The organism is Pseudoalteromonas sp. HM-SA03, assembly GCF_002289345.1.
Lineage (GTDB): Bacteria > Pseudomonadota > Gammaproteobacteria > Enterobacterales > Alteromonadaceae > Pseudoalteromonas.
On sequence record NZ_NSDG01000016.1, the window covers coordinates 1 to 45701 of the forward strand.

The 45701-nt window shown below is 40.1% G+C and carries 41 protein-coding genes, 1 tRNA gene and 1 pseudogene; 7 read left to right on the forward strand and 36 right to left on the reverse strand.

The features are described 5' to 3' along the window. Nucleotides 1-223: hypothetical protein (locus CKO50_RS24220; protein WP_217989641.1), on the forward strand; the 223-nt coding region annotated here is incomplete at its 5' end. A gap of 1444 nt (nt 224-1667) precedes the next feature. On the opposite strand, the gene rfaH is transcribed toward CKO50_RS24220, so the two are convergent. The 15 genes from rfaH to CKO50_RS02845 all read right to left on the reverse strand — a co-directional run bounded on the left by rfaH (nt 1668) and on the right by CKO50_RS02845 (nt 16804). Then, nucleotides 1668-2147, reverse strand: a complete 480-nt coding sequence (gene rfaH / locus CKO50_RS02780; protein ID WP_095726912.1) for a transcription/translation regulatory transformer protein RfaH — start codon at nt 2145-2147, stop codon at nt 1668-1670. Nucleotides 2148-2222: 75 nt separating this feature from the next. After that, on the reverse strand, nt 2223-3389 hold the full coding sequence (locus CKO50_RS02785) for a nucleotide sugar dehydrogenase (RefSeq protein WP_095726913.1): 1167 nt from the start codon (nt 3387-3389) through the stop codon (nt 2223-2225). A 52-nt stretch (nt 3390-3441) separates the two neighbouring features. Next, nucleotides 3442-4593, reverse strand: a complete 1152-nt coding sequence (locus tag CKO50_RS02790) for a hypothetical protein (protein ID WP_095726914.1) — start codon at nt 4591-4593, stop codon at nt 3442-3444. 2 nt (nt 4594-4595) lie between these two features. Continuing rightward, on the reverse strand, nt 4596-5525 hold the full coding sequence (locus tag CKO50_RS02795) for a glycosyltransferase family A protein (RefSeq protein ID WP_095726915.1): 930 nt from the start codon (nt 5523-5525) through the stop codon (nt 4596-4598). Between the two features lie 24 nt (nt 5526-5549). After that, the gene (locus CKO50_RS02800; RefSeq protein WP_095726916.1) at nt 5550-6632 is read right to left on the reverse strand and encodes a DegT/DnrJ/EryC1/StrS aminotransferase family protein; all 1083 of its coding nucleotides are present in this window, start codon (nt 6630-6632) and stop codon (nt 5550-5552) included. A gap of 12 nt (nt 6633-6644) precedes the next feature. Continuing rightward, complete coding sequence (locus tag CKO50_RS02805) at nt 6645-7223, reverse strand: acyltransferase (RefSeq protein ID WP_095726917.1); 579 nt, start codon at nt 7221-7223, stop codon at nt 6645-6647. Next, complete coding sequence (locus CKO50_RS02810) at nt 7223-8170, reverse strand: Gfo/Idh/MocA family protein (RefSeq protein WP_095726918.1); 948 nt, start codon at nt 8168-8170, stop codon at nt 7223-7225. Before CKO50_RS02810 ends, CKO50_RS02805 begins: the two co-directional genes overlap by 1 nt. 16 nt (nt 8171-8186) lie before the next feature. Further along, complete coding sequence (gene tviB / locus CKO50_RS02815) at nt 8187-9467, reverse strand: Vi polysaccharide biosynthesis UDP-N-acetylglucosamine C-6 dehydrogenase TviB (protein ID WP_095726919.1); 1281 nt, start codon at nt 9465-9467, stop codon at nt 8187-8189. A gap of 7 nt (nt 9468-9474) precedes the next feature. Next, nucleotides 9475-10233, reverse strand: coding sequence for a WecB/TagA/CpsF family glycosyltransferase (locus CKO50_RS02820; protein ID WP_176474600.1), 759 nt, complete (start codon nt 10231-10233; stop codon nt 9475-9477). Between the two features lie 34 nt (nt 10234-10267). Then, nucleotides 10268-11344, reverse strand: a complete 1077-nt coding sequence (locus CKO50_RS02825; RefSeq protein WP_095726921.1) for a glycosyltransferase — start codon at nt 11342-11344, stop codon at nt 10268-10270. Next, the gene (locus CKO50_RS24390; RefSeq protein ID WP_255229204.1) at nt 11341-11631 is read right to left on the reverse strand and encodes a UDP-N-acetylglucosamine 2-epimerase; all 291 of its coding nucleotides are present in this window, start codon (nt 11629-11631) and stop codon (nt 11341-11343) included. The genes CKO50_RS02825 and CKO50_RS24390 overlap by 4 nt, the downstream gene beginning before the upstream one ends. A 1-nt stretch (nt 11632) precedes the next feature. Further along, a complete protein-coding gene (gene wecB, locus CKO50_RS02830) occupies nt 11633-12418 on the reverse strand; it encodes a non-hydrolyzing UDP-N-acetylglucosamine 2-epimerase (protein ID WP_255229206.1) in 786 nt (261 codons plus the stop codon). 248 nt (nt 12419-12666) lie between these two features. Beyond that, entirely contained in the window at nt 12667-14241 is a 1575-nt protein-coding gene (locus CKO50_RS02835) for an asparagine synthetase B family protein (RefSeq protein WP_095726922.1), read from the reverse strand. After that, nucleotides 14238-15410, reverse strand: a complete 1173-nt coding sequence (locus CKO50_RS02840) for a glycosyltransferase (RefSeq protein WP_255229236.1) — start codon at nt 15408-15410, stop codon at nt 14238-14240. The genes CKO50_RS02835 and CKO50_RS02840 overlap by 4 nt, the downstream gene beginning before the upstream one ends. A 2-nt stretch (nt 15411-15412) precedes the next feature. After that, nucleotides 15413-16804: a lipopolysaccharide biosynthesis protein gene (locus CKO50_RS02845; protein WP_095726924.1), complete on the reverse strand. Its 1392-nt coding sequence runs from the start codon at nt 16802-16804 to the stop codon at nt 15413-15415. A 236-nt stretch (nt 16805-17040) separates the two neighbouring features. Between CKO50_RS02845 and CKO50_RS02850 the strand changes: the two genes are divergently transcribed. Continuing rightward, a complete protein-coding gene (locus CKO50_RS02850; RefSeq protein WP_095726925.1) occupies nt 17041-18609 on the forward strand; it encodes an Ig-like domain-containing protein in 1569 nt (522 codons plus the stop codon). Nucleotides 18610-18643: 34 nt separating this feature from the next. Here the strand turns inward: CKO50_RS02850 and CKO50_RS02855 are convergent, their stop codons facing one another. Both CKO50_RS02855 and CKO50_RS02860 read right to left on the reverse strand, forming a co-directional pair. Then, nucleotides 18644-19879 carry a glycosyltransferase family 4 protein gene (locus CKO50_RS02855; protein ID WP_095726926.1) on the reverse strand — a complete coding sequence of 412 codons (1236 nt, stop codon included), beginning with the start codon at nt 19877-19879 and terminating at the stop codon, nt 18644-18646. After that, nucleotides 19848-20495 carry a sulfotransferase family 2 domain-containing protein gene (locus CKO50_RS02860; RefSeq protein WP_095726927.1) on the reverse strand — a complete coding sequence of 216 codons (648 nt, stop codon included), beginning with the start codon at nt 20493-20495 and terminating at the stop codon, nt 19848-19850. The genes CKO50_RS02855 and CKO50_RS02860 overlap by 32 nt, the downstream gene beginning before the upstream one ends. 87 nt (nt 20496-20582) lie before the next feature. Between CKO50_RS02860 and CKO50_RS02865 the strand changes: the two genes are divergently transcribed. Genes CKO50_RS02865 through CKO50_RS02875 form a run of 3 tightly spaced genes read left to right on the forward strand, consistent with a single transcriptional unit; the run spans nt 20583 to nt 23641 of the window. After that, nucleotides 20583-21737: a glycosyltransferase gene (locus CKO50_RS02865; RefSeq protein WP_095726928.1), complete on the forward strand. Its 1155-nt coding sequence runs from the start codon at nt 20583-20585 to the stop codon at nt 21735-21737. A 31-nt stretch (nt 21738-21768) separates the two neighbouring features. Beyond that, a complete protein-coding gene (locus tag CKO50_RS02870; protein ID WP_176474602.1) occupies nt 21769-22968 on the forward strand; it encodes an oligosaccharide flippase family protein in 1200 nt (399 codons plus the stop codon). Nucleotide 22969: 1 nt separating this feature from the next. Then, nucleotides 22970-23641, forward strand: a complete 672-nt coding sequence (locus tag CKO50_RS02875) for a sulfotransferase family 2 domain-containing protein (protein ID WP_095726930.1) — start codon at nt 22970-22972, stop codon at nt 23639-23641. 134 nt (nt 23642-23775) lie between these two features. On the opposite strand, the gene CKO50_RS02880 is transcribed toward CKO50_RS02875, so the two are convergent. Further along, complete coding sequence (locus CKO50_RS02880) at nt 23776-25647, reverse strand: M48 family metallopeptidase (protein ID WP_095726931.1); 1872 nt, start codon at nt 25645-25647, stop codon at nt 23776-23778. A gap of 518 nt (nt 25648-26165) precedes the next feature. Between CKO50_RS02880 and CKO50_RS25045 the strand changes: the two are divergent. Continuing rightward, nucleotides 26166-26249: pseudogene (locus tag CKO50_RS25045) on the forward strand (hypothetical protein); the annotation flags it as partial. 429 nt (nt 26250-26678) lie between these two features. On the opposite strand, the gene CKO50_RS02890 reads toward CKO50_RS25045, so the two are convergent. From CKO50_RS02890 to CKO50_RS02970, 18 genes are all read right to left on the reverse strand, one after another. Beyond that, entirely contained in the window at nt 26679-28397 is a 1719-nt protein-coding gene (locus CKO50_RS02890; protein WP_095726933.1) for a hypothetical protein, read from the reverse strand. Between the two features lie 436 nt (nt 28398-28833). Further along, complete coding sequence (locus tag CKO50_RS02895) at nt 28834-30897, reverse strand: secretin N-terminal domain-containing protein (protein WP_176474603.1); 2064 nt, start codon at nt 30895-30897, stop codon at nt 28834-28836. A gap of 5 nt (nt 30898-30902) precedes the next feature. Further along, on the reverse strand, nt 30903-31478 hold the full coding sequence (locus CKO50_RS02900) for a hypothetical protein (protein WP_095726935.1): 576 nt from the start codon (nt 31476-31478) through the stop codon (nt 30903-30905). Nucleotides 31479-31480: 2 nt separating this feature from the next. Beyond that, nucleotides 31481-32050 (reverse strand): hypothetical protein, encoded by a 570-nt coding sequence (locus CKO50_RS02905; RefSeq protein ID WP_095726936.1) that lies wholly within the window; start codon nt 32048-32050, stop codon nt 31481-31483. Further along, nucleotides 32047-33045, reverse strand: a complete 999-nt coding sequence (locus CKO50_RS02910) for a hypothetical protein (RefSeq protein ID WP_141240120.1) — start codon at nt 33043-33045, stop codon at nt 32047-32049. Before CKO50_RS02910 ends, CKO50_RS02905 begins: the two co-directional genes overlap by 4 nt. A 113-nt stretch (nt 33046-33158) precedes the next feature. After that, nucleotides 33159-34052, reverse strand: a complete 894-nt coding sequence (locus CKO50_RS02915) for a general secretion pathway protein GspK (RefSeq protein WP_095726938.1) — start codon at nt 34050-34052, stop codon at nt 33159-33161. Further along, nucleotides 34042-34731 carry a type II secretion system protein J gene (locus CKO50_RS02920; protein ID WP_095726939.1) on the reverse strand — a complete coding sequence of 230 codons (690 nt, stop codon included), beginning with the start codon at nt 34729-34731 and terminating at the stop codon, nt 34042-34044. The genes CKO50_RS02915 and CKO50_RS02920 overlap by 11 nt, the downstream gene beginning before the upstream one ends. Further along, on the reverse strand, nt 34718-35128 hold the full coding sequence (locus tag CKO50_RS02925) for a type II secretion system protein J (RefSeq protein ID WP_095726940.1): 411 nt from the start codon (nt 35126-35128) through the stop codon (nt 34718-34720). The genes CKO50_RS02920 and CKO50_RS02925 overlap by 14 nt, the downstream gene beginning before the upstream one ends. Next, entirely contained in the window at nt 35115-35540 is a 426-nt protein-coding gene (locus CKO50_RS02930; RefSeq protein WP_095726941.1) for a prepilin-type N-terminal cleavage/methylation domain-containing protein, read from the reverse strand. Before CKO50_RS02930 ends, CKO50_RS02925 begins: the two co-directional genes overlap by 14 nt. A 3-nt stretch (nt 35541-35543) precedes the next feature. Beyond that, nucleotides 35544-35981, reverse strand: coding sequence for a type II secretion system F family protein (locus tag CKO50_RS24395; protein WP_255229218.1), 438 nt, complete (start codon nt 35979-35981; stop codon nt 35544-35546). Nucleotides 35982-36043: 62 nt separating this feature from the next. After that, the gene (locus CKO50_RS24400) at nt 36044-36742 is read right to left on the reverse strand and encodes a type II secretion system F family protein (protein WP_255229221.1); all 699 of its coding nucleotides are present in this window, start codon (nt 36740-36742) and stop codon (nt 36044-36046) included. Beyond that, the gene (locus CKO50_RS02940) at nt 36742-38382 is read right to left on the reverse strand and encodes a GspE/PulE family protein (protein WP_095726942.1); all 1641 of its coding nucleotides are present in this window, start codon (nt 38380-38382) and stop codon (nt 36742-36744) included. Before CKO50_RS02940 ends, CKO50_RS24400 begins: the two co-directional genes overlap by 1 nt. Next, entirely contained in the window at nt 38379-38795 is a 417-nt protein-coding gene (gene gspG, locus CKO50_RS02945) for a type II secretion system major pseudopilin GspG (protein ID WP_017217150.1), read from the reverse strand. The genes CKO50_RS02940 and gspG overlap by 4 nt, the downstream gene beginning before the upstream one ends. An 11-nt stretch (nt 38796-38806) precedes the next feature. After that, a complete protein-coding gene (gene wecA, locus CKO50_RS02950; RefSeq protein ID WP_095726943.1) occupies nt 38807-39871 on the reverse strand; it encodes a UDP-N-acetylglucosamine--undecaprenyl-phosphate N-acetylglucosaminephosphotransferase in 1065 nt (354 codons plus the stop codon). A gap of 100 nt (nt 39872-39971) precedes the next feature. After that, nucleotides 39972-40916 carry a Wzz/FepE/Etk N-terminal domain-containing protein gene (locus CKO50_RS02955; protein ID WP_095726944.1) on the reverse strand — a complete coding sequence of 315 codons (945 nt, stop codon included), beginning with the start codon at nt 40914-40916 and terminating at the stop codon, nt 39972-39974. Further along, a complete protein-coding gene (locus tag CKO50_RS02960) occupies nt 40916-43543 on the reverse strand; it encodes an SLBB domain-containing protein (RefSeq protein ID WP_176474604.1) in 2628 nt (875 codons plus the stop codon). The genes CKO50_RS02955 and CKO50_RS02960 overlap by 1 nt, the downstream gene beginning before the upstream one ends. 130 nt (nt 43544-43673) lie before the next feature. Beyond that, on the reverse strand, nt 43674-44465 hold the full coding sequence (locus tag CKO50_RS02965) for a YdiY family protein (protein WP_095726946.1): 792 nt from the start codon (nt 44463-44465) through the stop codon (nt 43674-43676). Between the two features lie 14 nt (nt 44466-44479). Beyond that, nucleotides 44480-45298, reverse strand: a complete 819-nt coding sequence (locus CKO50_RS02970; protein WP_010368624.1) for a mechanosensitive ion channel family protein — start codon at nt 45296-45298, stop codon at nt 44480-44482. 201 nt (nt 45299-45499) lie between these two features. Between CKO50_RS02970 and CKO50_RS02975 the strand changes: the two genes are divergently transcribed. Beyond that, nucleotides 45500-45575, forward strand: a tRNA-His gene (locus CKO50_RS02975). Nucleotides 45576-45701: the final 126 nt, after the last annotated feature.

Consider the following 45701-nt stretch of genomic DNA (forward strand, 5'->3'; position numbering starts at 1 on the left):
AGCCGCTGCTACGGCATTTAGGTACGCTTCCGCCCTTAGGTTGCAGCTCCTAAATGCTGGTTTTAGTTTGCATAAAAGATCGCGAGGTGAACTCGCTCCTACCACGTTAACCCACGGTGTTTATGTCTTCGCGGCTAAAACCATGTCTGAACCATTCTGTCGCGGCGTAAAGCCGCTGCTACGGCATTTAGGTACGCTTCCGTCCTTAGGTTGCAGCTCCTAAATGCTGGTTTTAGTTTGCGTAAAAGATCGCGAGGTGAACTCGCTCCTACCACGTTGGCCCACGGTGTTTATGTCTTCGCGGCTAAAACCATGTCTGAACCATTCTGTCGCGGCGTAAAGCCGCTGCTACGGCATTTAGGTACGCTTCCGTCCTTAGGTTGCAGCTCCTAAATGCTGGTTTTAGTTTGCGTAAAAGATCGCGAGGTGAACTCGCTCCTACCACGTTGGCCCACGGTGATTGCGTTTTCTCGGCGTAAAGCCACATCTGAACCATTCTGTCGCGGCGTAAAGCCGCTGCTACGGCATTTAGGTACGCTTCCGTCCTTAGGTTGCAGCTCCTAAATGCTGGTTTTAGTTTGCGTAAAAGATCGCGAGGTGAACTCGCTCCTACCACGTTGGCCCACGGTGATTGCGTTTTCTCGGCGTAAAGCCACATCTGAACCATTCTGTCGCGGCGTAAAGCCGCTGCTACGGCATTTAGGTACGCTTCCGCCCTTAGGTTGCAGCTCCTAAATGCTGGTTTTAGTTTGCGTAAAAGCTCGCGAGGTGAACTCGCTCCTACCACGTTGGCCTAAGGTGTTTATGTCTTCGCGGCTAAAACCATGTCTGAACCATTCTGTCGCGGCGTAAAGCCGCTGCTACGGCATTTAGGTACGCTTCCGCCCTTAGGTTGCAGATCTTAAATGCTGGTTTTAGTTTGCGTAAAAGATCGCGAGGTGAACTCGCTCCTACCACGTTAACCCACGGTGTTTATGTCTTCGCGGCGTAAAGCCGCTGCTACGGCATTTAGGTACGCTTCCGCCCTTAGGTTGCAGATCTTAAATGCTGGTTTTAGTTTGCATAAAAGATCGCGAGGTGAACTCGCTCCTACCACATTGGCCTAAGGTGTTTATGTCTTCGCGGCTAACACCATGTCTGAACCATTCTGTCGCGGCGTAAAGCCGCTGCTACGGCATTTAGGTACGCTTCCGCCCTTAGGTTGCAGATCTTAAATGCTGGTTTTAGTTTGCGTAAAAGATCGCGAGGTGAACTCGCTCCTACCATGTTGACCCACGGTGATTGCATTTTCTCGGCGTAAAACCACGTCTGAACCATTCTGTCGCGGCGTAAAGCCGCTGCTACGGCATTTAGGCACGCTTCCGCCCTTAGGTTGCAGCTCCTAAATGCTGGTTTTAGTTTGCGTAAAAACTCGCGAGGTGAACTCGCTCCTACCACGTTGACCCACGGTGTTTATGTCTTCGCGGCGTAAAGCCACATCTGAACCATTCTGTCGCGGCATAAAGTCGCTGCTACGAAATGGTTTGACCTTTTAAATTACGGCTACAGAATTGCAAATATTCCGCTATGAAAGTGTAATCTTTTTAGTAACAAGCAGGCTGAGGTTTACAGTCAAACCAGAGTACACCCTTTTTATAACAATTAAATAAGAATAAAGGATGAAGTTTTCATTGTACCTTTTTTATTGTACAGTTATCAACAACGATTTGCGCATAATGGTTAAGCAGCTTAATTAATAAAATGCTACGAAGCTCTCCATCTGGTTGTTGATATATGGCGTGAATATCTTTGTAACAGCCGCCTGTCAACTGAACCAAGTCGCCTTCTTGCAGGTCGAGCTCATCCGCTATTTCATTTTTATTCATTAGTTGAGCGACGAGTTCATCTGGCACCATTTGCAGATCAGTACCATAGCGAATAAAGTCAGAAACACCGCGAGTGTTTTTTACCGCAGAAAAATGAGAAGAATGTGGATCTAGCTTAACAAATAAATATCGTGGAAAAAGCGGTTGCTCCACCGCTTTTGAGCAGGAGGTTTTTCTTTTTATGAACGTTGGGAAGCAAGACTCTATCCCTTGATTTTGAAGATTTGACTGTGCTCTGTGTTCTTGTTTTGGTTTACAGTAGAGCAAATACCAGCATTCCATGCGTTGCGTTCCCTAAAAAATAAGCCTAACTAATTTAGGCCTACTATTATACGTATATTCTCAATTAGGTCTAGCCTAGTCACTACCAAAAAGGTCTCTCGTGTAGACTTTTTCGGTAACGTCTTGTAACTCTTCGACCATACGATTAGAAACGATTACATCACAACTACATTTAAATACATCTAGGTTATTTTCTACTCTAGAATTAAAGAAAGTTTCCTCTTTCAGTACTGGCTCATAAACCACTACCTCGACTCCTTTAGCTTTTATTCTTTTCATCACACCTTGAATAGAAGAAGCTCTAAAGTTGTCCGACTCTGCTTTCATTATTAAACGATAGATCCCCACTACCTTAGGTTTTTTTTGCAAAATAGACTCGGCAATAAAGTCCTTTCTTGTTGTGTTTGCATCAACAATTGCTTGAATTATATTATTAGGTACGTTTTTGTAGTTGGCTAACAATTGCTTCGTGTCTTTTGGCAAGCAATAGCCACCATAGCCAAATGATGGATTGTTGTAATGACTACCAATCCGAGGGTCTAAACACACCCCCTCAATTATCTGCCTAGCGTTTAAGCCATGAGATTCAGCATAGCTGTCTAGCTCATTAAAGTAGGCTACGCGCATCGCCAAATAAGTATTCGAGAATAATTTGATCGCTTCGGCTTCAGTTGACCCACTAAAAAGCACATCAATATCCGTTTTTAATGCCCCCTGTTGAAAAAGGTTAGCTAAAACTTGTGCATGTTCTGATTTAGCACCAACTATTATCCGTGATGGATATAAATTATCGTGTAGCGCTTTCCCTTCTCTTAAAAATTCAGGAGAAAATATAATACTCTCATAGTTAAACTGCTCCCTAGCTTTACGAGTGAAGCCCACTGGTACTGTTGACTTTATGACGATCTTCGCCTGAGAATTGATAGACAGCAATTCACCTATTACATCTTCTACACTAGTTGTATTAAAAAAGTTTGTCTTAGGATCATAATCAGTTGGTGTAGCGATTATAACAAGTTCGGCGTTACCAAAAGCACTCTTTGCACATGTCGTGGCTACTAATTCGAGCTTTTTCGAACACAGATACTCTGAAATCTCAGGATCATGGAAAGGCGAAATTTTATCATTCACCAAGCGCACTTTGGACTCGTTAATATCTAGCAATGTAACTTGATTATGCTGCGCGAGAAGAATTGCGTTGGAAAGCCCAACATAACCTGCACCAACAACTGTTATCTTCATAGTTTTAGCCTCTTTTCAACTCTCAGCTTACTATAAGTAAAGAAGATGACAGTTAAGTGGACGCATTTAGCTCTCTAGCTGACTTTGCACTCGAAGAACCATAATATTTCAACCGCTCCGGATACAACGCGGTCATAACAATAATCAGTCCAACAATAGCATACACACTATTCATCGAGCTGACTGATGCTCCATTTAAAAATAAAATACTAATACAGGCAAGCCTTGCTCGCGGTGAAACATCGCTCAATTTGAGTAACTGATTCACTGCCAAAAAGATAAATAATAATCCTAAAAAGCCATGGTCAAATATTGCTCTAGTGAGATAAGTGTGCAATATAACTGAGTAACACACTCCTGGCTTACCCGCACTGAATAGTGATTGGTAATACTGAAGCCTTGTGCACACAGTTTCGGGCATGGCTGTAAGTGTTTGCGAACCAATCAAATATTCTTGCCATCCCCAACCTGAGATCGCTTTCAAAAAGCCTTGAAAGAAAACCACCCTATCGATTGCTTCAATATCACCGCCCGACAGACGACTAATAAAGGTTGCTGCGACACCGGCTGCGATTATAGCTACAACAAGCAACTTAATCATGGTCTTCCAACCAAAATCTTTAATATAGAAAATAGTGAACATTGCGAGAAAGCAGATCACACCAGAACGAGAACCTGAAAGAAAAGTAACCACTCCTAATGCCATCCAGTCAAACAATGACAAGGAGCGATTAAAGCCCCATATTGCACACCCTAATAGTAGTACAAACATGATTTCATAGTTGTTTTCGGTAAAAATACCTGGGCGACCTTCTTGCCCAAGGCCAATCCAAATGACGTACTTAATGAAGAACAGTACCAGAAGGATGTGCCAAAAGCGCCGCAGTAGCTTTTCCTCAAATAACACTTTAGAGGAAAAAAATGACAATAAAGCGAGGTAAAAAAAAGTTTTATAGGCAATAAAGTAATCAACAGGATGAATACCACGAACCTTGGCTAAGGCTAACGTAATAATCAAATAAAGCAGGCTGCAGCTGAACACTAGCCATGCGCTTGGGCACATGCGCTTAGCAACAAACAAAAAAGTGCATAAAACCAGCAATTCGAAAATAGCATTAGTTGGCAACACATGGTATTTACCAATAATACCAATACTCATGATTGCTAATGTTAGAAAGAAAAACAAAAACTGCTTTCTAACCATGCTTATCTCCGATGCTTTAAAGCCATATAACTACGAGCGATCCAGCTCTTTGGCATTATTAGTAAGAAAAAAGCAGCTACGCGATACCTATCCCATTGTAATAAAGGGTGGGTTAGCAGAAGCTTCAATGCTTTCATGCGATTACCAATGAGTAAATTACTTTTTACACTGCTCATCACGGTAAGATGTTGTAGGTATCTAACACTTCCAATAAGCTCAGCTGGCACAATATCATCATCCAGCAAACGCTGAAATTCAAAAATATGTGGAGATGGCTGCTCAAAGTCCGACGGCGACTGCCCAACACTAGAAGCCGTTAAATCATACATCACAGACACTGACTTATCGTAAGCAATTGGCCACTGACAAGCAACGCTACCCCATACGGCCTGATCTTCACCGAGGCTTAACCCCTCTTTAAACCCGCCTACTTTTAGCAAGCTATCTTTTGCAATGCAAACAGATGACGAGGTTATCGGTAAATCAGCATTACAACACGCTAAAAAATAATCTTGCAGCAACCCTCTATTTTCTAGCAAATGTTGGTTTTTGGCCGCTCGCTTCCCCTCCACTGTATTGAACTCATAGCCAGTACAAAAAATACGTGCATCGGGAAAGGTTTGATAAAGAGATTGGATATTAGACAAAAAGTCATCATGCCAAACATCATCAGCATCCAAGAATGCGACAAACTCAGCGTTAGCAGCATGAACACCAACATTTCTTGCAGCAGAAACGCCTTTGTTAGCCTGCTGTAATAATCTCACCTTACTACTGTTTATTTTTTCAACTACACTCGCTCCAGCATCAGTGGACCCATCATCTACGACAATGATCTCACTCGCGGGATGTTTTTGAGATAGTACAGAATGAACAGCTCGTTCAATATATTCGGCTTTATTAAAAAGCGGAATAACTACAGAAATATTCATTCTTTTAAGCACTCACAAGCAAAATTATTCGGCACTGTCGGCGCATAAATATCCATGCATAGGCAGACTCAATACTGACTTAGCCAGCTTTTCAGCAACCGGAAAATCACCTTCCTTATGACCTAAATGCTCAAATGCACTTTGCTGATGCATACAGGTGCCATAGTAAATCATGGTCGGAATACCTTGTTCTTTATATGATTGCATTACCTGTTCACGATTATCTACTTGGATAGTGTATTGCGCCCATGAACTCAAATATCCCTCAGGCACAAAAGGCGTGACAAACTGCGACTGTAAATCATTGGTGTAATTCTTGGCGGCACGGTTACGATTTTCCAACTCGGTAGGAAAAGCAGCAAGCTTCTCCAATAAAATAGCTGCTTGAATTGTATCTAATCGGCTATTCATACCGATGCGAACATTATCGTACTTGTCTTTACCTTTACCATGAACTCGTAGCGACTGTAATAATGCAGCATATTCATCATTATCGGTAAATAACGCTCCACCATCACCATAGCATCCTAATGGTTTAGCTGGGAAAAAGCTGGTTGTAGCTATGTCGGCAAAAGAGCCTGCACGTTTGCCATCAATCTCACCACCAAACCCTTGCGCTGCGTCTTCAATAATCTTTAGTTGATATTTATCCGCAATTTTTTTAATCGCTGGATAATCAGCAGGTAAGCCGAATAAATCCACAGCCATAATCACTTTAGGTGTCAATTCTCCAGCGTCAATAACCTGCTTAATCCGGTTTTCAAGATCGATTGGACAAATGTTGAATGTTTTTTCGTCAGAATCGACAAATACGGGAGTCGCTCCCGCAAAAGCGATAGTCTCAGCGGAAGCAAAAAATGTAAATGTTGGACAAAAGACGGCATCTCCGGCTTTCACATCTAATGTCATCAGAGCTAAAGACAGCGCGTCAGTACCGTTGGCACAAGTAATTGTATGTTTTACGCCTACATAATCAGACAATGCGGCTTCAAGCTCTTGTACTTCTGGCCCCATAATGTACTGACCATGCTCTAATACCGCTGTGATCCGTGTATCTATTTTTGTTTTTAAATGCTGATACTGTGCAGCTAAGTCGATAAATTGCATTACATCATTCCATTAAAATTGATGACTAAGTTGGTTTCCGTTTAGTACGTACTGCTCGCCAGTATGCGGACACACACAACGGCCTTCGCCTTCAAGGGGCAAGTCTAGTTGCTCGCCATATTTACTGATCCAACCGATTTGCTTCGCAGGTACTCCGACCATGAGCGCAAAAGGAGGAACGTCTTTATTAACCACAGCGCCGGCACCAATCAATGCATACGAGCCGATGGTAACCCCACACACGATAGTGCAATTTGCACCAAGCGTTGCGCCTTGCTGGACGCGAGTATCTCGGTATTCACTTTTGCGCTCTATAAACGATCTCGGATTATAGACGTTAGTGAATACCATGCTCGGACCACAAAATACATCATCTTCTAGATAAACGTTGTCATACACCGACACGTTGTTCTGGATTTTAACGTTATTACCAATCTCTACTTTATTACCGACAAAAACATTTTGCCCAAGCGAACAGCCGGCACCAATTTTGGCTCCGCCACAAACATGTGCAAAATGCCAAACTCGAGAACCCTCTCCTATCTGAGCGCCGTCATCCACAATCGCGCTATCATGTTTTTGGTAGGCCATTAGAGCTTGCCTTGTAAAAACGGATGAACATCCGCTTGTGATTCGATATGCACTTTACCTTGGCGGATTGCATTTACGGTTTCGATACAGTGACGTGCGTCTTCTAAGCCATAGCCTCTGCCAGCTAAAATTTCTTGATAAGAAACAGTATGAAGATCGGTAAAGCCGCCCGAAAACTCTAATTCTTCACCATCACAAGTGATTGAGCGATAAGTCGGTTGCTTACCTTTAACGATTTCTGGTAGATCTTCAGCATCAATAGACAAAAACCATTTTACTCTGGCATTTTCATACTCTAAATAACCAGCCGCTTTGTCATTGTTCATGAAATGCAATTCGTTGCGCTGTAAGTCACCAAAAATAAAATGCAGCATGTCAAAAAAGTGAACACCGATATTCGTCGCCACGCCAAAAGATTTTCTAGGATCGCCTTTCCAGCTTTGCATGTACCACTTACCACGAGAAGTAATGTATGTTAACTCTACTTCGTGCTTGTCGGTATTGGACGAACTTGCGACTTTATCTTTTAGATCTAAAATAGCTTGGTGATGTCTTAGCTGTAAGATATTGAATACTTTCTTGCCGGTTTCTTGCTCAACCTGAATAAGATCATCAAGTTCAGCGAGCGTCGGTACTAAAGGTTTTTCACATATCACATCACAGCCCAAACGCAGACCAGCAGTAATGTGCGAGTGGTGTAGATAGTTAGGTGAGCAAACAGAAACATAGTCAAGCTTCGTCGCTTCATTGCGCTTCAGCTGATACGCATGGTCATAGAAGCACTCAAACTCTGTGAAAAACTCACTTTGCGGTGAAATACTATCGATGATACCCACAGAATCATTGATGTCATAGGCAACCGACAACAGATTACCAGTTTCTTTAATGGCTTTCATATGACGAGGTGCGATATAGCCCGCCGCACCAATTAATGCAAAATTCTTCATCTTTTCCATTGCTCTGTTATAGCCTTATATCTGCATCTTGTGGGTTTAATACATGTTTAACATCGTATAAAACATGGTCTTCTTTACCGAATGCTCTGATCTTTTCCACGCCCCACTCCTTAAACTCAGAGTGATCAACCGCGAGGATAATACCATCGTATTGACCGTACTGTATCTGATTGACAAGTTGTATACCGTATTCTTGTTCTACTTCTTCTGTATTCGCCCATCCATCGTATACATCAACTGACATATTGAAATCTTGAAGTTCGCGCACTACGTCAATAATTTTAGTGTTTCTCACGTCAGGGCAGTCGCCTTTAAAGGTAAACCCAAGTACGAGTACCTTAGCTTCATCTATATGAATTTTACGGCTTGAAAGCTTCTTAACTAGCTGTGTCGCAACGTATTCGCCCATACCATCATTGATGCGACGTCCGGCAAGTATGACCTCTGGACGATAACCAACTTCTTCCGCTTTAAAGGTCAGATAATAAGGGTCAACACTGATACAGTGACCGCCGACAAGTCCTGGCTTAAATTTCAAAAAGTTCCATTTTGTGCCTGCAGCATTTAGTACTTCTTCTGTATCAATATTCAAGCGATTGAATATTTTCGCAAACTCGTTAATCACAGCTATGTTTAAGTCACGCTGGGTGTTCTCTATCACTTTCGCAGCTTCTGCAACCTTAATTGAAGATGCTTTATGCGTACCAACGGTGATAATTGAGCGGTACATCTCGTCGATAAAGTCAGCAACCTCAGGAGTCGAACCAGAAGTGATCTTAGTAATTTTTGTTAAAGTATTAACTTTGTCACCCGGATTGATTCTCTCCGGTGAATATCCAGCAAAGAAGTCTTGATTAAACTTAAGACCTGAGTCCTTCTCAATGATAGGAATACAGACTTCTTCTGTTGCACCTGGGTATACTGTGCTTTCGAAAATTACGATGTCGTTACTGCTGACATGACGAGCCACCAATTCCGACGCCTTACGAAGTGGGTTAAGATCCGGCGCATGTGTATCATCAATCGGCGTAGGAACAGTAACGATAAAAATGTTACATGCGGTTAAGTCATTTTCGTCACAAGAGTAAGAAAGCTTAGCCGCTTCAGTTAGCTGTGTCTCATTCACTTCTAACGTTGCATCAAACCCGTCACGTAATTGCTCAATTCGACGTTTATTGATGTCAAATCCAACAACGTCAAAATATTTACCAAATTCAGCTGCTAACGGCAGACCTACATATCCAAGGCCAATAATGCCTATTTTTTTTGTTGGTGAAGGAGAAAACATACTTTTCCTATTTCTCGCGAGGGTTGGCTTCTTCGATTGACTGAGTGCGTTTATTTTTCATTTGTGCGCGCAGATAGCTAACAACAAACTTAGGGTATTCTCTTACAAGCCTTTGACGAACATGCTTGTGCAATACCGCTCTTTGCAACCAACGTAATCCAAGTTTTTTTACTAAAGGGTGATAATAGTCAGCTTTAATTGCTGACTGCTCAATAAATCCGCCACAAGTGAACAGTAACGCTGGAGTATCTAAAGCTTTTTTTAATTCAACAATAAATTCGTCTTGCTTTGGAGTCCCCATACCACAAACAATAATTTCTGGCTGCTGCTGATTAAGATCAGCGATGACTTGTGACTTAAGTGCCGCATCATTTATATAACCATGATGCTTAAAAACAACATTGAGATCAGGAAACATGCTGACGTAATTTTTGACGGCGACATCAACTAAGGTCGGTTTTGCGCCAATAAAGGCTATGCGTTTTCCTGTTTGATTGGCGAAGCGTAAAACATCGACTGCTATCGAAGAAAAATCGAAGCTTAATCGCTGAATTTTATTTTGGTTAAAAGTGTTATGTAATTTTGTATGCAACGAACCATCAGAAAAAATAACGTCCAGTCCCGATAATAGACGAGCATTTTTACTCAATAGTGAGTATGAAAATGGATTTACAAAAGTCACAGCGATACTACGCGGCAACCCTTTTGTACTCTCATCTAGTAATTTATCAAATACTGTTTTAGAGGACAGTTTGTTATCTAACACTTTTGAATGAATCAAATTACGCCTACACTATCTGTTAATTTAACTTATCTAAAATACGCTTGAGCTTACTCTCCATGCTCAGGTTTTCTTCCGCATACTTTCTTAACTCACCTGGTGACATTAGTGTTTTAGTCGGTAACTCACAAATCAGCGCCGTAATGTCATTCGTGCTATCACTATTACTTACCATCAAGCGAATATCAGAGTTCGCTGGGAAATCAGGATCATTGGCAGCACCAATGACACTTAACCCTCTTGCTACATACTCTCTGGCTTTCAACACTGAAGCTTCATCAAGCCCTATGCGATACAAACCAAGGCTCGCAATGCCTATATGCGCATTGTTAAACTGTGCATCTAACCTAGCGCCCGATAAAAATCCCGTAAACTCAACTTGCGAATCAATTTTTAATGATTTTGCCAGTTTCTTCAAAGGTTCAAACGCTTCCCCTTCGCCTACAATAGTCAAACTGACTTTCGGCGCATCAGGTTTATTTGCTAACTCTGCGATTGCTTTCAACAATCTATCATATCCATGCCAATCTGCGAGTTGCGCTACCGCAATTAAATTCAAAGTATCACCAGCTTGCCAGGATGACAGTGCTACAGGCAAATCTTCAGGTATATTAATACCGTTGCCTATTTTAAGCGTTTTATGCTTAACGCCGAATAAATACCATGCAGATTCTTGCGCATATTGCACTATTAGATTTGCAGGCATTAGCACCCAACTGGCAGAAAGTAATGAGATACTCTGTTTAAACATTCTTACAAGCGTTCTTGGCTCTGATGTTTTAAGCTCTACCAGCACCGACTTTCGTGGTGTTGGCACATCGATTACTATTTTTGTTCCTCTTAGTCGCGCGAGCAAAAAAGGAAAAAACAAAAATGGAAACAATAAGCTAGAAAAACGAACAAATAATACTTCTGTATTGGTGCTCAACAGGGCTTTGATAAATCCCCACGCTCCCGACATCGTTGGCGCAAGCAAAGTAGATTTGGCATTCAAGCCTAACTTTTGCGCAGAAGCAACTGTACTGTCTATTTTCTTCGCGACACCGGGCGTCTTCTCAGTATCTACAAAAGCGATATATTCAAACTGATGTTTCATTGGGCGCTTTCAAACTCCAGAAGAGCAGCCAATATCGCCTTCGCGGCTTCACCGTTACCATATAAGCTCTTTGCTTGAGCAAAGTTCGTTGCTTTTGCAGCGTCAACCGCATTTAAAATTGCCAGTTTATCAGCGCCAACTAGTTGATTCACGCCTGTATTAACCAGTTCAACCCATTCAGTTTGATCCCGCATTGTAATACATGGCTTTGAGAAAAAATACGCTTCTTTTTGAAGGCCACCACTATCCGTTAGTACTATCTCGCAATGCTCTAATAGCCATACCATTTCAAAATAACTTACCGGCGGGNAACTTAATCTCAAGACCCAAGCGTTCAGCTAATTTTTGTGTTCTAGGGTGAATTGGGCAAATGACAGGTTGAGTTTCCGATAACTCATTTAGCGCTGTAATGATGCTTTTGAGACGATTTTCATCGTCGGTGTTTTCTGCTCGGTGGATTGTACACAGATAGAAACTTTCATATTCTGGGATAGCAGGTCGCTTTGCACTTTGTGTATAGAAACTAGCAGCATCAAGCATCACATCACCGACATTGCGTACCTGACAGCTTTTGTCTTTAAAGCCTTCTCGTACTAAGTTTTGCACAGCGGTATCTGTAGGACAAAATAGAATTTTGCTGATTTGGTCGGTTAGGATGCGATTAATCTCTTCAGGCATTCTCATATTAAAACTACGTAGCCCAGCTTCAACGTGAGCAACCGGAATATGAAGCTTTGCTGCAGCTAATGCACCAGCTAGTGTCGAGTTGGTATCACCATAGACCAAAACCCAGTCAGGCTTTTCTTCTAACAATACCTTCTCAATCTCTTCCAACTGACGGCCAGTCATTTGTCCATGGGTGCCACCACCAATTCCAAGGCTGTAATCTGGCTTGGGAATTTGCATCTCTTCAAAAAAGATATCACTCATATTGGCGTCGTAATGTTGCCCCGTATGAACTATCACTTCTTGCACTGCTTTTTGGCTGGTTTGATTGTGCTCTCTGACTGCGCGACTAAATGTAGCGGCTTTGACAAATTGCGGCCTTGCCCCAATTACTGTTACAACTTTCATAAATATGTAGCCAAATTAGTTGAGAATATTCCTCGTAGGAGACCTATTTCATAAGACCTTCTACTCTTCCTACAAAACCGCGTTTTACACAGCCTATGAACCGACGGATTTTACCTTATTACTAAGCAATGATACAACCGATAGGCTGTTAATTGTCTACAAAAGTCACAATCTGCTTAGGAAGCTGAGCGAATATAACATGTATAAGAAATAAAACTGTTAAAGAATGCAATCAACAATACTTTCTGCTAATTCTCTTTATTTCCCCAGCGAGATTGCAAGAACAGCAAGGAATAGATCCCAATTATAGTGTAACCAAACTTGGCATATTCATCTTTTTGCTCATCAGAAAGCAGCGCCCCAAATGCCAAAAAGTGATTATCAAAGTCATTTCTAAGTTTTTTACCATAGATAAACTGTTTGAGCTGTGTCGGCATCTCTTGATAAAGTCTGTGCGCTAACTTACGAGCAAAGCTGAAATCCGCCGCGTTTTTATCCGCGATTTCACTTTGGGCGCCAACTACGGATTTGAATCTGTCAGCAACATAGGCGTTATACCAAAGGCGTTTTTTCCTATATTGCAGAGGCATTTCACACCAAAACTCAACAAATTCCTTGTCCCATAAGGGCAACCACCATTGCATACCAAAAAACTCGTACACACGAACCGAATTGATAATGTATTTTGCTTGTCTTTCTCGCCAGTCCCAAAGTTCATATTGATTGGCGAACGCTTCAGCATTAAGAACATCGCCATCCGATAACTGCTCCTGCAGGCTTAGCTTTATCCGATTAAATGTCTGCGTTTCAATAAGTTTCCTTGGCACATTCTTATAGTGATCCGTGAGCAATTGTGAGGTTAAGTCAGATTTTGAGAACCGCTGTTGTTCAAAAACAATGTCTGGGATATGAGAGCCTGCGACAAAATCACCACTGTGGCCGGGCACAAAAACGGCATCGCTTGAAATTAACTGTTTATCTTTTAGTTCTCTAACGGCCAGCCAATCCTGTATATGTGGTAAAGACACACCATTTGAGGCCATTTCTCGAAACTCATCGGCTTCGCCACTAAACCAAGCATTGCGCCATTTATCTTCGTTATACTCAACAAAGTACCATTGAAAGCCCAGCCCAGTGGCAATTTGCTTGCTCAGCGCTGCCTCTTTATTTCCTGTTAAGCCATAGGAAAAGCAGATGACATTTTGATAGCCAAGTTGTTTTATCGTTGAAGCAATAAGTCGAGAATCAAACCCACCAGAAAGCGGCAGCACAATTTGGCGTCCAGCAGCAAATTCTATAAGCCGTTTGAATACAGCCCTCACAGCAATGTCTAACTGTTCAACATATAGCGACTCAGCCTGCACCTCAGGCTCATAATGTTGGAATAGGAAATAGTTTGATTTGCTAACTTTCCCAGTGCGCTTACAAATGATGACTTCTTGGCCCGCCTCAACTTGCTTTATTTGCTTAGATAGTGTTCTATCTGCACACACATAGCCAGTTAATGCAAACTCAGCCTTACCCTGCTCACACTCTTCATTTTGCTGCAATTCCGAATGCAGCCAAGCATAATCAGAGGAGAACAATATTTTGTCATTTATTACTGCATAAAATAATGGAATCGAGCGAACTCTATCAACTATAAGCCTCACAAACTCGTCGTCATGGCTGAGCAATGCAAAAAAGCCAGATAATGAAGAGAGGGAGTGTCGTTCGAAAAGCTCACGACCAAGCTCACAACAATCGAACTCTTTTTGCTCTAAAAAGGGACTTCCGAGTACATCGAACGCTTTTACATGGTTTGTTATTACGCTATACATCATTTGACTTCCGATACACTCTGTAAGTGCTCACTAAGTTGACTGGCAATCTGAAAAGTAGAGAAACGCTGCTTAGTTTGCTTTGCAATAGTTTGGCTACAGTATTGTGCTCGGTTATCCCTCATATACTGCATCGCATTTGCAAGTAATTCGATATTATTTGGTTCAACCAAAATACCATTTTCTTTATTTACAAAGTCCACAGCCCCACCAGTATTCGTGGCAATAACCGGTAAGCCTGCACTCATGGCTTCGATATATACTACCCCAAAGGCCTCGTATTGACTTGGGAGAACAAAAACATCTGCTTGCTGAAGCGCACGCACGACCTCACTCGCCGTCAAGTTACCCGTAAAGCTGACTCGATTCTCTAGGTTCAACTCGACAGCTAACTCCTTGACCCGGTTTAAATACCAACCATCACCGACTATCGTTAATGAGACATTTTTATCTTTAGATGCTACGCTTGCGAAGGCTTGGAGCAAAGTTTCATGACCTTTTAGAGGCGTAACATGCGCAACACAGATAAACTGACAAGCTTGGTGTACTGTTGAACGCTTCATTGTAAAACGATCTACATCTACCATGTTGGCAAGGACTTCAAGCTTCACCTCAGGACACACTTTCTGTAGGTAAGGCATGAGCTTAGATGAGACGCATAGGACTTTACTAGCCCCTTGCAGCGCTTTTTTAACCTGCATCAGTGACATTTCCTTTTTTTCACTCTCATTTACGTACTGATTATTAATAAATCGCCCTCGATGTTCTGTGACCACATAATTAACCGGACACATTTTTGCGATTTTGCTCGCTGCATATCCGGCCCATATTAAACTATGTGCGTGGATCACATCTGGCTGGTACCGCATCGCCTTTCTGTAACGTTTAAATACTCGCTTAGACTTAAACGCGAATAGTTCAGCATATAATGCATAGAACTTTGGAATACCAGGTAATGGTGCCCGTGCGACTGTCAACGGACCCTCTTGCGATAACGTGTAACGACCGGAAAACAACCAACACCAAGCACTCAACCATCGCAGTAGCTCTCTTGGTGAAATACGCTCTACGCTTTGCACTATGACATCATGTCCCTGTTCAGCTAGCGCTTCTGCCTGTTGCTGAATAAACTCCCCTTTGTAAGGTGGGTACCAAGAAGGTAAAACGAGCACTTTCAAATCTTTTTCCTTATCATCAGTAATGTTAATGGCAACACGACAAACATCGCACTGAGAAATCCAATAAAATCACTTTGCTCGGCAAGTAAACGAGTAATCACAAGACTTGGCAAACATAAAACAGTAAACGCTTTTAAATGCGGCATAATCAAGTCTACTATCGAAATGTTGAGCTGAGAAAAAACCAATAAGATGAAGGCACTCACTACAAGTGCATTGATAATTGAAAAGTACATAATTGCATCTTTAAAAGCCATGGAAGATAACAGCACTACGCTGCCTAGACGAACGATACAAGAACCAAAATCGAAATAAGCCGCTAGCTTTTGCTTTTCCATTGCAACTAAAACGGTACTAATTGGAGACGCAGTAAATACAAAGTAAATCCATATAGCAATAAACTGGGCAATCTCCCCCGCTTCAATCCACTTTTCCCCGAAAACCACTGCAAATATCTCAGGTAAAAAAGGCAAAGTTAAGGCCATGATAGGCATAGCAATCAGTATCAGTCGATTATGAATATCTAGGGTATTTTTTGCCAACGTTCCAGCAACTAAATAATGTTTGGCGTTTGACATAAAGACATTTCCGACCGCATTACCGATGAGCGTTACGGGTGCAAACAACATTCTATGTGCCAAAATGTAAAGCCCCACGAGTGCCGCTGAGTAGTAGCCAGAGAACAGTACTACGGGCAACATAGTGCTTGAGGTATTAGCCAATGAAGCCCAAAGCGTATACTTAGGAAAGTTTTTAAAGCGTTTAGCAACCGCTAGCAACCGTTTTGGGTTATAGCCGTTAAAGTGTAACGTATCTCGCTTCTGTAATAAAAACATCAAAGTCGATGCAACAAATCCGAAGGTATGCCCAAGCACTAAACCAAAAGCCGTCCACAACGAAAGTCCAATTTGCGCTATTGCTATAATCACAGACTGCGTCACTTTTGACACACTTAACACCCGAAAAGATTCTGTTTTAATCGCGTAAAAATGCAAAAGTTGATAACAACCACAAGCAAATAGCGCAACAGGGATAAGATAAAGCTCACTTTTATCTAGCGATAGATTGAGATGCTCTATCAACCATGAATCAAATGCATAGACAACAACTGCAACTACTGTGCAACTCAATATGATCAAGATAAAGCAGAGGTGCAGTAGCACCTTAGCAATTGAATGTTGTTTTATAAGAGGAAGTGCGAGCTCATACTTCAAGCTGACGAGTACTAAAAGTATAGTGATAATACTGACGAACACACCGAAGTTACCAAACTGCTGCGCACTATAGAGTCGTGTCAAAACAGGCGAGATCAGTAACAAAATGAGTTGCGCTGAAGCGGTGCCCGAAACAAGAGTTAGGATATTTTTTAAAAAGTTATTTGTGGCCAAGCGCGTATCTTTTAATTTGCAATATTAACACATCAACAGTCAAACCAGTCACTACGCGAAAAGTATTAACCTTGACTTCATCATCAAACTCCCATTCTAACACGAGCAATGCAACTCATCTACGCTACAAAATACTTCATCGTAAACCATAATATTAACGTTCAAGATATTGCTTGAATTTCGTTCAACCGGCTATCACACTAGAGGTGGTCATAACATTCAAGGAGAAGGTATTTATGAAAAGGTCAATAATCTTTACTATCATTGCTAGTGCTTTGTTAAGCGCCTGTGGGGGGAGTTCAGATAAGAATGACAATGATGTAAAAGGCGGTCAAGGAAGCTTTACTGTAGAAACATCAACAGCATTTACAACCCAAGAAGATTCTGCCTACACGCTCGCGGTTAACCCAAAGTCCGCCCCAAGTGGGAATGACATAATAACCGTTGAAGTCATAAAATCCCCCACTCTTGGCACGCTCACTAGCAGTGGCTTGAGCCTAAGTTATCAACCTGCACCAAACGAAAGTGGCACTGACAGCTTCACTTACAAATTTAAAAAAGGCGGGGTATTAAGTAACGAAGTTACCGTTGATATCACAGTCGAAGCGATTAACGACGCTCCCACTATTTCAGGAACCCCCTCGCCCGAAGCTATCAAACTGAACGAAAACTATTATTTCACACCAACTGTTGAAGACGTTGACGGTGAAACTAGCACACATCAATTCGAAATTACTAACAAACCTAGTTGGGCAGAATTTAATACAACAACCGGTGAACTTAGTGGAAACCCTGCTAACATTGAACAGCTTGGTAACTATCGGCAAATTGTTATATCTGTACTGGATGGCGAACATAGCGTATCGCTGCCCCCTTTCGACATAGAGGTTGTATCTCAACCATGGCAAGCTTTTTCAGAGATCCCAAACGATCTAGGTAGTCACTTGCAGTCTGCGACACTTGGAAAGGAAATCATCATTGCAAGTCATGCAGCATCACTTTCTTCCTCAATGAGCTGCGCAAATGCACCTTTAAGCGCACCTGAGCTCCACTCGCTTGCAACCACAAACACGGATTGGCAAGCGTTACCTTCTGCAAACGAGTCTCGCTACTATTATCAAGCTCAAGTATCAAACAATAAGTTGTTCCTCTTCGGTGGAACAGAGGCCTGCCCAAGCACCTCCTTTCCTAGGGAAACAATGGAGATCTTTGATTTTAGTACACAACAATGGACATCAATTGCAGCGCCCAAATTTGCCCCTTTTGAAAATAATGTTCTAGCGAGTTGTGCAAACCATGACACGATTGTTGCGTTCACCCAACAAGGTAACACCACGTATGCTTATCAGTTGGCCACCGCTGATACAACTTGGTCTCACAAACCGGTATCACTGCCAAATCTATCGATTACTGACTGCCAGTTTATCGGAAGCAAATTATTTATAACGGCTAACAATGCTCAAGCTCAACAAGCTCACTTAGTTCAGTATCAACTCACAAGCGCTCAGATACTCTTAAATGAGCAAGTACCAGCTGAGCTCTTCGGGAGCTACTATACGCTGACGCATAATGAGCAAAACATTCAGCTTCATAGCGCAGCACACGTTTTGAATTACGATACTCAAACTATGCAGTGGAGTAACCTATCAAGCAATCCAAGTGCTACGGAACAACAAGGCTCTGAAACTTACCACTTGCGTGACTTTAAAATGGAGTCAGTTGATAAGAAGCAGTACCAAATTGGAGGCGCGTTTACGACCCAAATGACAAGTCGAATATACCAATACAACCCCACAACAGAGTAATCTTACGCGTAGTATTGCTATTTTTGATTAAACCCTAAATAGCAATATTTGTTTCCTTTATTAGTGATTTAGCCAGTGCATTCCAGCTGTATTTTTGTCTAACAAAAGCCACGCCATTACGCGAAATTTGCGTTCGCTTTTCGACGTCTGCTAACGCACATGAAATAGTTTTTGCCAAATCACTAGCATCTAATGTATTTACATAAAAACATGCATCCTCACCAAGCATCTCAGAAGTTGCCGTTTTCACGGTTTTTCCAGGGCGAAACGCAATAACAGGTACTTCACAACTTAATGCTTCAAGAATAGTTTGTCCAAACGGTTCATAGGTTGATGTCATAAGAAATAGTGAGGCTACCTGATAAAATGGAGAAGTATCTGCTACAGCACCAACGAAAGTAACGCTATTCTCAATACCAAGTTTCACCACTAAGGATTTATAATAATCTTCCAGCTCTCCACCACCCACAAGCACTAAATGTGTATGTAAAAGTTCTTTCTGTGCTCGAATTGCATATTCAACTCCCTTTGCCGCAGCAAATCGCCCGACAACGAGTAATAAGTTTTTATCCAAGGGTAATCCCAGCTTGCCTTTCAAGGCGGTTTGAGCGTTTACATCAAGAGAAAGAAATTTATTTGTGTCTACTCCAGGGCTTACCATTGTCACCTTAGTGCAATCAAAACCAATTTGAGCTAACTGGTTTAGCATATTACTGCTAAACACAAAGTTTTTCTCAGCTACCCGTAAAGCAATTTTTTGAATCGCATGATGATAAAAAAGCGCTAACCATTGTTTGATTTGCCTCACCCCTTCCATCTTTTGCGTATTACTTGGCTGGTTTTGGAACTTAACAACACCGGGTAATAGATAGCTCACTCGGCTAAAGCCAGCTAATCGAGCATGGATAGTCGTAATGTGATAACGACTTATGACCAAAGCATCACCAAACTCAATTCTTGCAGACCTAAAGCAACGTCGCATGTTTTGCCAGCCCAAAAGGGATGTTTTCAACTTAGAGTGCTGCCGCCCATGAAAACAAACGTCATACCTCCAAATGGTTGCATATTCGGTGATTTCGCGAAGCGGTAATGCTTGTTTATTTACAGTATTAACGTTACTTACAATGATCACTACTCGAAAACCCATCGCATGATACGCTTTACTCAATTGCACTAAGGAATTTTCGACCCCTCCAATATTAGGAAGATAAGCATTGCTTGTGAGTATGATAGTGTTCCTACTCATTGAAGCGATAACCGAGTAATTCATAATCAACTTTATATAAACATTGAATTTTTTCGAGCTGCTGAATGGAAAGAGCCTCGGGTAATGTTGAAGCCCCTTTGTTTAACCAAGGTAACTCCATTGTCCACCCCTTTAAAATACATAGCTTACGCCAATCGTGATTCAAAGATTCATAGCGTAAAATGGTATCAACTTTACATTGATAATGAGAATCAAATATATAGTAGCTCTGTGGTTGAAATAAAGGTTGAAACAACACAAATTCAGGAGTCAATATCTTATCTACAAATTCTGTAAACGTGCTGGCATTACTTAGCACCTGCTGTTGCAATGCCCTATCCCCTTCACTTTGATTACCGCCCGCTATCACATAGTTATATGCAGAATATAACCTTGCTAAGGGCGCTCTAACGATAGCAAACTTATGGTAGCGCTCAAAAAGATATGGATTGGATTCATTATAGTCAAACCACTTAGCATGAAGCCGATAACCTCTATAGCCAAATGCCTTTAAGACACTAGTACCTGCATTTTTTGGAATGTGAATAAAAATGCACTGATTTCTTATCATATAAGATTTATACGGGTAGATAGGAAGTGGCAACCAGCGTTTAAGAAGCCTTGTTAGCTTTTTAATCATCGCAAATATCAAAGTATTCTGTAAAATTAGGTGATACTATACCAGAACAATCGCTTGGCTGTTTAGCAATACGACTCGAATTCCTACATGCATGTATTATTTTTACCTTCTTGGTATCACACCAGTCAAAAACCAACTTTAGGCTCTTTTTTCAAAGAGCAGGCACTTTCGTTAAAAGAACATGGATGTAATGTGGGCGTTATCTATCCTGAGCCGGTTTCAATAAAACATGCATTGACTTGTGCACCGCCTTCTCATTTAAGTGATGTACAAATCAATACCAAAAGAAGTCGATATTTTACTTTACCAATCCTGTACCGAATAAACTTAAGACAACGAATGGTGCAATATCAAAAACTATTTGATCAATATACTCGAGACTTCGGGTTACCTGATGTATTGCACGCCCATAGCTGCTTTTATGGACCAGGAGGAGCAGCAGGTCTTGCGGCACTACAAATAGCTCAACGGTGTCAGATACCCTTTGTAATTACAGAACATGCATCAGCAGCAAAATTATCGACAACGCCTAAATTCGAGACACAATTAATAGGTCAAGCCTATCGTGCGGCAAATCAACTAGTTTGCGTCTCGGAGAGCCTAGCTAGCATCTTACGGGACAGGTTTGAGTTAGATAGGACTATTGAGATCATTGGCAATGTGGTTGACTCAGAGTTATTCACCCCTAAAGAAAAAATACAGGATGATTTCACTTTTATTACTGTGGCACACCTAAGGCCAGTTAAACGAGTTGCTAGCATTATTAGCGCATTTTCATACATCACTGAAGAACACCCAAAAGCCAAACTATTAATAGTTGGAGACGGAGAAGATAAACAAAAACTCAAAACTCTGTGTGAGTCTTTAAGATTAAAACAAGTTAAATTTGTTGGTGATAGCTCAAGGGAAGCCGTCGCTAAACTGATGCAATCCAGCGACTGCTATGTTAATTGGTCCGAATATGAAACATTTTCTGTTGCTGTGCATGAAGCGCTATCTTGTGGACTGGAAGTCATTAGCGCTCCGTGTGAAGGGCCTGAATACGTTGTTAAGAAGCTAAATGGGAAAGTTGCTAAAGACTCCTCGATTGATACCCTCACCCAACTCATGTTTGAAGTACTGAAAAAAAAGTCGCATGGCTTAAATGAGCACAATCAAAGACATGCTTACATCGATAGCAACTTCAGTAGGGATGCAATCGCACAACAATTAATACGAGAGTATAACGCAATTGTTAAGTAATAATTTTCTAAGCCAAATAAGGCTTCCACTGTTGCTAAAACTACTTACAACGGCACTAGGCTTTCTAGTTAATTGGTACTTTGCTCAAAACTTATCAACAGATGATTTTGGCCTATTTGCCTTATTTCAACTACTCATTTTGTTTATTGTAGCAATAAGTAAATGTGGGCTGGATCAAGCCGCAGTTCGCTTCATTGCTTCACAGCAACATACTGATATTTTAAAGTTTTTACCGCGTGTATATGCCATTTTCTTTACCTGCATTTCTATCACGGTAGTGACCACTGGATTACTCTGTCACTTTTATAGTTTATTATCCATTTCAGGTATCTCTACCTTTCAATTTTGGACATTACTGCACATAGCCTCGTTTGCCACTGCAATCATCAATCTAAACGCATGCATTTTCAAAGGCTTATCAAAGCCCAGCTTATTTACCACATTCAGTGGGTTTGCTAGCTTATGTATACTGCTCTTTGGTGCTACAACCATGCATTTGAGCACTCTTGCTTTGGTATTATATCTTGTGACTGGCGCACTGTGCATTACAGCTATTACTAGCCTATTTATTGTAATTAAACTTCGCCCCCCTAGCACCACAACACCCCAACCACGCTATTCATTCTGGATAAGTGCAAAAGCGTTTTGGATTAGTGGTTTAGTTTATTTAGTGGTGCAACAAGGGAGCCAACTATACCTAAGTACACAAGTGTCTCTTTCGCAACTGGGCGTTTATGCCATAGTAACCAAGCTAGCAATGCTACCAAGTATTTTTCTGTTTGCCCTAAATAGTGTAACGGCCGCAAAGTTCGCAAAAAGCTACTCACAACACCGTTTAGATGAAGTAAAGCAACTGTTTTCACTCAGTCAATCCACATCTATTTTCGTCGCCGCAATTACGGTGTTACTGTTCTATTTTTATTCTGAATACTTATTAGGTATTTTTGGCGAGGATTATAAACAGGGTGAATTGTGGTTGCTGGTACTTATAGCTGGTCAAATTATTAACCTTATTACGGGACCTGCAATCACACTGTTAACGATGAGTGGCCAAGAAAAAACCTACCAAAATATTAGCATATTCACCGCTGCTATTACTGTTATACTGGCCATGCATCTCATTACTAATCATGGCCCGCTGGGCGCAGCCATTACAACAGCCATTGCAATGAGCACGCAAAACCTCCTCGGATATTACTTCGCAAGATACAAAGTACTTAGGAATCATTAATATGATATCTCACCAACATCGCTGCATTTTTGTTCACATACCAAAAGTTGCAGGTCAAAGTATTGAAAGTGCATTTCTTAATGAACTTTCCTTAACTTGGGAAGAAAGAGCGCCACTTTTACTCAAAAAAAACAGTAACCCCAAGAAAGGCCCACCTAGACTTGCTCATTTAACAGCCAGCGAATACGTGCAACTTGGCTACATAACTTCTGAGCAATTTAACGATTACTATAAGTTTAGTTTTGTGCGCAACCCTTGGAGTAGGTTGGTATCAGAATATACATACAAGCAACACCCATTTAGCTTTAAGCACTTTATACTGGATTACCTGCCTAGCTGCGACTCTGATGATTATCAAAACCATATAGGGAACTTAAGGCACTTAGTTCCACAACATTATTTTCTCTATGAAGGAAATAATTGTTTAGTAGATACTGTTGGTAAATTCGAAAGCTTAACGAATGATTTTGAAACTATCAGCCAACGCATTTTTGGACATGCTGTCGATTTGCCATACAGAAATAAAACCACAAAAAGACACCCACTGCTAGAAAAGTTAATTGGTAAGAAAGTAAAACCCCCTTATCAATCATACTTTGACAATGAAACAACTGAATTTGTTGCTGACTTTTACAAAAGGGATATTGAGTTGTTTAAGTACCAGTTTGAATAAATGCATATTTTATGCATCGCGATCACCAAATAACATTGATGCCAATCACGTCAGTTAGATTTTTACGAGGTCTACAATCGTGAGAGATTGTGATCGGCATCATGTTATTACGTATCGTTAGCTTATTTAACTACCTAGAATAAAGTTATTGAATGTTTACTCGCATATCTCTGAATCATGGACTTAGACTCCTTACAAAGCAGGTTGACACTTTCAATAGCGCTATTCTCTAGTGCACTTTCAGCAGCCAGTGCTTCAACTTCTCGCCAATAGCTAATATTTTGCGTCAGCAACTGCCTTTCGAAACTCTTCACTAAGTCTGCAAGTATTGCGTCATTGATTTTATCTTTATCCATTACACTTAAGAGAACGGTCTGTATAGCTTCTCTTAGTAATTCTGGATGCTTCGGTGTGATAAGTAGTTTATCTATACCGACGCTATTCCCATGCGTAATGATATTCGGTAAAAATTCACTTAAGTGAGAACCATTATGTGATAAATTCTTAATGTTAAAAGTTGCTGTATTTCCCAATATCTCAAATACTAAATCACCGATAGTAAAACGACAGGGAACAGAAAACAAATAGTCGCTGTCACGATCAACAAACCCATAAACTAAATACGTTAAAAGCGGGTCAAATTGATTGTAATTAACGAAAACCTCGGCTTCAGCGTTACTAGGTACTCCCGATACTGATATACCTTTGTCACTCAACTTATATGGTGATGCACCACATTTATGATTAAAAAAATCAATGATAGATAATAGACCTGAGATATGCCCCTCTTCTTTTCTCTTATATAACCTACTCTCATAAGCAAATTTTCTAGAGCCAAAAAAGCTCGTAATAAAGAGCTCATCCCACTTTCCTTCTAAGGCTAACTGTTTATGTATATTTACCTTGGCATTAAATCTTTTGCCATCACAGAGCTTTATAAGTAAGCCGGTATCTTGAGATAAAGAGAAAAAAGGACACTCCTCTTTCCACTGTGTTACTTTACAGGCCTTATTATAAAGCGCAATCATCAAGGACATAGTTTTAACTGCACTCGGATTTGTGAGCTCAGTCTTCGGCTCTGCAACTAACAGACCTTGCTCTACTTTAAGCTCAAAATCATCAAGCAATGGCATACACTCTAATGGAATATCAATTAAGACTTCTGGCTGTAAATTATATGCTTTAATGCTCAAGTTCCCTTTATTTGCAGCTATCCTTAATTTAGGAGAGATCAGCCCACCGTAAACTCTTATTTCATCAACCAAGCCTTGAATGAATTTTTTCACCTCAAGATCATCAGAAACAATGAACTCCTCGGGAGCATCTGACCCCAATTGAAGTTCAGCACTATCCCCCTGAAAATGTAAAAACCACTCTTTATGTGAGAACTTATGACGGAACAAGTTAAGCATTTTCGATAACCAGCTATGGCAACTATTCTCTTTTAACATAAACAGTAAATTTCTTGCCTCTTTTTCAGAGAAAGAACTAGATTGCCCCTCTATAATCAGCATTTGTTTTTCAAAGTTCGCATGTTCAGCTCTTGCCAAATAGGCTCTCGCTAGAGAAACTAAACCTAAGGCAGCGTAGTTAGAGTATGCGACTAACTTTGGTGCAAGTAATAATACGCTCTCATACTCATTTATACTTAAAGCAAGCTCTGTAGCCATCGCCCTAGTATCAATACTTTCAAAACCAGAATAGGTATCTAATGATTTCTCAAAGCTTGCCAGTGCTTGGCAATAGTACTTTTCTCCCATTTTAGCGAAGCATATCGCTACATTCTTGTAAAGTTCACCTTTGAGCTTTTCTGTAGGTGCTAATCTAGCCGCTTCCTCAATTTTGGCTGCTGCTAATCCATAATGCTTTAGCCCATAATGAGCCATACCAGTGAGTTCTAAAACCCGGCAAGTTCTAACATTAGCAAAATTTTTTTTTGCTAATGTTAGCGCCTTTTGATATTTCTGCTTTTCTATTAGTAACTCTAATTGAGCTAAATCTTTCATTTTTTTTCCTGTTATTCAAAGCTATAAGAGAGCAGCTCTATATCGCGATCAGAGAACCTCTCAATAAACTGAGTCCCTTTATCGCGTATGCACTCTGGTAGTCTACTTTATTTCTATTAAATAAGTTTAACACTTTCTTAGATGGAGACTTATTTACATGAGGTAAAAGTTTATCATCACCAAAAAGTTGTAGAGACAATGCCTTAAAGCCTTCATTTATCGTTTCAAATCGACCGATGCAATCAACTTTAGGTACATCTCTGTGATCAAATATACACTCACTTTGAAGGAATAATATGCCGATATAAATCGTCTCCATTAGCATAATTGTCGTGTGTTTCCGTTGGAAACCTTTTTAGCAAGAAGTCATCAAAACTACAATCATACTGGCGATAACAATATTCAGACCAAACTCTCTACCAAGAATTCCTAACAAAGGCAAATTTGAAGAGCTCTCGCCATTGTTCTTGAGAAATATACCCGTAGTCAAGATACTCACTAATAGCTAAATGTGCCAAGAAGTGCTCGATTTATACTTGTTTGAGTCACTGCAAGAAGTACGCGAAATCACTGATGAGTGGTTAGATATTTATAATTATGAGTGACCTCATGATTCACTAGGCGATATGACACCAATTGGTTATCTTGAGGCTGCATAAAATTCTACGAAATAGCTGTACTAAATTGGGTGGAGTTACAGATAAATTACATCATCTAGGGTAATAATAGCTAATTTGTACTCACGCTCGAGTGTCAGAGTGAGTTTTTATAGGACTTGAAATCCTGACAGTAAGCAAATTCAACACTCTCGCTAAAGCAAACTAATGCAGGGGGCTAGTTTTATATCGTAGTTCCCTTTCGATTTTTCATAACTTAGCTCGATCTATGCAGCTAGCATTGCCTCAAGATGTTTATTTTTCCCGCTAAGTATCTTTTAGCAAAAAGCAACTGGTTAACTTTATGATATAGTTTCATTTCTCTCTAATAACAAAAAGGCGAGCTTAGCTCGCCTTTTACACAAATTTAATCAATTAGTGATTTGATTTAAATGTACCTAAGTGGATACGGTCTTGACCGTCAACATCCACTTTAGCACCAGCGTAAATGAATACATCTTTCGCAGGTACATTTGTAACAATCTCAAGAGCTACTTTGAAACTCTTCTGTTCTGGATCGTAGCCTTCAGCTTTAAGTGCATCAGTAACTAGATTAAGCATGTTTTCAACACCTGGCTCAGCATCTGCAATGTTAGCTGCACTTAGTGGCTGCCATGCATTGTGCTCATCTTCAACCATGTAACGTACAGTAATATCACCAGAGCGAGTACCAGCGTTAGTGTGACGTAGAATTGGTTGAGTGATCTTACCAAACGGCATGTAAGGAACTACAACTACTGAGCCATTAAGTGTCCACTCACCAGCGTCTGCAGAGCTAAGCGCTACCATATCACCAGTTTTACCACCAACCGACTTATCACTAGTTACAGTAAGTGCAGCTGAGAATGATTGAACTGCAATCATTGGATTTTGAAGTTTACCATCATCAAAACCAGGCACAACGAATTGCCAAGACGGAGTCTTATCAACACCATTAACAACAGTTGTCGTAGCTGTTAACGTGTTTTGGTCTGCATTTAGAGCTAAAGACTTAATTGTGTCATCACCACCTAAATACTTAACAGCATTATCAAGTTCTGCTTTTGTCCATTTACCATCTTTATTTAGGTCGATAGAATCATCAGACATCCAAGAGAAGTCACCCTTGATAGTATAAGTGGCTTCAGCAGGTACTAGGCGCTTGTTGTTAGTTTTCTCTTCAACTTTAAGTGTTAAAGTATCATCCTTTCTGCTACCTTCAAACTGCTGACGGTCTGCACCAACATCAATTTTCGCATCAAGCTTGGTAGTCACTTCAGCTTCATATTGAGTTACTAGAGTTGTAACAGTTGCAGCTGCTGCTGGGTCAAACTCTGTACCAGAAGTGTTCTTCGCGATGCTTGAAACAGCTACAGTTGTGTCGCTAGCTAGACCTGTAGAATCAAGGAAAAGATTATCTAGTTTAAGTAGCGCATTACCACGAACAGTAACCTTAGCTGGATCTGAAGTCTTAACCGTGAAACGCACCTGATTTGCAGAGATATCTAACAAATCAAAAGTAACAGCGTCAGCATTTCCTGCAAGAGCGCCTACAACTTGAATACCGTCTCGGTCAACAGAAAGTTTAGGATCTGTTGTTTTCGCAAGGTTAAACTTAGCACCAGCTAGGTTAATTGTAATTGTATCTTCTGCGCGGTAGCCACCAAGACCAGCAACGATTAGAGGTTCAATTTCAATCGCTTCAAGCTTTGAGTACTCAACACCGTCTTTGTTAGAAGTTGTGCTTAAAGTAGGCGCAACATAAGCAGTACACGTGCCAGCTCCAGTAACTTCTACATAGCTAACACCCGAAGATTTTGCTGCAGCAAATGTTGCTTTATCAGTACCAGCGCCTGATCCCGCTACATTTACACCTGTAGGGTTATATAGTTTGCCACCTAGAGCTGTAGCAAGCGCTGTACAGTTATCGTCGGCCGCAGTATTAAACTTTTGATCTACACCTAGTGCAGTACCTGCTACATTTTTAACATTTGCAGTGAGTGATTTAACCACGTCAGCTTCAACAGCAGCAGTTGAACCAGTTTTGATTACAGCAGCATTTGCTGAAACAGCTACGCCAGATACTGCTAGCGCAAGTAGAGTTCTTTTGAACATATTTCCATTCTCCAAGTTTCATGAAACTGAAATAATAGTTTAGAGTGTTCTATCATTTCAAATAATTTACTTGTTATTGTACTTAGGCCGTCGCCTAAGCAACAACCAAACAAATTAAGCAATCGAGAGTGTAACCATTGTTTTATAAATTAGTCAACGTTGATAACACTTTTTCGACTACAAAATAAACAACTTACTAAATTATCCATTTTTCAGTTGCTTTCAATTTGCTTTGTTAGTTATAAGTTAGTTAACAAAACAAGAATCGTACTGAGTGTACTCAAGTTTCTCCCAGCTATCAAGCGAAAATAGCATAATACACATATAATTTTCCTAATTTTGAAGCTATTCGAACCTATGTGTACAGCTATCTGTATTTCTACACGTAAAAATACTACGACAGGTTTAGGTCATTATTATGACAAGCAGTAAATCCCTAAAACGAAAGTTGCTCAAACTTAGCCCTAAACGCTTCTTTTATGTCTTTCCATTCGTCGTTAGATTGAATAACGCGTGGCGTAACAAGAATAACCAACTCCGTCTTATCGCCATCTTTAGTATCTGCGGAGAATAATTCACCCAAAATTGGCAGATCTTTAAGTATGGGTACACCAGAGTCATTTAATGAGCGGTTTTCACTTATAATTCCACCAAGCACAATAGTTTGGCCACTTTCAGCAACCACTTCTGTTTTTATGGTTCTGTCAAAAAGTGATGGGTTTCCATTGGTTGAGGTAGTCTGCTGTAATTCATTTGAGACTTTCTGAGATATCTCCATGAGTACAACACCTTGCGCGTTCACCGTTGGCTTTACATCAAGCTGTAAACCTGTCTTTCGGTATTCAATTGATGTGGTTTGTCGCTCTCCATTAATTGGGTCTGAAGTTGTCTGGCCTATAATTGGAATATCTTTACCTACATTGATCGATGCTTGCACACCATCTCTCACAACAATAGATGGGCGGGATAAAATATTCACAAGCGAATTTTTCTCAAACAAATTAACTGCGACTTTCCCCCTGTCTCCCGTCAGCGCATAGGATAATCCACCAAAGCCACCTTCTCCCATAAAAGCACCTTCCGTGCCTAAGCTATAATTACTGCTTCCGTTGAGTAGAAACTCAACTCCTTGTTTAAATTCATCCGTCATAGACACTTCAGCAATTACCATCTCAAGCATCACCTGTTTTGGTAATATATCTAACCGCTTAACCAGTGGTAGAATTTGCTGGTAGCTTTCACCCGTTGTATAAAAAATAACGGAATTAGAGCGTTCGTCAATAACCATTTTCAGGTCTTTATTCGATGCGCTTGTGACACTTGGGCGTGACGAGCTTGAAGAGGCCTCATTGGCGACAGAAGTTGAATTGGAGAAACTCCCACCATTACCAATTAACGCTTCAAGGCTTTCTCCCATATCCACTGCGCGTGAATATTTAGGCTGGTAAATAAAATACTGTTTTTCAGCCGTATTAATCGGTTTATCCAGTTCTTCAGCCCAAAACACGACTCTGTCTAACAATGAGCGCTCATTCGCAAACATGATCAAGCGATTTTGCTGCTCTATATTAACCACGGTTACGGTGCCAGACGTTGAACTCCCGGTCTGTAAGGTGATCCCTTCTTGTTTAAGCAGCTCTGTCAAGCTGGCTAACATTTTTTGCGTTGGCATATATACAGATTGGTATACACCTATTTCACGATTAGCTAGACTAGGCCTGTCGAACATATTTATGAGCTCTAGCGCTCTAATTATCTCATTTCTTTTTCCGTAGACATTTATGGCATTTCTCTCTACATCAGAAGAGGCTTTTATACCGAGCATTTGCCTTAATGTATTCGCCATTCCCATTTGCATACCATAAGTGAATGGCACCATTTGAATAATTTCATTACTGGTTTGAGGTACATCATCTACAGACTTTCCATATCCAAACACTACATCTTTAAGCGTGCTATTACTGTCTTCTTTTTGATGCACGTAAAAAATATTATCTCGGAACCTTAACACATAACCTTTTTCTTCCAACAGCTCGCGTGAAAGTAGAAATAACTTTCTTTCACTCACTTGATCTTGAATATTAAGCGTTATCGTTTGATTATCATCTTTAAGCTCATCAGATAACACATAATTTAGCTTCAGCTGATCGCCTAAAACATAATGTAAAAAGTGAATTATCCTAAGCGATTCAGCACTAACAGAGAGCATTTCTGTATTTGAAAACCTATCGATAACATCATCTGTTACTTTTGATTCGTTGATGTATGTACGATATTTTGGCAAAAATTGTAGCGAACCATCCGCTATCTTTTCTTTATTGTTAACACTTGTTTCGCCAAGAAGTTCGGCGCCCTCAACTTCAGTATTACGAATATTTTGCTCAATATAAGACTTGTCAACATTATACACTCCGACATCTTTGGGATTTGTGGACTTACATGCCGAAAGAGTGAGCACCGTGATCATACTAAAGCAGAATGACTTATTAATTTGTTTCATGAGCTTTACTGCACCTCTTGTGAAGCTGTTGGAAGTTGGAACATCGTTAACTGTATTTTTTGTTCACGGTTTTCAATTGTTCGAGTTAGTTCTATACTCAACGAGTTGATCACTCTAACTTTAAAACTAAACAAATCACTATTATTTGTCACCTGTGAAATAGATAACTCACCAGTTTGCTTATTTTCCACTTCAATAATAACCTGAAAATTTTCGCCTTTACTGATAACTGCCTTCAATTTTAGAACATTGTTATCAACAAAAACTTCTGTCAACGAACCACTTTGGGTGTATTCGTCTTCTTTTGTAAACTGTTTTTCTACCGGCTCAGACGATTCGACTTCTTCATATCTATATCCATCAAAACTTTCTTTATACTTAGATATAACTTGGTTTGAAATACCCCACTGAACTCGTTCCAATGCGCTAATATCGACTTCATTAGGCGATACTTCGCTTGATGCCCAAAAGGCTTTACCACTGAAGTCTATAACACAAAATATTATGGTTAGACTCATGGCTAGCATAACAATTTTTGGATAAATCCCGCCCACTTTGGCACTCATATTAGCTAGAACCATGATTACTCCTGAAAACCGGCACTATTGGGATCAAAATAAAACTTACGATTAAGGTATACGTTAAAAATGCCAAGCTGTTGTTCTCTTTGACCCCGAAAAGACAATCTAAACTCTGAGTCAATTGCTAACTTATCTTTAGCTTTTATATCGAGCAAATAGTCAACAATTTTATCGCCATCCCCTTCTATTTGAAGCTCTAAATCTAACCTTCCAAGTCCAGAAATTGGTTCGATAAAAGGCGTTTTCCAACCAAAACGTTTAATTCGTAACTCTTGACTTTCAGCTAAAGACTGCCATCGAGTTTGCTCTTCTAACTTAAAGTCTTCTATATTTTCTACTTTATACAATAACCGCTCAACATCATCAGCAACTACTTGGAGTTGCTCTGAGGTTGCATTAATATATTCTTTATTTTCTATAACTGATTTTGCCTTGTTCAACTTCTTTTGAGCCAAAAGGAGCGCTTCCCCTTTTGATTCTTGCCAACTTAATACAGGCACAACAACGAAGTTTAATATAACCAAACACGCGATTATAGTTAATGAAACACGGTATTTATATAACTCTTTCATTTATTTACCTTTTCAATAACATGTGTGTTGTTTAACGTAAAACTAATAGTAAACCTTTCATTTGCCCGACTTTGGACTACAGGTAAATCAAACTTGGCATCACGAACACTAGGGTGCTCTTTGACAATAGCCAATATATCTGTTGCCTTTTCGGCTTCAGCTCTAAACACAAACCGCCCAGACTCAAACAATAGGTTCGACATTTTTACCTTGTTAAATACATTTGTCATGACATAAAGTGCAGCTGGATAGTTTGCATCTTGAGATACAAGACGGTTAATTGCATCTAACTTCGTTTTGGTTTCATCAAACTTATTTTGATTTTCAATTAATGAAAAAGCAGAAGACTCGATCGATTGGTATTTAGAAGTGACATAAAGCTCTTTCCCGATTAGATATAAACTCGATGCAGACAAATATATAAACAAAACCAAAGAAAGCGGCAGTATAACGCTATTTGTAAGCTTGATCTTGTCAATCCCAGCCGCTTGACTGTTAAAAAATGACAAGCAAAGTCTAAGTGAGTTAAAGCTCGCCAAATTAGTAAGACTATTTATTAAAAGTGAGTTGTCAGCTGATTTAAACTGTTGAGAGAAGTGCTGGGGTTCACCGATTGAAAGCAAAAATTTTTCCGCTGAATTAATCAGGCCAAATTTCCTCGTAACCTGAAAACTTCCTTCTGAAAAGCTCATATAGTAACTGCTTCGATGCCCTTCAACCTCCAGAAATCTAAGCTTATTTGCACACAAATAAAATAGCGCTTCTGGTACAGTGAATACACTTTTTGGCACTCCATCACTGAACCGCCAATAGTTTACCTCAGTTTTTTGAGAAAGCTTTTTACCAACAGTCCAAAATTGCCCAGTGTTGCGCTTAAGCTTTAATGCTCTTCTTACGTCAGCATCCGTAGTAAAAGGAACCGTTCTCAACTCTGTTTTGTAATGGTCACTAGACACGATCACCACTAAAGGAGTTATCTCTTTTTGCTCAACCACACATAGCTGCTTTTTATTAAAGTCAATTGCCTTTAGTTCACCATCAAAATAGTAAACTCCTTTACTTAGCAATTTATTGCACAGATTTTTTATTTTGCTTAACAACTTAATCACTACCTTATGCTGGACTCTTCTAATAACACGACTGGTTTTTTGCTTTTACTGTATGGACTCACATTCAATACATACTTTCTTCTGATAGTGATGTCCTGTTCAGAATATTCTAATAAAACGCTAAACCAGTTTGAAGGAGAAAAACGAATACCATCCCCCCTGACGACCCCAGTCAAATTTTGAAATTGATTAACCGTCAGCTGCCCATTATCCCTTAAAGCCACTATATTATCACCATAATCTTCGCCCACCTCTGCTCTCAAAAGGTTGTCAGGTGCTGTTAACGGATTGAACTCACCATTAAAATGTGCAGTAAATAACGAAGTTACTTGCTTGAGCATTTTCTCATCTAAAGAACTAAACCAGCTTAGTTCACTAATCTGACTCACCAACCCATTTCTTATTTTATACTCTACTACACCATCGATGCCGGCATCAGCGGTAGAAGAGTCTTCATCTTGCCAATCTCGCAGAGCACTTATTAACTTTAGCACTTGAGTTTCGTTCATCCCTAGTGCCTTTAATACACGTGTCATTCTCAATGAACTATAACGGTGTATACTAATTAACCCTGCATGGTCTTGAATAGAGGCATACACGTTTCCCTCTAGCTGGAATTTCTTTCCATGTAGATTCCAATTTCGTCGGTTGTCTTCTTGGTCAAAATTGTTGTTTGCATCGACCAACTTTATCGAATTCGTCAATAATTGGAACTCAACTTCGGCTTTAGCTGATTGCAATGCAGCTTCTGCATTTGCTCTGAGCTTTACTCTTTCAGTCTGCTTAATTTTAGCGCTATTAACTTGCTGAATGTACAAAAGGAAGAGCGAAATCATGGCTACCATGATAAGAACCTGTACTAATGCGATGCCACAACACATTCTAGACTTCATCCAGTAGCCTCCCGATATAAGGAGAGATATGTCGATGGGCCCCTTTTTCCGTATCCACCTTTATTACGGCACTTCCTTCCTCGGTTGCTATGCTCACAAGAATGTATAAAGGCAGCAATTGAGTGGTACTTGAAGAGTACTTTTCCATTAAATTAGGGGTTGTGCCTGCACTTCCTGATTCTACTTTTTCGGAAATACTATTCCAACCATAATATTGAAAGGAGACGTGCTTTATGTTATTCAGCAATACAACACTTTTCTCAAATTCAATTGTATCTGTAGTCTCTAAAAGCCTCATTTTATTAAAGTTATTGTACTGATAAACTAATTGAAAGCCTTCACCCTCTGGCTCTATAAGTATGCGAAAAATTTCCTCTTCATACATCAGACCTCTTTTTGTATATCCTAATAAAGCGTCGTTGTTACCTTCAAATAAGATAGTAGGGGTCCGAGGTGAGGTTGAAGTACTATAAATAACAAAGGGAGATATGCCTTTAAAAATAGATTGTAAAGCAATAAGACCTGAAGACAGAGATTCAACTTTTGAGAAGGAGCCTAACTCTTTATTCCAACGGTTTGCAAAAAACTGATAACTAAAGCTACCTACTAACATCAAACTTGACATAACCGCCATAGCTATTAGCAGCTCCACAAGTGTGTAGCCTTTAAGACTTTTCATGCCAATACAGCTCTTTGAATTTCATTGTGTCAACTAACCTTCTAAACTGGAAAGTGGCAGAAATTTCTAGCACTTCAAATTTATCTTCGAAATATTGCATTTGGTTTTCGTCAAAATTAAATACAGCTGGAGGTGCGCCTTTCTTAATCACATTAGCTTGCCAGCTCACCATAACGCCCATATTCGAAAAACTTCCTTTTCTTTCTCCTTTCCTAACTTCACTTGAAATGAAATCCAACGATAGCATCTTAATCGCTGAGATTTTTATATGGTCCGCGGCTTTCTCCGATGAGATAATTGCCCCTTGAAAAACTTGTGTGCTTAACGCGATAGTCGAAAAAAGAATTATGGACGCAATTAATACTTCGATCAGTGTAAAGCCCTTAATTGAACGCATTTACAGGCACTCCTTTATATTCAGGCCACATTGAGACAAGTTCGATGGTACGTATTTGGTCATTCACGTAATAATTCAAACTTCTTGCATTGCTATCCCCTGTAGCTCCGATCTCAATTTCTCCAGTTTTAAATCGAAGTACTCTAAACTCTTTTTTTACAATCTGTTTCCCACTTACCTCTCTGACAACCAGAATGTTATTTGCTTCGGTGCGAAATAATACTCTCTCATTAAGCCAAAATGCTGTTTGACTGGCATTCTCAAATAGCTTAAGGACTTGAGCCGCTTCTATTTTAGCTTCTGTTTTTTCTACTTGGGTAATGACCATTGGACCTACAAAACTACTAAGTAATCCAATCAATACCAAGACGACCAGCAATTCAACCATAGTAAAGCCACGGCTCGTAGACATTATCTAAATCCCAATGTCATTCATTGATACCATACTCAATAACATCACAACTACAACTCCCCCAACGAGTAAGCCCATAATCAATATCATGATAGGCTCTAGTAAAGACGTCAGTTTTTGAGTCCAGGATTCAAACTCATTTTTTGAACGATCAGCAATTTCATTAAAGATCCGCTCTAAATTATTGGATTCTTCGCCTACTTCCAATAAAGAAACAAAAAATGCAGGATAGAGATCTGTTTGATTTAAGGAAGAAGATAGTTTTTCTCCTTCATTAACCTTTTTTCTCGCCACTTCTATTTGATTGGCTAACTCGATATTACGTAAGTTTTTTTGTGCAAACCCTATCGCCTTGTCGACGACGACCCCTGACTTTATCATCATCGTTAAAGCACTATTGAAGCGAATACGTTCGACCAATAAGATAAAGTGGGAGAGCACTGGGATTCTTAAAGACTTTAAGTTCAGCCACGATTTGAAGGCATTGTTTTTTTTTNGTGAAATTAACTATTCCGTAAGCTGATAACAAAACCCCACCAATTAAATAAAACTGATAATTNTTGCATCCATTGACTGGCATCTAACATGAGAGAGGTATACCAAGGCAGCTCTTTCATTCCTTCAAACATCACTGCCATTTTAGGAATAATAAAGTTAAATATAAAAAATACACTGAGTATACAGACAGCAAAAATAACTGCAGGATACGTAAGTGAAGATATGATCTTATCTTTTAGCTGCTTTTTAAACTTTAAATCGTCCGCTAGATCCTTAAAGACCGCACTCAACATCCCCGACTCTTCACCTAATTGAATAAGGTTACAATAGAGGTCATCAAATATCGGTGAACTTTTTTTAAATGCTTCAGATAGCTTTTCACCCGACTTAATTGCGCTTAATATTTTTTCAATTAATCTGACCAATTGAGGCTCAGACTTAGAGTTTTTAATAATCTCTAAACTCTTATCTATTTTGACTCCAGAGGCCAAGAGCAAGCTAAGTTCAGATGTCATAAATTCAAGCTCTGACAAGCCAACTTTACTGCCTCCAAAAAGAGTTATCCCTTTTCGCTCTTCCTTTAATTCAATAACGGTTATATCTTGCGCTTCCAACAATTCAATGGCTTGAGTTTTGTCTTCTGCTTCTACATTCCCTTTAAGCTTTGCACCACTGCCATCATAGCCCCGATATATATAGTTCATTAACCCGCAACCCTGAGTACTTCCGCAATCGTTGTTTGTCCCTTAATTACTTTTAATAATCCGTCTTCAACAAGTGTTCTTCTACCTGAAGCTAAATTGTGTTGTCTTGCAACTGTAACGAAGTTACTGTCTTTTGGAGTGCTTCTTATAAAATCATCACAAGGTAAATATTCGATAATGGCAAGTCGCCCTTTAAAGCCTGTAAAACCACAATTTTCACAACCTACACCGGCCTTCGGCTGAAGAGTTTCATTGCATTTGTCTGCAAGATCATGAAGTAGGTACTTCTCTATAATTTCTTGCTCCAAATTCACGGGTTCAGAGCAATGAGAACAATTTTTTCTTACTAAACGCTGGGCGACAATAGAGACTAAAGCTGCATTTAAAAGAAACTCTTCCACACCTAAGTCTAATAGCCTAGTATAAGCACTCGCAGCATCGTTAGTGTGAACAGTTGAGAACACCAAGTGTCCAGTCAACGCTGACTGCAACGCTATTTGTGCAGTTTCTTTATCTCGAATCTCACCTAACATTATTACATCAGGGTCTTGACGTACTATAGAGCGTAAACCAGACGCAAATGTAAAACCAATATCGCTATTAACTTGTACTTGGTTGATTCCAGGCAGTTGATATTCTACAGGGTCTTCCAAAGTAATGATCTTTACATCATCATTATTTAGCTCATTAAGAAATGTATACAGTGTGGTTGTTTTACCGGACCCTGTAGGGCCAGTCATCAGTACAACTCCCGCGGTCTTCTTAATATCTGCACGTAAAGCAGTTTCTATATCTGGTGATAGCCCTAAAACATTTATATCGTAAGTGACATTCTCTTTACGGAGAAATCGCATTACGACCGATTCACCTTCGTTTACAGGCAACGCAGAAACACGAATATCAATCTCTTGACCAGCAAGCTTAAGCTCAATTTTACCATCCTGCGGGCGGCGCTTCTCAGCAATATCCATCCCAGATAAAATTTTTAATCTGGTAACTACAGGCAGTTGCATCGATGACGGGAGTTTTTCTATATCCAGTAGTACACCATCGACCCGATACCGAACACGACAACGCCCTCTAAAAGGTTCGATATGCATATCCGATGCACCTTCCCTCAATGCGCGGGTCATTAGAGAATTCAGCAAATTAACAATCGGAGCTTCTGATGCTAGATCCCTTAGCCTTTGTTCTTCTGAACCCGAACTAGTCTCATCTACACCGCTTTTATTTGTAGAGTATTCAGAAAGAATTGATTTAACTACAGATTCCGACGCTATTTTGATAGTACAGTTGATTTCATGCTCTGCAAGCCAGTTATTTAAAACTGGATTCAACGGATCAGAAGTAACAAACTCAAGCGTTTCATTTTCACCTTTCACAACAAGCCAGTTATGGCTAGCAAAATAGGTGAAGTATTGATATTCAACACAAACTGAAAACTCCGAATTGATATCAAACAGAGATAGCTCTAGATATGACGCTAAGATATCAGGAATGAGGCTGTCATCTAAAATGCCCATATTCACCAAAATCTCTTCTAGCTTTCCACCAAACTTTTCTTGATATGTTAGAGCTCTACGAACATCTGAATCCTGTAGTTCATAGTTATGAACTAGAAAATCACTAAATAAACTCATTTGTGAATAATATCTCGGTTATCGCCTTCACCACCCTCTTTACCATCAGCACCAAAGCTAAACAGTGAATATGGTTCACCATTATTTCCTGGTTGAGAATAATTATAACTATTACCCCATGGATCCAAAGGGATGTTTTTTGGTAAATAAGGTCCATCCCACCTTGGATTGTCACTCTCTCTTAGCTCGTTTAAGCTTTGTGGGTATGTACCAATATCAAGGCGGTAAGTATCAAGTGCTGTTTCAAATGCATTCATCTGTGCAGCAGCGATATCTCGAGAGGCGCTTCCAAGCTTGTTGAAAAATTTTGGTGCCACTAATGAAGCTAGCAAGCCTAAAATTACGATCACAATTAACAACTCCATCATGGTGAAGCCGTTATGTTTATTCTTTGCCTTCATATTGTTTGTCATTGAACTACTCTTTAATTTTTTTTGATAAAGACGTGCTTTCTTAAAAACCGTGCTACCTTCCATGCGTGTTGAATACAAGCAGAATAGGCAACAAAAATACCGATAAATAAGACTAACATAAACCAATGGGGAATACCTATCAACTCTCCAACAATCCCTATCGACGCAAGAAATACAGCCAACATTGATATCGTAATTAAGGCCTTTCTGGAGCTAAAACCTATACGCATGAAGACATGATGTAAATGATCTCTGTCTGCTTTGAATGGAGAGTGGCCTTTTTTAATGCGCCTAATGATAATTGCCATCATATCCATCAGTGGAATAGCAATTATCCAAAGCGCAGTAACTGGACTGAAAGCGTTATCTACTTCTGACTGTGTAGCTATCATTAACAACCAGATGACACTCAGCCCTATGAACATAGAGCCCGCGTCACCCATAAATATTTTTTTATTTCGATGACCTAATACGCCGAGATTGAAAGCAAGGTAAGGAACTATGGTTGCAATAATGATTAACGGTAAAACCGACAACTGTCCACCATTAACCCCCATCAATATTAAAATGGCTGCAAACGTTGTAATACTCATGGCACCAGCTAGGCCGTCTATACCATCAATCATATTAAAGGCATTTATAGCAGCAATAACAGCAATGACCGTAAAAGGAATACCCAACAACCCTAAATCAATAGACCCAAATCCAAACAAGTTGCCCAAGTTATGAATATAGGCGTCGGAGCCCCACATCATAATAAGTGCAACAAGAGCCTGAACACCTAAACGGATCTTAACTCCTAATTGGCGATAATCGTCAATTACCCCAAGAAGGACGATAGCAGCAGCGCAAATTAAGTAAACTATCAGCTTTTTCTCAAGTGGCAAAAATACAATGATTGAAGCCAACACAGCTACAAAAATTGATACACCACCGATAAGCGGAATAGCACCTACATGCTTTTTTCGGCTGCAGGGTACGTCAACTAAGCCAAAACGCTCGGCGACTGGCTTAATCATAAAAATTGAACAATACGATGCTAAAAATGCAAAGAAAATGACCATAAAGATCCACATGCTTCCATCATTATCTAATTAACGCGTCATTGTAATAGAAATTAAATTTAAACTAAATTGTCAATAACACTAAATAACAACTCTCTATCTTACCCAACAACTACTTTCTGAACACAAAATGTCTAAATAATAACAGAACAAACGCAAGTACACTGCCTAGGAAAGTAATACCTAGACAAATCAATGCACGCTTTGGTCCTGCTTTTTGGATCGGCAGAATGGCTGGGTCTATTGTCTTAAACACATATTGCGACTGTGTTTGCGCTAGCATCTTTGCCTGCTCTTGTTGTTCGATCAGCTGATAAAATATCTTCTGCATATCTGCAACCGATGTTTCCGCTAACGCTTTTTTCAAATACTCAATTTTTACATTGGACTCAGCTACTGCCTCAGCTTTCATATAGTCGTTAATTTCCACAACGATGTTTTCCACCATTTCCTTCGCTAAGTAGGGGGAATAATGAGTCATAGCAATAGTAATTAGTCCCTTTTCCTTTTCTTCTATCACAGCTAGGTTTTTTGCTCTGATATGTTCATATACTTCTTGGATGCCTGGCTCTGGCTGAAAAGGTGCCGCAACATCTCTGAGCCAAATACCAGCTTCTTTATCATAAACTTTACCATTGTATATCAGTTGATTACTGCCCAGATCCCAGCCTTCAGTAGCCAGTAGTTTTGGCTTTAACTCATATTTTTCAACAAAGTTATTTAAAAATGAACGGCTTTGCATTACTTGAAGCGCAAGAGCTGATTTATCACCTTTTCTTCCCCCCAAATTCACCCCAGCCATTGCTGCTAAGCCACCAAACTCCGACTTCAAATTTGAGAGCATGCCGCCTTGAGTATCTTCAACAGGTGAAAGTAATACTGTCGCTTTATAAGTATTCGGCAGAGAAAGTGCAAAAAGCACACTGGATACAGCAAATACAGCAGTGGTTAATATAATTAGCCACTTTCCCCTCCAAAGCACTGACAAAATTTCAGTCAAATCAACTTCATTCTTTTTAATGATCTCAGCTTCTGTCATCTGTTTATTGTTATCCATTATTTGTTAAGCGTCGCAATTGAAGCCGCAGCTAAGCCAAGCTGATAAATAATCTGTGTAGCAGTACTCCAAAGAGTCAAGCTATCAATATGTTGAGCATCTAGAGGTACCACAATAGTGTCACCTGGAGCAAGCTGATTAGCATGACTACTCACCGCGAACCATGATCCTGCGCCTGGAAGCTCTACTGAACCGTTGGCTTTAATAATATAGATTCTCTCATCATCTGCCTTTTGCTTCAGACCACCACTCGCTTTGATATAATCATCCACCGATTTTGAGGAGTCAAACAAGTGTGTTGCAGCCAGGTTAACCTCACCAATGACACTAACAGAGTCTTGCATCGCTGGGATATATAACGCGTCACCATCTTCTAACTGCAAAGATTGAGTTGAACGTTTATCGAGATCAATAACTAAACGTCCTAACGCCTCAACCCTCGATAAATCCTTTAATATTTGATCCATATCTTCATATGGCATAGAAGTATTTGCCGTTGCACTCTTTTGGAAAGTGTTGGTAATAATATCGCGTCTTAACTCTTGCGTTATTCTTTGAATTTGCGACGTTTCTTTGCGCTTGATAGACTCACGCGTAAAAATTGCCGCTTCTTTATGTGCAAATTGATTAAATCCACCAACCCTTTCTAGTAGGCTATCAAGTGTCTCACCACGTTTAATTGTATACGTTCCAGGGAACTTAACCTCACCAACAACCTTAACTTGCAGTCTTTCTTGCCAATTGGGTCTTGGGAAAATGTTAACCGTATCTTTGCTCGTCAGAATTTGAGTTGGATTAGTCAATTCGTTCAAACCGTTGAGTTGGATATGTTCAACCTGTTTACCATCATTATAAACAACACGAGTTAGCTCAACCTGCTCAAGATAAGCAGCTTCTAGAAATCCACCGCCAGCTTGCACCGCTTTTTGAAAATCTGCATTTTCAGATAATGGATAAACACCAGGAAACTTAACTTGACCGTTTACCGCAAACAATTTTGCAGGTTCGCTAGGTGTTGCCTGCCTCTGTAGCTTAGCGACAATTGGCGCAAGTAGCTTTTGACGACTAAATACCGCATAGTCTTCTTCTTCTACTTCCTCAGGCTCTTGAAAAAGTGCGTCAATACTTGTAATTAATTTAACCTCTTCTTCAAGCTCAAAGAGTTCATCTTCTTTCAAGCCAATATATTTTAAGAACTCATCACGCTCAAATTGCTCCCATAACTTCACGTTTTCGCGTAGCTTCAGTTGCTCTTTGTTATACGCTAGGTCTTCTAATAGTTGTTCTTCCTCTTCTTTAAGCTGGTAGCGGCTAAATATGACGATTGTATCGTTAGATGCGAGCTCTATATCCCCCGCTTTACCGTTAAAAATATCTTGTAAAGAAAACTGATGGATAGCGATATCGCCTTCAAAGTTAACTTCTCGAATAATCAATGAGTAGCCAAAATCTGCAATGGATAGCAAATCTTCACGTGGCGCACTGAAGATATCTTTGAGTGTCTTGCCCTGATGCCATTCATAATGACCTGGGCTGGTTACCGCACCAACAACAGTAACGGTATTTTGGAAACGAGTTGAAGCAGCATTGACGGAAATCTCATCACCGTTTTGTGGTTTGTAGCTTGTGTTTTCAGTAAAGTTATAGTTTAGAGTAATACGTCTTCCATCACCGTTGTAGCGTGAGACAACCACTTTCGATTTGTTTGCATTTGCTTTGAAACCTCCTGACATAGCCATCACACTCTCAAGCGAGTCTGACTCTTTAAGTTCAAAGATTGCTTGACGGTTAACTTCGCCTTTGACTTTAATCTTCTTCGCCGCAGGCGGAATAAATACAACATCGCCAGGTTTTAGGACTACATCATCAGAGCTGTCACCGAATAACAACAAATCATATAAATCAAATGTGGTAATTAGTTTACCCGCTCGCTTTACTTGAATTTTTCTCAGCGAACCATTATCACTCACCCCACCAGAAACAAACAAAGCATGTGTGACAGTGGCAAGAGGAGATACAGTATAGCTACCAGGCTTATAAGCTTCACCCACTACCATAATACGCATAGGGTTAAGCTCGCCCATCGAGACAAAAGCTTGAACACCGATCATTTCCTCAGAGATTTTTTTCGAGATTAGTGCTTTCAATTCCTTAAAGGATAAGCCAATCACATGAATTGGGCTTAGGTTAGGAATTGCGAGACGTCCTTCACGATCGATTTGTACTTCATGCTCTTCATTGGTTTTACCATACAGGTTGATTTTTACTGTATCTCCAATCCCAAGCAAGTAAGTATCAGGAATAGCAGCCAACTCAGAAGGAATAAAAGTCGTAGGCTCACCAGCAAAGAGCTCATAACCAAAAGGCTTAAGCTCTTCTAACTTTGGTTTGAATTTATCCTCTTCTTCTTCCTCTTCAAGTAGCCCCTTTTTGTCGCGTGGTAAAATCGAAGATTCCTTCTCTTCGTTCTTTTTATCACCTTTTTTATTGCTATCTAACGCACTTACATCGAAACCATAGCGTTTTGCTAAGGCTTCTTGTTGTGCTTTCGGGAGCTTTTTAAACTGCTCTATTTGCTGTTTACTGGGTGTTACCGCTATTGTTTGATGTGAGATCAAAAAAAGCATTGAGAGGAGTAGTAGTCTGAGGAACTTCACGTAAATCTCTTCCATTGTGGATTTTTTTTAAACTTCAAGCATTCTACCGAAGTTTGGAAGAATTAAAAGGGCACTGAGGTGCCCTTTGACAAGATACTTGTTAGAAACTGTAAACCAAAGTAAGTGAGGTTTCCGTATCAGTATTTTCTTTATCGTCTGCTACGTCTGAATTATGGATGATGTTGTATGCCACTTTCATCTGTAGCGAGCCGTTGATTTTAGTCAACAATGCCGTCTCTGACGTTGTCTTGGTGTTTGTATCACCATATTCAATCGCGATAAGCTGTGTAAAACGTGCGTTTTCTGAAATCTGCCATTGGTAATCTAGTTTACCAACTCCGATGAACTCGCTTTCAAAGGTTCCAGCAAGTAATTCACCGTCATCGTCAAGTTCAGTGCTATCATCTTGGTGCTCAAAGCGCTTCACACCGGGACCGATTTCAGCGTTAAGATACATGTCGTCATTTTCGAATAAACGTTGACCGTAACCCACTGAAATAACCGCTTCACTGCGGTAAGCACCAAAGTAGTCTGAAACATAAGAACCAAACACGAATAAATGGCTGTTATCTTCATTCAACTTGTAGTTACCTTGAGCTGATGCTGAATATTTTTCGTTAGTACGAGATGTAACATCTACACCAGCATCGTTTTCACGCGTATCTTCTTTGTAGAAGCCGTCTAACTTGTACTCATTATTCCAGTTAGTTAGGTTATGCTTAGCTTTGATACCACCTTTTAGGGTTGTTGTTTCTGTGTTACCACTGGTGATAATCGCACCCACTTCGCTGGTTACATCCCAAACTTTCTTTGGCTTCGTAGTTTTCCCTTCTGCTGCTGCATTAGCACTTGCAGCAACAAGAATACAACAGGTTAAAACCTTTAATTTCATTTCTAACTAACCTTTTACTGATCTTTGTGTAGGTGAACATCCATTTGCGGGAATGGAATGGTGATATCGGCTTCGTCTAGCGCAATCTTAATATTTTCCACAAGTGTGAAATACGTTGGCCAGTACTCTTCTGTTTTAACCCAAGGACGAACAACAAAGTTAACACTTGAGTCTGCAAGCTCCAGTACTGCAACATTATACGCAGGCTCTTTAAGAATTCTTGGCTCATTGTCTAATACAGACTTTAATACTGCTTTTGCTTCTCTTAGGTCGGCGTCATAGCCAACACCAATAACAAGGTCAATACGACGTGTTTTTTCACGCGAGTAGTTAACGATTGCACCAGACATAATAGAAGAGTTTGGCATCACAATTACTTTGTTATCAGGGGTACGAAGCTCAGTAGAGAAGATTTCTATCTTTTGTACGCTACCGGCTCTACCGCCAGCTTCAATATAGTCACCTGACTTGAACGGACGTAGCATAATAATAAGTACGCCAGAAGCAAAATTAGAAAGTGAACCTTGCAGCGCAAGACCAACAGCCAAACCTGCTGCACCTAAAATAGCAATGAATGAGGTAGTTTCGATACCAACCTGAGACAATGCCATTAGCAGTGTCGCGGCAAACACAATCGCATAAGCAATATTGGCAACGAATGAGCCTACCGCTTTATCTACTTTGCGTTTACCAAATGCTTTTTCGGTGAGATCAGCACTGAGCTTGGCTAGTTTTAAGCCAACGAAGAAAATTATTAGTGCTATAACGCCTTGAAGCACATAGTGTAAGATTAAATCTGAGTTCTCATTAACCCATTTCCAAACAGCTTCCATACTCATCCCCCTTTTCATATTAAGCAGTTATTTATCATTAGATCGGCTGGATCATACATAGGATATATGAATATTTGCTGTATGCGAAAATAATCTCCGAAAAAAAACTTTTATTAATTTTTTTCGATATTTCCCTTTGCATTTGGAAAAAACTTATGTATTATGCGCGCCACACCAGACAAGGTGTTCAAGTCTTTTGTGGCGGCTGTAGCTCAGTTGGTAGAGCCCTGGATTGTGATTCCGGTTGTCGTGGGTTCAAGTCCCATCAGTCGCCCCACTCTTTCTATAAATGTATTTTTACCTTTTCGCAAACAGTATTCCTACACAACAAGCACCACACATCTGCGTAGCAGCGATTTTATATCGCGACGTAAGAATGCAACCCTCGCTGCATAAAGCAGCT

Excerpts from the sequence above, each read along its gene's own strand:
- CKO50_RS02920 (WP_095726939.1), bottom strand. The coding sequence starts at position 34,731 with ATGAAAAGTCTTAAAGGCTACACACTTGTGGAGCTGCTAATAGCTATG.
- CKO50_RS02895 (WP_176474603.1), bottom strand. The coding sequence starts at position 30,897 with ATGAAACAAATTAATAAGTCATTCTGCTTTAGTATGATCACGGTGCTC.
- CKO50_RS02805 (WP_095726917.1), bottom strand. The coding sequence starts at position 7,223 with ATGGCCTACCAAAAACATGATAGCGCGATTGTGGATGACGGCGCTCAG.
- rfaH (WP_095726912.1), bottom strand. The coding sequence starts at position 2,147 with ATGGAATGCTGGTATTTGCTCTACTGTAAACCAAAACAAGAACACAGA.
- CKO50_RS02800 (WP_095726916.1), bottom strand. The coding sequence starts at position 6,632 with ATGCAATTTATCGACTTAGCTGCACAGTATCAGCATTTAAAAACAAAA.
- CKO50_RS24390 (WP_255229204.1), bottom strand. The coding sequence starts at position 11,631 with ATGGTATGGCTATTAGAGCATTGCGAGATAGTACTAACGGATAGTGGT.
- CKO50_RS02930 (WP_095726941.1), bottom strand. The coding sequence starts at position 35,540 with ATGTCTACGAGCCGTGGCTTTACTATGGTTGAATTGCTGGTCGTCTTG.
- CKO50_RS02925 (WP_095726940.1), bottom strand. The coding sequence starts at position 35,128 with ATGCGTTCAATTAAGGGCTTTACACTGATCGAAGTATTAATTGCGTCC.
- CKO50_RS02795 (WP_095726915.1), bottom strand. The coding sequence starts at position 5,525 with ATGAATATTTCTGTAGTTATTCCGCTTTTTAATAAAGCCGAATATATT.
- CKO50_RS02810 (WP_095726918.1), bottom strand. The coding sequence starts at position 8,170 with ATGAAGAATTTTGCATTAATTGGTGCGGCGGGCTATATCGCACCTCGT.
- CKO50_RS02965 (WP_095726946.1), bottom strand. The coding sequence starts at position 44,465 with ATGAAATTAAAGGTTTTAACCTGTTGTATTCTTGTTGCTGCAAGTGCT.
- gspG (WP_017217150.1), bottom strand. The coding sequence starts at position 38,795 with ATGACAAACAATATGAAGGCAAAGAATAAACATAACGGCTTCACCATG.
- CKO50_RS02860 (WP_095726927.1), bottom strand. The coding sequence starts at position 20,495 with ATGATTAAAAAGCTAACAAGGCTTCTTAAACGCTGGTTGCCACTTCCT.
- CKO50_RS02905 (WP_095726936.1), bottom strand. The coding sequence starts at position 32,050 with ATGAAAGAGTTATATAAATACCGTGTTTCATTAACTATAATCGCGTGT.
- CKO50_RS02835 (WP_095726922.1), bottom strand. The coding sequence starts at position 14,241 with ATGATGTATAGCGTAATAACAAACCATGTAAAAGCGTTCGATGTACTC.
- CKO50_RS02880 (WP_095726931.1), bottom strand. The coding sequence starts at position 25,647 with ATGAAAGATTTAGCTCAATTAGAGTTACTAATAGAAAAGCAGAAATAT.
- CKO50_RS02790 (WP_095726914.1), bottom strand. The coding sequence starts at position 4,593 with ATGGTTAGAAAGCAGTTTTTGTTTTTCTTTCTAACATTAGCAATCATG.
- CKO50_RS02900 (WP_095726935.1), bottom strand. The coding sequence starts at position 31,478 with ATGGTTCTAGCTAATATGAGTGCCAAAGTGGGCGGGATTTATCCAAAA.
- CKO50_RS02865 (WP_095726928.1), top strand. The coding sequence starts at position 20,583 with ATGCATGTATTATTTTTACCTTCTTGGTATCACACCAGTCAAAAACCA.
- CKO50_RS02825 (WP_095726921.1), bottom strand. The coding sequence starts at position 11,344 with ATGAAACATCAGTTTGAATATATCGCTTTTGTAGATACTGAGAAGACG.
- CKO50_RS02955 (WP_095726944.1), bottom strand. The coding sequence starts at position 40,916 with ATGGATAACAATAAACAGATGACAGAAGCTGAGATCATTAAAAAGAAT.
- CKO50_RS02940 (WP_095726942.1), bottom strand. The coding sequence starts at position 38,382 with ATGAGTTTATTTAGTGATTTTCTAGTTCATAACTATGAACTACAGGAT.
- CKO50_RS02960 (WP_176474604.1), bottom strand. The coding sequence starts at position 43,543 with ATGCTTTTTTTGATCTCACATCAAACAATAGCGGTAACACCCAGTAAA.
- CKO50_RS02875 (WP_095726930.1), top strand. The coding sequence starts at position 22,970 with ATGATATCTCACCAACATCGCTGCATTTTTGTTCACATACCAAAAGTT.
- CKO50_RS02855 (WP_095726926.1), bottom strand. The coding sequence starts at position 19,879 with ATGAATTACTCGGTTATCGCTTCAATGAGTAGGAACACTATCATACTC.
- CKO50_RS02890 (WP_095726933.1), bottom strand. The coding sequence starts at position 28,397 with ATGTTCAAAAGAACTCTACTTGCGCTAGCAGTATCTGGCGTAGCTGTT.
- CKO50_RS02850 (WP_095726925.1), top strand. The coding sequence starts at position 17,041 with ATGAAAAGGTCAATAATCTTTACTATCATTGCTAGTGCTTTGTTAAGC.
- CKO50_RS02970 (WP_010368624.1), bottom strand. The coding sequence starts at position 45,298 with ATGGAAGCTGTTTGGAAATGGGTTAATGAGAACTCAGATTTAATCTTA.
- CKO50_RS02785 (WP_095726913.1), bottom strand. The coding sequence starts at position 3,389 with ATGAAGATAACAGTTGTTGGTGCAGGTTATGTTGGGCTTTCCAACGCA.
- wecA (WP_095726943.1), bottom strand. The coding sequence starts at position 39,871 with ATGTGGATCTTTATGGTCATTTTCTTTGCATTTTTAGCATCGTATTGT.
- CKO50_RS02915 (WP_095726938.1), bottom strand. The coding sequence starts at position 34,052 with ATGAAGTCTAGAATGTGTTGTGGCATCGCATTAGTACAGGTTCTTATC.
- tviB (WP_095726919.1), bottom strand. The coding sequence starts at position 9,467 with ATGTTTTCTCCTTCACCAACAAAAAAAATAGGCATTATTGGCCTTGGA.